General features: G+C 71.0%; 56 protein-coding genes, 1 pseudogene and 2 riboswitches (1 of these 59 cut by a window edge). Of the genes and pseudogenes, 21 read left to right on the top strand and 36 right to left on the bottom strand.

The genetic code is table 11. The annotated features are described in order from the left end of the window. The 4 genes and pseudogenes from BEK98_RS31805 to BEK98_RS31790 all read left to right on the top strand — a co-directional run. Nucleotides 1–666 carry the final stretch of a YhgE/Pip family protein gene (locus BEK98_RS31805; RefSeq protein WP_094220183.1) on the top strand. 1,419 nt of this gene lie to the left of the window's left edge, so the window shows 666 of its 2,085 coding nt (coding positions 1,420–2,085); its start codon lies off the left edge, out of view; it ends in the stop codon at nucleotides 664–666. Nucleotides 667–713: 47 nt separating this feature from the next. Then, entirely contained in the window at nucleotides 714–1,343 is a 630-nt protein-coding gene (locus tag BEK98_RS31800; RefSeq protein ID WP_066992729.1) for a TetR/AcrR family transcriptional regulator, read from the top strand. A gap of 463 nt (nucleotides 1,344–1,806) precedes the next feature. Beyond that, a pseudogene (locus BEK98_RS31795) lies at nucleotides 1,807–2,208 on the top strand (DUF4126 domain-containing protein); the annotation flags it as partial. Nucleotides 2,209–2,253: 45 nt separating this feature from the next. Next, entirely contained in the window at nucleotides 2,254–3,765 is a 1,512-nt protein-coding gene (locus tag BEK98_RS31790) for a phytoene desaturase family protein (protein ID WP_208643294.1), read from the top strand. Between the two features lie 13 nt (nucleotides 3,766–3,778). On the opposite strand, the gene BEK98_RS31785 is transcribed toward BEK98_RS31790, so the two are convergent. From BEK98_RS31785 to BEK98_RS31760, 6 genes are all read right to left on the bottom strand, one after another. Continuing rightward, a complete protein-coding gene (locus BEK98_RS31785; protein WP_094220181.1) occupies nucleotides 3,779–4,693 on the bottom strand; it encodes an SCO2102 family sporulation regulator in 915 nt (304 codons plus the stop codon). A gap of 56 nt (nucleotides 4,694–4,749) precedes the next feature. After that, entirely contained in the window at nucleotides 4,750–5,673 is a 924-nt protein-coding gene (metF, locus tag BEK98_RS31780) for a methylenetetrahydrofolate reductase [NAD(P)H] (RefSeq protein WP_094220180.1), read from the bottom strand. Nucleotides 5,674–5,804: 131 nt separating this feature from the next. Further along, entirely contained in the window at nucleotides 5,805–6,452 is a 648-nt protein-coding gene (gene thiE / locus BEK98_RS31775; protein ID WP_094220179.1) for a thiamine phosphate synthase, read from the bottom strand. Nucleotides 6,453–6,542: 90 nt separating this feature from the next. Further along, the gene (locus BEK98_RS31770) at nucleotides 6,543–6,908 is read right to left on the bottom strand and encodes an Rv2175c family DNA-binding protein (RefSeq protein WP_094220178.1); all 366 of its coding nucleotides are present in this window, start codon (nucleotides 6,906–6,908) and stop codon (nucleotides 6,543–6,545) included. Between the two features lie 65 nt (nucleotides 6,909–6,973). Next, nucleotides 6,974–8,206, bottom strand: a complete 1,233-nt coding sequence (locus BEK98_RS31765) for an NAD(P)/FAD-dependent oxidoreductase (RefSeq protein WP_094220177.1) — start codon at nucleotides 8,204–8,206, stop codon at nucleotides 6,974–6,976. A 32-nt stretch (nucleotides 8,207–8,238) separates the two neighbouring features. Continuing rightward, on the bottom strand, nucleotides 8,239–8,589 hold the full coding sequence (locus BEK98_RS31760; RefSeq protein WP_094220176.1) for an avidin-fold protein: 351 nt from the start codon (nucleotides 8,587–8,589) through the stop codon (nucleotides 8,239–8,241). Nucleotides 8,590–8,642: 53 nt separating this feature from the next. Beyond that, a riboswitch (TPP riboswitch) is annotated at nucleotides 8,643–8,754 on the top strand. On the opposite strand from BEK98_RS31760, the gene thiO reads away from it, so the two are divergent. The 6 genes from thiO to BEK98_RS31730 all read left to right on the top strand — a co-directional run bounded on the left by thiO (nucleotide 8,752) and on the right by BEK98_RS31730 (nucleotide 14,470). Beyond that, entirely contained in the window at nucleotides 8,752–9,912 is a 1,161-nt protein-coding gene (thiO, locus tag BEK98_RS31755; RefSeq protein ID WP_094220175.1) for a glycine oxidase ThiO, read from the top strand. It overlaps the preceding riboswitch by 3 nt. Continuing rightward, on the top strand, nucleotides 9,909–10,109 hold the full coding sequence (gene thiS, locus BEK98_RS31750; protein ID WP_094220174.1) for a sulfur carrier protein ThiS: 201 nt from the start codon (nucleotides 9,909–9,911) through the stop codon (nucleotides 10,107–10,109). The genes thiO and thiS overlap by 4 nt, the downstream gene beginning before the upstream one ends. Before the next feature lie 3 nt (nucleotides 10,110–10,112). Continuing rightward, the gene (locus tag BEK98_RS31745; RefSeq protein WP_094220173.1) at nucleotides 10,113–10,907 is read left to right on the top strand and encodes a thiazole synthase; all 795 of its coding nucleotides are present in this window, start codon (nucleotides 10,113–10,115) and stop codon (nucleotides 10,905–10,907) included. A 93-nt stretch (nucleotides 10,908–11,000) separates the two neighbouring features. After that, on the top strand, nucleotides 11,001–12,926 hold the full coding sequence (gene pknB, locus BEK98_RS31740) for a Stk1 family PASTA domain-containing Ser/Thr kinase (protein ID WP_167444301.1): 1,926 nt from the start codon (nucleotides 11,001–11,003) through the stop codon (nucleotides 12,924–12,926). A 56-nt stretch (nucleotides 12,927–12,982) separates the two neighbouring features. Further along, nucleotides 12,983–13,861 carry a deoxyribonuclease IV gene (locus BEK98_RS31735; protein WP_094220171.1) on the top strand — a complete coding sequence of 293 codons (879 nt, stop codon included), beginning with the start codon at nucleotides 12,983–12,985 and terminating at the stop codon, nucleotides 13,859–13,861. A gap of 75 nt (nucleotides 13,862–13,936) precedes the next feature. Then, nucleotides 13,937–14,470, top strand: a complete 534-nt coding sequence (locus BEK98_RS31730; RefSeq protein WP_094220305.1) for a DUF4396 domain-containing protein — start codon at nucleotides 13,937–13,939, stop codon at nucleotides 14,468–14,470. Nucleotides 14,471–14,488: 18 nt separating this feature from the next. On the opposite strand, the gene BEK98_RS31725 is transcribed toward BEK98_RS31730, so the two are convergent. Continuing rightward, nucleotides 14,489–15,121: a sulfite oxidase-like oxidoreductase gene (locus tag BEK98_RS31725; protein WP_094220170.1), complete on the bottom strand. Its 633-nt coding sequence runs from the start codon at nucleotides 15,119–15,121 to the stop codon at nucleotides 14,489–14,491. 175 nt (nucleotides 15,122–15,296) lie between these two features. On the opposite strand from BEK98_RS31725, the gene bfr reads away from it, so the two are divergent. Next, nucleotides 15,297–15,776, top strand: a complete 480-nt coding sequence (gene bfr, locus BEK98_RS31720) for a bacterioferritin (protein ID WP_094220169.1) — start codon at nucleotides 15,297–15,299, stop codon at nucleotides 15,774–15,776. A gap of 7 nt (nucleotides 15,777–15,783) precedes the next feature. Here bfr and BEK98_RS31715 read toward each other — a convergent pair whose 3' ends face one another. Together BEK98_RS31715 and BEK98_RS31710 are read right to left on the bottom strand one after the other, a co-directional pair. Next, the gene (locus BEK98_RS31715) at nucleotides 15,784–16,026 is read right to left on the bottom strand and encodes a (2Fe-2S)-binding protein (RefSeq protein ID WP_208643293.1); all 243 of its coding nucleotides are present in this window, start codon (nucleotides 16,024–16,026) and stop codon (nucleotides 15,784–15,786) included. 155 nt (nucleotides 16,027–16,181) lie between these two features. Continuing rightward, a complete protein-coding gene (locus BEK98_RS31710; RefSeq protein WP_094220167.1) occupies nucleotides 16,182–17,534 on the bottom strand; it encodes a class II 3-deoxy-7-phosphoheptulonate synthase in 1,353 nt (450 codons plus the stop codon). Between the two features lie 105 nt (nucleotides 17,535–17,639). Between BEK98_RS31710 and BEK98_RS51355 the strand changes: the two genes are divergently transcribed. After that, on the top strand, nucleotides 17,640–17,696 hold the full coding sequence (locus BEK98_RS51355) for a trp operon leader peptide (protein WP_189312748.1): 57 nt from the start codon (nucleotides 17,640–17,642) through the stop codon (nucleotides 17,694–17,696). An 89-nt stretch (nucleotides 17,697–17,785) separates the two neighbouring features. Beyond that, nucleotides 17,786–19,672 carry an anthranilate synthase family protein gene (locus BEK98_RS31700; RefSeq protein WP_094220165.1) on the top strand — a complete coding sequence of 629 codons (1,887 nt, stop codon included), beginning with the start codon at nucleotides 17,786–17,788 and terminating at the stop codon, nucleotides 19,670–19,672. Nucleotides 19,673–19,698: 26 nt separating this feature from the next. Here the strand turns inward: BEK98_RS31700 and BEK98_RS31695 are convergent, their stop codons facing one another. From BEK98_RS31695 to BEK98_RS31680, 4 genes are all read right to left on the bottom strand, one after another. Then, nucleotides 19,699–20,727 carry a 6-phosphofructokinase gene (locus tag BEK98_RS31695; RefSeq protein ID WP_094220164.1) on the bottom strand — a complete coding sequence of 343 codons (1,029 nt, stop codon included), beginning with the start codon at nucleotides 20,725–20,727 and terminating at the stop codon, nucleotides 19,699–19,701. A 123-nt stretch (nucleotides 20,728–20,850) separates the two neighbouring features. Beyond that, nucleotides 20,851–21,528 carry a response regulator gene (locus BEK98_RS31690; protein WP_094220163.1) on the bottom strand — a complete coding sequence of 226 codons (678 nt, stop codon included), beginning with the start codon at nucleotides 21,526–21,528 and terminating at the stop codon, nucleotides 20,851–20,853. Beyond that, the gene (gene macS / locus BEK98_RS31685; RefSeq protein ID WP_094220162.1) at nucleotides 21,525–22,751 is read right to left on the bottom strand and encodes a MacS family sensor histidine kinase; all 1,227 of its coding nucleotides are present in this window, start codon (nucleotides 22,749–22,751) and stop codon (nucleotides 21,525–21,527) included. Before macS ends, BEK98_RS31690 begins: the two co-directional genes overlap by 4 nt. Before the next feature lie 35 nt (nucleotides 22,752–22,786). Beyond that, the gene (locus tag BEK98_RS31680) at nucleotides 22,787–23,515 is read right to left on the bottom strand and encodes a lysophospholipid acyltransferase family protein (RefSeq protein ID WP_094220304.1); all 729 of its coding nucleotides are present in this window, start codon (nucleotides 23,513–23,515) and stop codon (nucleotides 22,787–22,789) included. A 150-nt stretch (nucleotides 23,516–23,665) separates the two neighbouring features. Here BEK98_RS31680 and BEK98_RS31675 point away from each other — a divergent pair, with 150 nt between their 5' ends. After that, a complete protein-coding gene (locus BEK98_RS31675; protein ID WP_094220161.1) occupies nucleotides 23,666–24,445 on the top strand; it encodes an alpha/beta hydrolase in 780 nt (259 codons plus the stop codon). Beyond that, a complete protein-coding gene (locus BEK98_RS31670) occupies nucleotides 24,438–24,992 on the top strand; it encodes a hypothetical protein (protein ID WP_094220160.1) in 555 nt (184 codons plus the stop codon). Before BEK98_RS31675 ends, BEK98_RS31670 begins: the two co-directional genes overlap by 8 nt. 24 nt (nucleotides 24,993–25,016) lie before the next feature. Here BEK98_RS31670 and BEK98_RS31665 read toward each other — a convergent pair whose 3' ends face one another. The 6 genes from BEK98_RS31665 to BEK98_RS31640 form a co-directional block, all read right to left on the bottom strand. Continuing rightward, nucleotides 25,017–25,772, bottom strand: coding sequence for an endonuclease/exonuclease/phosphatase family protein (locus tag BEK98_RS31665; protein ID WP_094220159.1), 756 nt, complete (start codon nucleotides 25,770–25,772; stop codon nucleotides 25,017–25,019). A gap of 60 nt (nucleotides 25,773–25,832) precedes the next feature. Next, nucleotides 25,833–26,786, bottom strand: a complete 954-nt coding sequence (locus BEK98_RS31660; RefSeq protein ID WP_094220158.1) for an ROK family glucokinase — start codon at nucleotides 26,784–26,786, stop codon at nucleotides 25,833–25,835. Between the two features lie 67 nt (nucleotides 26,787–26,853). Continuing rightward, a complete protein-coding gene (locus BEK98_RS31655; RefSeq protein ID WP_094220157.1) occupies nucleotides 26,854–27,345 on the bottom strand; it encodes a DUF5304 domain-containing protein in 492 nt (163 codons plus the stop codon). Nucleotides 27,346–27,402: 57 nt separating this feature from the next. Continuing rightward, on the bottom strand, nucleotides 27,403–28,575 hold the full coding sequence (locus tag BEK98_RS31650; protein ID WP_094220156.1) for an ArsA family ATPase: 1,173 nt from the start codon (nucleotides 28,573–28,575) through the stop codon (nucleotides 27,403–27,405). 74 nt (nucleotides 28,576–28,649) lie between these two features. Next, nucleotides 28,650–29,090 carry an SRPBCC family protein gene (locus BEK98_RS31645; RefSeq protein WP_094220155.1) on the bottom strand — a complete coding sequence of 147 codons (441 nt, stop codon included), beginning with the start codon at nucleotides 29,088–29,090 and terminating at the stop codon, nucleotides 28,650–28,652. A gap of 64 nt (nucleotides 29,091–29,154) precedes the next feature. Further along, the gene (locus tag BEK98_RS31640) at nucleotides 29,155–29,952 is read right to left on the bottom strand and encodes a metallophosphoesterase family protein (protein WP_094220154.1); all 798 of its coding nucleotides are present in this window, start codon (nucleotides 29,950–29,952) and stop codon (nucleotides 29,155–29,157) included. Between the two features lie 296 nt (nucleotides 29,953–30,248). On the opposite strand from BEK98_RS31640, the gene BEK98_RS31635 reads away from it, so the two are divergent. Next, entirely contained in the window at nucleotides 30,249–32,045 is a 1,797-nt protein-coding gene (locus BEK98_RS31635; protein WP_094220153.1) for an AMP-dependent synthetase/ligase, read from the top strand. 17 nt (nucleotides 32,046–32,062) lie between these two features. On the opposite strand, the gene BEK98_RS31630 is transcribed toward BEK98_RS31635, so the two are convergent. Next, the gene (locus BEK98_RS31630) at nucleotides 32,063–33,685 is read right to left on the bottom strand and encodes a GMC oxidoreductase (RefSeq protein WP_483027329.1); all 1,623 of its coding nucleotides are present in this window, start codon (nucleotides 33,683–33,685) and stop codon (nucleotides 32,063–32,065) included. Between the two features lie 79 nt (nucleotides 33,686–33,764). Then, complete coding sequence (locus tag BEK98_RS31625; protein ID WP_094220151.1) at nucleotides 33,765–34,907, bottom strand: glycosyltransferase family 4 protein; 1,143 nt, start codon at nucleotides 34,905–34,907, stop codon at nucleotides 33,765–33,767. Nucleotides 34,908–35,003: 96 nt separating this feature from the next. Between BEK98_RS31625 and BEK98_RS31620 the strand changes: the two genes are divergently transcribed. Then, nucleotides 35,004–36,221, top strand: coding sequence for a glycosyltransferase 87 family protein (locus tag BEK98_RS31620; RefSeq protein WP_425276635.1), 1,218 nt, complete (start codon nucleotides 35,004–35,006; stop codon nucleotides 36,219–36,221). Here the strand turns inward: BEK98_RS31620 and BEK98_RS31615 are convergent. After that, nucleotides 36,185–37,504, bottom strand: coding sequence for an MATE family efflux transporter (locus tag BEK98_RS31615; protein ID WP_094220149.1), 1,320 nt, complete (start codon nucleotides 37,502–37,504; stop codon nucleotides 36,185–36,187). The two genes, BEK98_RS31620 and BEK98_RS31615, sit on opposite strands and share 37 nt — an antisense overlap. A gap of 90 nt (nucleotides 37,505–37,594) precedes the next feature. Here BEK98_RS31615 and BEK98_RS31610 point away from each other — a divergent pair, with 90 nt between their 5' ends. Further along, entirely contained in the window at nucleotides 37,595–38,125 is a 531-nt protein-coding gene (locus BEK98_RS31610; protein ID WP_094220302.1) for a PadR family transcriptional regulator, read from the top strand. Here the strand turns inward: BEK98_RS31610 and BEK98_RS31605 are convergent. The 5 genes from BEK98_RS31605 to BEK98_RS31585 form a co-directional block, all read right to left on the bottom strand. Beyond that, nucleotides 38,113–39,306 carry a hypothetical protein gene (locus BEK98_RS31605; RefSeq protein WP_208643292.1) on the bottom strand — a complete coding sequence of 398 codons (1,194 nt, stop codon included), beginning with the start codon at nucleotides 39,304–39,306 and terminating at the stop codon, nucleotides 38,113–38,115. The genes BEK98_RS31610 and BEK98_RS31605 overlap by 13 nt on opposite strands. 29 nt (nucleotides 39,307–39,335) lie before the next feature. Continuing rightward, entirely contained in the window at nucleotides 39,336–40,358 is a 1,023-nt protein-coding gene (locus BEK98_RS31600) for a C40 family peptidase (protein WP_094220148.1), read from the bottom strand. Between the two features lie 237 nt (nucleotides 40,359–40,595). Further along, the gene (locus BEK98_RS31595; protein ID WP_094220147.1) at nucleotides 40,596–41,627 is read right to left on the bottom strand and encodes a C40 family peptidase; all 1,032 of its coding nucleotides are present in this window, start codon (nucleotides 41,625–41,627) and stop codon (nucleotides 40,596–40,598) included. Nucleotides 41,628–41,839: 212 nt separating this feature from the next. After that, on the bottom strand, nucleotides 41,840–43,183 hold the full coding sequence (locus BEK98_RS31590; RefSeq protein WP_094220146.1) for an NYN domain-containing protein: 1,344 nt from the start codon (nucleotides 43,181–43,183) through the stop codon (nucleotides 41,840–41,842). Between the two features lie 38 nt (nucleotides 43,184–43,221). After that, nucleotides 43,222–43,461 carry a hypothetical protein gene (locus tag BEK98_RS31585; protein ID WP_094220145.1) on the bottom strand — a complete coding sequence of 80 codons (240 nt, stop codon included), beginning with the start codon at nucleotides 43,459–43,461 and terminating at the stop codon, nucleotides 43,222–43,224. A 154-nt stretch (nucleotides 43,462–43,615) separates the two neighbouring features. Here BEK98_RS31585 and BEK98_RS31580 point away from each other — a divergent pair, with 154 nt between their 5' ends. Both BEK98_RS31580 and BEK98_RS31575 read left to right on the top strand, forming a co-directional pair. Continuing rightward, entirely contained in the window at nucleotides 43,616–44,359 is a 744-nt protein-coding gene (locus BEK98_RS31580) for a rhomboid family intramembrane serine protease (protein ID WP_094220144.1), read from the top strand. Continuing rightward, nucleotides 44,356–44,637 (top strand): Lrp/AsnC family transcriptional regulator, encoded by a 282-nt coding sequence (locus BEK98_RS31575; RefSeq protein WP_094220143.1) that lies wholly within the window; start codon nucleotides 44,356–44,358, stop codon nucleotides 44,635–44,637. Before BEK98_RS31580 ends, BEK98_RS31575 begins: the two co-directional genes overlap by 4 nt. Nucleotides 44,638–44,672: 35 nt before the next feature. Here BEK98_RS31575 and BEK98_RS31570 read toward each other — a convergent pair whose 3' ends face one another. From BEK98_RS31570 to ctaE, 6 genes are all read right to left on the bottom strand, one after another. Continuing rightward, the gene (locus BEK98_RS31570; RefSeq protein WP_094220142.1) at nucleotides 44,673–46,049 is read right to left on the bottom strand and encodes an aminotransferase class V-fold PLP-dependent enzyme; all 1,377 of its coding nucleotides are present in this window, start codon (nucleotides 46,047–46,049) and stop codon (nucleotides 44,673–44,675) included. A 164-nt stretch (nucleotides 46,050–46,213) separates the two neighbouring features. After that, nucleotides 46,214–46,330, bottom strand: a riboswitch (SAM riboswitch). 74 nt (nucleotides 46,331–46,404) lie between these two features. After that, nucleotides 46,405–47,469, bottom strand: coding sequence for an anthranilate phosphoribosyltransferase (trpD, locus tag BEK98_RS31565; RefSeq protein ID WP_094220141.1), 1,065 nt, complete (start codon nucleotides 47,467–47,469; stop codon nucleotides 46,405–46,407). A 120-nt stretch (nucleotides 47,470–47,589) separates the two neighbouring features. Beyond that, complete coding sequence (gene qcrB, locus BEK98_RS31560; protein WP_094220140.1) at nucleotides 47,590–49,221, bottom strand: cytochrome bc1 complex cytochrome b subunit; 1,632 nt, start codon at nucleotides 49,219–49,221, stop codon at nucleotides 47,590–47,592. After that, nucleotides 49,218–50,276 (bottom strand): cytochrome bc1 complex Rieske iron-sulfur subunit, encoded by a 1,059-nt coding sequence (qcrA, locus tag BEK98_RS31555; protein WP_094220139.1) that lies wholly within the window; start codon nucleotides 50,274–50,276, stop codon nucleotides 49,218–49,220. Before qcrA ends, qcrB begins: the two co-directional genes overlap by 4 nt. Continuing rightward, a complete protein-coding gene (qcrC, locus tag BEK98_RS31550; protein WP_094220138.1) occupies nucleotides 50,273–51,085 on the bottom strand; it encodes a cytochrome bc1 complex diheme cytochrome c subunit in 813 nt (270 codons plus the stop codon). Before qcrC ends, qcrA begins: the two co-directional genes overlap by 4 nt. Before the next feature lie 62 nt (nucleotides 51,086–51,147). Beyond that, nucleotides 51,148–51,768, bottom strand: coding sequence for an aa3-type cytochrome oxidase subunit III (gene ctaE / locus BEK98_RS31545; protein ID WP_094220137.1), 621 nt, complete (start codon nucleotides 51,766–51,768; stop codon nucleotides 51,148–51,150). Nucleotides 51,769–51,914: 146 nt separating this feature from the next. Here ctaE and BEK98_RS31540 point away from each other — a divergent pair, with 146 nt between their 5' ends. Then, nucleotides 51,915–52,316: a response regulator gene (locus tag BEK98_RS31540; protein WP_094220136.1), complete on the top strand. Its 402-nt coding sequence runs from the start codon at nucleotides 51,915–51,917 to the stop codon at nucleotides 52,314–52,316. Nucleotides 52,317–52,397: 81 nt separating this feature from the next. Here BEK98_RS31540 and BEK98_RS31535 read toward each other — a convergent pair whose 3' ends face one another. From BEK98_RS31535 to BEK98_RS31525, 3 genes are all read right to left on the bottom strand, one after another. Further along, nucleotides 52,398–53,660, bottom strand: a complete 1,263-nt coding sequence (locus BEK98_RS31535; protein ID WP_094220135.1) for a L,D-transpeptidase — start codon at nucleotides 53,658–53,660, stop codon at nucleotides 52,398–52,400. A 129-nt stretch (nucleotides 53,661–53,789) separates the two neighbouring features. Next, complete coding sequence (locus BEK98_RS31530) at nucleotides 53,790–54,188, bottom strand: cytochrome c oxidase subunit 4 (RefSeq protein ID WP_094220134.1); 399 nt, start codon at nucleotides 54,186–54,188, stop codon at nucleotides 53,790–53,792. Then, a partial coding sequence (locus BEK98_RS31525; protein ID WP_208643291.1) for a cytochrome c oxidase subunit I occupies nucleotides 54,185–55,258 on the bottom strand: 1,074 nt, incomplete at its 5' end. The genes BEK98_RS31530 and BEK98_RS31525, both read right to left, overlap by 4 nt.

The following is a 55,258-nucleotide window of genomic DNA, read 5'->3' as shown; positions in this document are numbered from 1 at the left end:
CGCACCGGCGTGATGGCCGACCCGGTCCAGCTCGCCACCCACGACCTGCACAAGGCGCCCAACTACGGCACCGGCTTCGCCCCCTACTTCATCCCGCTGTCCCTGTGGGTGGGCGCGATGGTGGCGTACATGCTGATCCCGCCGCTCAACCGGCGTGCCCTGGCGGCCGGTTCGCCGGCCTGGCGGATCGCGCTGGCCGGCTGGCTGCCGGTGGCCGCGGTGGGCGTGCTGCAGACGGTGGCCCTGATGTCCGTGCTGCACTGGGCGATCGGCCTGCAGATGGCGCGGGCGGCCGGAACGGTCGGCTTCCTGTTCCTGGTGGCGGCGTGCTTCGCCGCGATCGTGCAGTGGCTCAACGCCCGCTTCGGCGCGGCCGGCCGGATCCTCGTCCTGGCGCTGCTGATGCTCCAGCTGACCTCGGCGGGCGGCACCTACCCGGTGCAGACCAGCCCGGGCTTCTTCAACGCCCTCCACCCGTTCCTGCCGATGAGCTACATCGTGGAGGCCCTGCGCCGGCTGATCACGGGCGGCGGGCTCGGCCCGGTGTGGCAGGCGTGCGGGGTGCTGACCGCGTTCACCGCGGGTGCCCTGGCGCTGACGGCGCTCGCGGCCCGGCGCCGCCAGGTGTGGACGCTGGACCGGCTGCACCCGGAGCTGAGCCTGTGATCCCCAACGCGTCCCTGCACGCGCGCGTACCTGTGACAATCGGGGCCATGGAAAGCAGCAGCGCCACGTCAGGCGGCAGCACGCGCCGCGAGGCAACCCGGCAGAAGCTCTACGAGGCGGCCGTCACACTCATCGCCGAGCAGGGCTTTTCCGCCACCACGGTGGACGAGATCGCCGAGCGGGCCGGAGTCGCGAAGGGCACGGTCTACTACAACTTCGCGAGCAAGTCGGTCCTCTTCGAGGAGTTGCTGCGGCACGGCGTGGGCCTCCTCACCGCCTCCCTGCGGGAGGCGGCCGAGCGGACCGCGGCCGAGGGCGGCAGCAAGGTGGACGCGCTGGACGCGATGGTCCGCGCGGGCCTTGTCTTCATCGACCGCTACCCGGCCTTCACCCAGCTGTACGTGGCCGAGCTGTGGCGCACCAACCGTGCCTGGCAGTCCACGCTGATGGTGGTGCGGCAGGAGGCCGTCGCCGTCGTCGAGGGGGTGCTGCGCGAGGGTGTGGCGGCCGGTGAGTTCAGCGAGGAGATCGACGTCCAGCTGACGGCGGCCGCGCTGGTCGGCATGGTCCTGGTGGCCGCCCTCGACTGGAAGTCCTTCCAGCCGGAACGCTCCCTGGACGACGTCCATGCGGCCCTGTCCCGACTGCTCCAGGGGCGCGTGAGCGGGAAGGGCTGAACACACCGGAGCACGAGAAAGGCGCCGGTCCGCTTGCCGGACCGGCGCCTTCCCACTCCCCCGTACTTCCCGTACTCCCCCGTACGGTTTCCCCCGATGGTCCCCCGTGGTGGTCTGCCCCGGGTCCCCCGTGCCTCGCTTCCGCCGACGGATCGGCGGAAGGAGCGGCCAGGGCGCGGACGCCGTTCCGCCGCCCCGTGTCGGCGGTGCCGGTCCGCGCCCCCTTGCCGTGTCTCCACTCTCCCGTTCGCGCAGGCCGCGGCCCATCCGCGCGCGTACTCATCTCGGCGCCTAGGTACGGATACTCAGGCGTGTGTGCGCGGGCCCACGACGCCGGCCCGCCGTCTGGCTACGATCGCGTCCGTGTCCGTACTCCCTTTGGCCGGGGGTCTGGGGGTGTCCCCCAGAAGACACAGCACCAGCGGCTGGGCCAGCGGCATCAACGCCTACGCGGTGGTGCTGCTCCGTGCACACGGTCGTCCGGCCGCTCGCGGGCGCCTGGGTCGGGGCGCTGCTCGCCGGGCACAGCGGTTCGCTGTCGGACGTGGCGGCCGGGCTGGTCGGCGGTTCGACCGCGCTGGCCAGTCACACCGTGAAGGCCGGGACGCGGATGGCGGTCAACACCTCGCCGGAGCCGTTCAGCAACTTCGTGCTGAGCCTCGCCGAGGATCTCGGGGTGGCCGGCCTCGTCTCGTTCGCGATCTTCCATCCGGAGGCGGCGGCGATCATCGCGGCGGTGCTGCTCGTCTCCGGGCTCGTGGTGCTGGTGTTCCTGGTCTCGCGGATCCGGCGCTTCCTCAGGCGCCGGGCCCGGCGGCGGGAGGAGCGGCGGCCGGCCTCACGGGTGTCCGGGCCGCCCGGCTGACGCCCGCGGGCCGCGTTGTCAGTGGCGGTCGATAAAGTCGCAGGCATGGCACGGATTGCGGTGATCGGCGCCGGGATGGGCGCGATGGCGGCCGCTGCCCGGCTGGCCGTCGCGGGCCACCGGGTGGCGGTGTACGAGCGTACGGAGACGTACGGCGGTGCGGTGCGCCGCTTCGAGCGGGACGGGTTCGCCTTCGACACGGGCCCGGGGCTGCTGACGCTGCCGGCCGTGTACCGCGATCTGTTCGTCAAGACCGGCAAGCAGCCGCTGGAGGACGTCGTCGAGCTGGTCCAGGTCGACCCGGCCGCGCGGCACGTCTTCGCGGACGGCACGCGGGTGGCCCTGCCGAACGCCTCGCGCGCGGGTGTCGTCGCGGCCCTGGACGAGGCGCTGGGCGCGGGGGCCGGGCAGCGCTGGGGCGACTTCCTGGTGCGGGCCCGCGAGGCCTGGGACCGCACCCGCCGGCCGCTGCTGGAGGAGCCCCTGTGGCCCAACTGGCAGGTGCTGGCGGAGCGGGAGCCGTATCCGGCCGTCCCGCACAAGCGGCTGCTGCGCACACGCCGGGCGAGCACCCCGGCCGAGATCGGCGCCTGGGAGCTGCGCGACGAGCGCCTGGCGGCCCTCCTGCAGAGCCACGTGCTCGCGTACGGCCTCGATCCCCGGACCGCTCCGGCGAGCGCGGCCGTGCTGCCGTACATGGAGCACGCCTTCGGCACCTGGTATGTGCGCGGGGGCATCAGGGAGTTGGCGCGCGCGGTGTACGAGCGGTGCCTGCAGCGGAAGGTCGAGTTCTTCTTCGGCGCCGAGGTGATCGGGATCCTGGAGAAGGACGGCCGGGCCAAGGGGTTGGAGCTGGCGGACGGGACGGTGGCCGAGGCGGACCATGTCGTGGCGGACGTGGACACGGCGCGGCTGCGGGACCTGACGGAGCATCCGTTGGACGAGGACGGTGACGTGCGGGCCGACCCGATCTCGCCCCCGCCCGCCCGGTTCACCCTGCTGCTGGCGTTGCGTGGCGGGCGCGAGCCCGAAGCCGCCCACCGTACGGTCGTCCACGCACCGGACGCCGAGATCGAGCTGGACTTCCTGGCCTCTCCCGGCGGCGACCAGCCGGTGTGCCCCACGGTGACCGTGCTGCGCCCGGACGACCCCGCGCTCAGACCGGACGGCGCGCACGAGTCCGTGGTGGTGTCCGCCGTGGTGTCGTGCGAGGCCGCCTGGGAGGACGAGGGCACGGTCCGGCGCTACACGGACTTCCTGCTCGAAGCCGGCCGGCGCGCGGTGCCCGGGCTGCGGGAGCGCCTGCTGTGGCACGAGGTGCGCAGTCCCGTGCACACGGAGGAGGAGACGGGCGCCCGCTTCGGGGCCGTGCCCGCTCCCGCACTCGCCGCCGGCCGGGGCCGTTTCCTGCACCCGGCGAACACCACGCGCCTGCCCGGGCTGTACCGCGTGGGCGGCTGGTCACACCCCGGCGGCGGTCTCCCCCACGCCGGTATGTCGGGCGCGCTGGTGGCCGGGCTGATCGTGGAGGGGCCGGAGTTCCGCGGCTCCCAGTGAGCCGCGGCAGGCCTCAGAAACGGTACTGCTCGTCGTACCCCGTGCCCGGCTGCGGCTGCTGCCCGTTGCCCTGGTACGGGTACGGCTGCTCCTGCGGGAGTTCGCCGCCGTAGGTCTCGTCGTTGCGCTGCTGCGGGACCCAGACCCCGCCGGCCGGGGTCTGGCCGTAGCCGCCGGTGGCGTACGGGTCCTGGCCGTAGCCCTGCTGGCCGTACTGCTGCTGGTCGTAGCCGGTGCCGTAGGACTGGGTGCCGATGTACGGGTCGGAGTAGTTGGCGTAGCCCTGCTGCTGGGCGCCGGTGTCGTAGCCGTAGCTCTGCTGCTGGGCGTAGCCCGAGTAGTCGTAGGCGTAGTTCTGCTCGGCGGCCTGGGGCTGGGCGGCGCCCGCGTAGGCGGTGTCGCCGTAGACGCCGTAGGAGCCGGTGTCCTCGGGGAGGGGCTGGGGCTCGTAGACGGCGGTGGTCTCGGCGGCGGTGGGCTCGGCCGACCGGGCCGGGCTGAAGACGTCGTCGCGGTCGTAGTCGTCGTCGCCGTAGGCGAGCTGCTCACGGCCGTAGTCGGCGCCCCGGTCGTCGCCCTCGGCGGGCTCCAGGTCCGAGACCTCGAGGTTCGGGTCGTGGCGGTCCGCCCGGCCGCGGCGGCGCTTGCTGCCGCCGCCCTCGGCCTCGGCCTCGGGGCGCTTGACCGCCCAGCCGGCGGCGAAGCCGCGGCGGAAGGACAGCGTGACGTAGGTCTGGCCGAGCGCGAACGCGATGGCGCCCAGCCCGATCACGATGACGGACGGCATCAGCACGCCGACCACGACACCGAGGAAGCCGACGAAGGCGAGCAGCCGCCAGCGCAGCCGTGCCTTGTACTGCAGCAGCACCTCGCCGAGCAACCACAGTGCGACGATGCCGAACGCGATGTAGAGGACCGTCCAGCCCATGTACGCCCCTCTCCCAGTGACCGCTACGCAGTGTGTCGTATCGCGGTGCGGCCGGTCTAGGCCTGCGGGGGGTGGTGCAGGCCCAGGTTCTCGTAGATTTCCAGGGTCGCCGTCGAGTTGTTCAGGGTGATGAAGTGCAGTCCGGGCACTCCCTCGTCCAGCAGCCGTGCGCAGAACTCCGTGGCGAACTCGATGCCAATGGAGCGTACCGCCGCCGGATCGCCCTTCGCTGTGAGGATCCGCTCTTTCAGGGCGTCCGGGAAGTGCGCGTTGCTGAGCTTGGGCAGCCGCTCCAGCATCTTCACGCTGGTGACCGGCAGGATCTCGGGGATGACCGGGGTGTCGCAGCCGGCGGCCTCGACGCGGTCGCGCAGCCGCAGGTACGACTCCGGCTGGAAGAACATCTGCGTGATGGCGTAGTCGGCGCCCGCACGGCACTTGTCGACGAAGTGGGCGACATCGGTGTCCCACTCCGCGGACCGCGGGTGCATCTCCGGGAAGGCGGCGACGCCCACGCAGAAGTCGCCCGACTCCTTGATGAGCCGGACGAGCTCGGCCGCGTAGGTCAGGCCGCTCGGGTGCGCGACCCAGTCGCCCATCGGGTCGCCGGGCGGGTCGCCGCGCACGGCGAGCATGTTGCGGATGCCGGCGTCCGCGTACTGGCCGATGATGTTGCGCAGCTCGGCGATGGAGTGATCGACCGCGGTGAGGTGGGCGACCGGGGTGAGCGTCGTGTCCACGACGATCTGCTGGGTCTCCTTGACCGTGTTCACGCGCGTGGAACCGCCGGCGCCGTAGGTGACGGAGACGAAGTCGGGCGCGACGGCCTCGACCCTCCTGAGCGCGTTCCACAGGTTCCGCTCGCCCTGGGGGGTCTTCGGCGCGGAGAACTCGAACGAGTACGTCGTCTTGCCGGCGGCGAGCATGTCGCGCACGGTGCGTGCGCGATCAGTCCTGGTGGATGCGGTTCCGAGGGCCATACCGGCAGGTTAGCCAGGGGTGGGCGGTCCCCCAACCGGGCACTGGAAATTTGCCCGAATTGTCCGCTTCCTGTCCACCCCTTGGACAAAAACCTGGACAGACACCGGACAGAACCCGCTCTACGCCCGCCCTAGGCCTGCCGCAGCCGCTTCGCGAACTCCGCCGCGGCGGCTCCGGGGTCGTCGGCCTCGGTGATCGCGCGGACCACGACCACCCGGCGGGCACCCGCGTCCAGCACCTCGTCCAGGTTGCCGAGGTCGATGCCGCCGATCGCGAACCAGGGCCGGTTGGTGCCCAGGGCGGCGGTGTACCGGACCAGGTCGAGGCCCGGGGCGTGCCGGCCGGGCTTGGTGGGGGTGGGCCAGCAGGGGCCGGTGCAGAAGTAGTCCACGCCCTCCTGGACGGCGGCCGCCGCCGCCTCGGACTCGGCGTGCGTGGAGCGGCCGATCAGGACGTCGTCGCCGAGGATCGCGCGGGCCGCGCGGACCGGGAGGTCGCCCTGGCCGAGGTGGAGCACGTCGGCGGAGGCGGCGTGGGCGACGTCGGCCCGGTCGTTGACCGCCAGCAGCTTGCCGTGCCGGGCGCAGGCGTCGGCGAAGACCGCCAGGTGCTCCAGCTCCTCGGCGGCCTCCATGCCCTTGTCGCGCAGCTGCACGATGTCGACGCCGCCGGCCAGGACCGCGTCCAGGAACTCGGCGAGGTCGCCCTGCCGCCGGCGGGCGTCCGTGCAGAGGTAGAGGCGGGCGTCGGCGAACCTGCTGCGGGCGGTGTCGGACATGCGTGGGTCCCCCCGTTGTCGGTGTTCATGGGTGGGCGAGTGGGTGGCGTACGGGCCGGGGCCCGTACGCCACCCGTGGTGCGGGTCGGTTCAGACGGCGAGCGCCTGGGCGCGGCGCTTCACCTCCGTGCCGCGATTCTCGCTCAGGGCCTGCGCGGGGGTGCCGGGCAGGGTCGGGTCGGGGGTGAAGAGCCACTCGATCATCTCTTCGTCCGTGAAGCCGTCGTCCCTCAGGAGCGTCAGGGTCCCGGACAGGCCCTTGACAACCTTGTCCCCGTCGATGAAGGCGGCGGGGACGTGCAGCGCCCGGTTCTCACCTCGGCGTACGGCGATGAGCTGGCCCTCCTTGACCAGCTGCCGCACGCGCGTCACCTCTACGTCGAGCATCTCGGCGATGTCGGGGAGGGTGAGCCAGGCAGGGACGAGAGCATCGATCTTTGCGTCAATCTCGGTCACAGGACAAGCCTGCCATCCCCCACTGACAGTCGGAAGCCAGGCCGGTCCGGCCGGGGACGGCGTGCCTAGTCGGCGGTGCTGTCCTTGAGCGGCCGGGCCGGGTCCGTCAGGGCCTCGGGGTCCATGCGGCGGCCGGCCTCGATCAGCCGTCGGCCCTGGGCCAGATCGCGCGGCCTGCCCACGGCGAGCAGGGCCACCAGGCGGTCCTCGCGCAGCCAGCAGACGGTCCAGGCCGGGCTCGCCGGGTCGCCGCGCCACACCATCCGGTCGGCCGCGGGGTGGTGGCCGGCGTACTGGACGAAGCGGCCGAACTGCTCGGACCAGAAGTACGGGACCGGGTCGTAGGCCACGGGGATCTCGCCCAGGATGTTCGCGGCGACCGTGCGCGGGCCCTGCAGGGCGTTGTCCCAGTGGTGGACCAGCAGCCGGGCGCCGTACCGGGCCGAGGGGAAGGAGGCGCAGTCGCCGACCGCGTAGACGTCCGGGGCGGAGGTGCGCAGCCGGGCGTCGGCCACGACCTCGCCGTGCGTGCCCAGCTCGATGCCGGAGCCGGCCAGCCAGGCGGTGGCGGGGCGCGCGCCGATGCCGACGACGACGGCGTCCGCGGGCAGCCGCGTGCCGTCGGCGAGCACCACCGCGCCGGGCTCGACGCGCTCCACGCGCGCGTGCGTGCGCAGCTCGGCGCCGCTGTCGGCGTACCAGGCGGTCATCGGGGCGGCCACCTCGGGCGGGAGCGCGCCCGCCAGCGGCCGGTCGGCGGCCTCGACGACGGTCACCGCGCAGCCCGCCTCCCGGGCCGCCGTGGCGAACTCGGCGCCGATCCAGCCGGCACCGACGACCACGATGGCGTGCTGCCGGGCGAGCACCGGTCGCAGCCGTTCGGCGTCGTCCAGGGTGCGCAGCAGGTGCACGCCGGGCACGCCCTCGGTGCCCGGGAGCGTGATCGGTTCGGCGCCGGTGGCGAGGACCAGCACGTCGTACGGGACGGGCCCGGCCTCGGTGTCCAGTTCGTGGTCGCCCGGGCGCACGCCGAGCACCTCGCAGCCGAGGCGCAGGTCGACGCCGAGCGACTCGAAATCGATGTCGAAGGCGGAGCCCTCGGCCTTGCCGAGCAGCACGGCCTTGGACAGCGGTGGCCGGTCGTACGGCTGGTGGGGCTCGGCGCCGATCAGCGTGACGGTCCCCGTGAAGCCCTGTTCACGCAGGGCGACCGCGGTCTGCACTCCGGCCATGCCGGCGCCCGCGACGACCACGCGCCGCCCTTGTGACGTGCCCTGCTGCGGTGTCTGCTCGCTCACCCGATCACCATAGACAACTGACAATCCGTCAGTCAGCGGGCGTGCTCGGTGACCTGCTCCACAACGCTGGTCCCGGCGCCCGGCTGGGACTCCCACTCCCAGGTCTCCTCCAGCCGCACCCGCCCGTCCGGCAGCTCCACGACGGTCGAGACGCAGTGCCCCGAGGAGGTGGTCCCGTCCCGCTTGAGCTGCACGTACCGGAAGTCCAGCAGGTCCCCGGCCCGGGTGCCGACCAGATGGCCGCGTACGACGTCGCCGCCCGCGTACTCGGCCCAGATCTCGCCGTCCTGCTCGTGGTACGTGAACCGGGTGCGCGTACCCACCTGACCTGGGGCTTGGTCCGCCACCGGAGCGAGGACGAGTCCGTCGAGCGAGCGGGCCATGGATCGGGGCTCCCTTACGGGTGACGAGTGCCGCGGGCTAGGGTGGCCACCGTACAAGCACTCGCGGGAGCCCGGACGCACCGGGCTGAGAGGGAGGCTGGCGGCCTCCGACCGTACGAACCTGATCCGGGTCATGCCGGCGAAGGGAGGGGCTGGACGCCCATGTCGTCACGTACGTCCGACGTCCTCGTCATCGGGGGCGGGATCATCGGCCTGGTCACGGCCTGGCGGGCCGCGCAGCGCGGGCTCGCCACGGCCGTGGTGGACCCCGAGCCCGGCGGCGGGGCCGCGCGGGTCGCGGCGGGGATGCTGGCCGCGGTCACCGAACTGCACTACGGCGAGGAGACACTGCTCGCCCTGAACCTGGAGTCCGCCCGCCGCTACCCGGACTTCGCGGCCGAGCTGACCGAGCTGACCGGCCACGACCTCGGCTACCGCCGCTGCGGCACGCTCGCCGTCGCACTCGACGCCGACGACCGCGCCCACCTGCGCGAACTGCACGCGCTCCAACAGCGTTCGGGCCTGGAGTCGGAGTGGCTGTCCGGGCGGGAGTGCCGGCGTCTGGAGCCGATGCTCGCGCCCGGTGTGCGCGGCGGGCTGCGGGTCGACGGCGACCACCAGATCGACCCGAGGCGGCTGGCCTCGGCCCTGGTGGCCGCCTGCGAGCGGGCCGGGGTGGTGTTCCACCGGTCCTGGGCCGAGCGGCTCGACGTCGTCCGGGACCGGGCCGCCGGGGTCACCACGGCGGACGGCACGGCGCTGCGCGCGGAGCGGACCGTCCTCGCGGGCGGCAGCCTCAGCGGGCGCCTCACGGGCGTCCCGGAGGACGTACTGCCCCCCGTGCGGCCGGTGAAGGGCCAGGTGCTGCGGCTGACCGTGCCGCGCCGGTACGCGCCCTTCCTGAGCCGTACCGTGCGGGCGGTGGTGCGCGGCAGCCAGGTCTACCTGGTGCCCCGGGAGAACGGCGAGCTGGTCGTCGGCGCCACCAGTGAGGAGCTGGGCTGGGACACGACGGTCACGGCCGGGGGCGTGTACGAGCTGCTGCGCGACGCGCATGAGCTGGTGCCGGGGATCACCGAGCTGCCCCTCACCGAGACCCGGGCGGGACTGCGCCCCGGCTCCCCGGACAACGCGCCGCTGCTCGGCCCGTCCGGGCTCGACGGGCTGCTGCTGGCCACCGGGCACTACCGCAACGGAGTGCTGCTCACGCCGGTCACCGGGGACGTCATGGCGGAGCTGCTGGTCAGCGGTGAGCTGCCCGACGAGGCCCGCCCGTTCACGCCGAAGCGCTTCGGCGCCGTACTCATGGAGCAGCCCGCATGAACATCTCCGTCAACGGGGAGCGCCGCCAGGTCGCCCCGGGCACCGCGCTGGACGCCCTCGTGCAGACCCTGACCGTGGCGCCCTCCGGGGTGGCCGCCGCCCTCAACGAGACCGTCGTCCCGCGCGCGCAGTGGGCGACCACGGCCCTCGCCGAGGGTGACCGTGTCGAAGTCCTCACCGCCGTGCAAGGAGGCTGACCCATGGCCGACGATCCCTTCGTCCTCGGTGGTGTGCCCCTCGGCTCCCGGCTGATCATGGGTACGGGTGGCGCGCCGAGCCTGGAGGTGCTGGAGCGGGCGCTGGTCGCCTCCGGTACGGAGCTGACCACGGTGGCCATGCGGCGGGTCGATCCCGCGGTGCACGGCTCGGTGCTGTCGGTGCTGGAGAAGCTGGGCATCCGGGTGCTGCCGAACACGGCGGGCTGTTTCACCGCCGGAGAGGCCGTGCTGACCGCCCGGCTGGCCCGGGAGGCGCTGGGCACCGACTTGATCAAGCTGGAGGTCATCGCCGACGAGCGGACGCTGCTGCCGGACCCGGTGGAGCTGCTGGACGCGGCGGAGACGCTGGTCGACGACGGCTTCACGGTGCTGCCGTACACCAACGACGACCCCGTGCTCGCGCGGAAGCTGGAGGACGTGGGCTGTGCGGCGGTGATGCCGCTGGGCTCGCCGATCGGCTCCGGGCTCGGGATCCGCAACCCGCACAACTTCCAGCTGATCGTGGAGCACGCGCGCGTGCCGGTGATCCTGGACGCGGGGGCCGGCACGGCGTCGGACGTGGCCCTGGCGATGGAGCTGGGCTGCGCGGGCGTGATGCTCGCCTCGGCCGTCACGCGGGCCCAGGAGCCCGAGACGATGGCCGCCGCCATGAAGCACGCGGTGGAGGCGGGACGGCTGGCCCGGCTGGCCGGGCGGATCCCGCGCAGGCACTTCGCCGAGGCCTCCTCCCCGGCGGAGGGCCGCGCGCACCTGGATCCGGAACGCCCTGCCTTCTAGCGGCGTGCCACCAGGGTCACAGCTCTGCTGCAGTCCGTCCCCGGAACGGCCGAGCGGGCGGGACTGTCGGTCACCCCTCGTACACTCGCCTGCGTGGATACGACCCTTCAGGACCCCCTCGTCGGGCAGGTGCTCGACGGACGGTATCGCGTCGATGCGCGGATCGCGGTCGGTGGGATGGCCACGGTCTACCGGGCCCTGGACACCCGCCTCGACCGTGTGCTCGCGCTCAAGGTGATGCACCCGACCCTGGCGGCCGACGGGTCGTTCGTGGAGCGGTTCATCCGGGAGGCCAAGTCGGTCGCCCGGCTCGCCCACCCCAACGTGGTGCAGGTCTTCGACCAGGGGACCGACGGGTCGTACGTGTACCTGGCGATGGAGTACATCGCCGGGTGCACCCTGCGGGACGTGCTGCGCGAGCGGGGCGCGCTGCAGCCGCGGGCCGCGCTGGACATCCTGGAGCCGGTGCTGGCCGCGCTCGGCGCCGCCCACCGGGCCGGGTTCGTGCACCGGGACATGAAGCCCGAGAACGTGCTGATAGGGGACGACGGCCGGGTCAAGGTCGCCGACTTCGGGCTCGTACGGTCCGTGGACACCGTGACCAGCACGACGGGTGCCGTGCTCGGGACCGTGTCGTACCTCGCGCCCGAGCAGATAGAACAGGGCACCGCCGACCCCCGGGTCGACGTGTACGCGTGCGGTGTCGTCCTCTACGAGATGCTGACCGGCGGCAAGCCGCACTCCGGGGACTCCCCCGCGCAGGTCCTTTACAAGCACATCCACGAGGACGTGCCCCCGCCCTCGGCGCTGGTGCCGGGGCTGCCGTACGAGGTGGACGAGCTGGTCGCCTCCGCCACCGCGCGCACCCCGGACATCCGGCCGCAGGACGCGGCGGCGCTGCTCGGCCAGGTGCTGCGGGCGCGGGCCGGTCTCAGCGCCGAGCAGCTGGACGCGCTGCCGCCGCAGGCGCTGTCCGCGGATCACGAGCACCGCGACATCTCCGCGGACCGTACGAGCGTGATCCCGCGCTCGCTGACCGTGCCCCGGCCGCTGCCCGTCAACGACGACGAGGACCCCGCCGCGGGCGTCCAGCACACCAGTCGGCTGCAGGCACCGCCCGTGCCGCCCCGTCGGTCGAGGCGCCTGGTGCTGACGGTCGTCGCCGCCGTGCTGGTCGTGTTCGGCGTGGGCGCCGGGGTCTGGTACATCAACTCCGGCCAGTTCACGAAGGTCCCGCCGCTGCTGTCGAAGACGGAGGCGCAGGCGAGGGAGCGGCTCGAGACGGCCGGGCTCGGCGTCGGGCAGGTCAAGCGGGCCTACGACGACACCGTCAAGCGCGGCACGGTCATCAGCACCGACCCGGCGCCCGGCGCCCGCATCCGGGACAACGACTCGGTGACGCTGACCATCTCGCTCGGCCCGGAGACGGTGAACGTGCCGGATCTGGAGGGACAGCCGCTCGCCAAGGCGCAGGCCCGGCTGAAGGCGGACGGTCTCGAGCCGGGCATGGTCACCCGGGAGTTCAGCGACGACGTCACCCTGGGGTCCGTGATCGCCACGACACCGCAGGCGGGCACCAAGCGGCATGCCGGTTCGGCGATCGCGCTGACCGTCAGCAAGGGCAGCCGGATCGACGTACCGGACGTCACCGACAAGGACCTGGACGTGGCCCGCCAGGAACTGACGGACGCCGGGCTGAAGGTGAAGATCGCCGCCGCGCAGATCAACTCCGAGTACGACAAGGGCAAGGTCGCCGCGCAGAGCCCGGGTGACGGCAGCCAGGCCGCCGAGGGCGACACGGTGACGCTGACGCTGTCCAAGGGCCCGGAGATGATCGAGGTCCCGGACGTGGTGGGCTCCAGCGTGGACGACGCGACGAAGCGACTGGAGGCCTACGGCTTCCAGGTGGACAAGGACCGCGGGCTGCTCGGGCTGTTCGGCGACACCGTGACGAAGCAGTCGGTGGAGGGCGGCAAGAAGGCGCCCAAGGGGTCGACGATCACGATCACCATCCGGTGACGGGGGTCACCGGGGACCGTGGTCCGGGGGCCGGACGGGCATGACACCCTGAACGGGTGAGTCCTGATCAGCCCTCCCTCCCCCGCAACCCCGTGGGCGGCCACGTCCCCGTGGCCGGCGGCCTGCACTCCGTGGGTCTGTCGTACGCGCATGACCTCAAGGCGGAGACCGTGCAGGTCTTCGTCGCCAACCCGCGCGGGTGGGCCACACCGGCCGGGAACCCCCGGCAGGACGAGGCGTTCCGCGCGGCCTGCGCCGAGAAGTCGATCCCGGCGTATGTGCACGCCCCCTACCTGATCAACTTCGGCTCGCACACCGAGGCGACCGTCGAGAAGTCGGTGGAGTCGCTCAGGCACTCGCTGCGGCGCGGGCGGGAGATCGGTGCGCTCGGCGTCGTCGTGCACACCGGCAGCGCGACCGGCGGGCGGGAGCGGGCCGTGGCACTGCGGCAGGTGCGCGAGCACCTGCTGCCGCTGCTGGACGAGCTGACCCACGACGACGATCCCTACCTCCTGCTGGAGTCGACCGCCGGGCAGGGCGCCTCGCTGTGCTCGCGCACCTGGGACTTCGGGCCGTACTTCGAGGCGCTGGACGCCCATCCGAAGCTGGGCGTGTGCCTGGACACCTGCCACATCTTCGCCGCCGGGCACGACCTGACCGGGCCGAACGGCATGCACCAGACCCTGGACCTGCTGGTGGACACCGTCGGCGAGGGGCGGCTGAAGCTGATCCACGCCAACGACTCCAAGGACGTGGTCGGCGCGCACAAGGACCGCCACGAGAACATCGGCTCCGGCCACATCGGCGAGGACCCGTTCCGGGCGCTGATGACCCACCCGGCGACCGAGGGCGTACCGCTGATCATCGAGACGCCCGGCGGCAAGGAAGGACACGCGGCGGACGTGGAGCGGCTGAAGAAACTGCGCGACGGATAACCCCTTGGGGAATACCCCTGGGGGGTATACGGTTCCTGCTGGGCGCAGGAACCGTTACCTGACATGGGGGTCGTCATGCAGCACGAGGCACACGCAGCGCACCACGAGCACGAAGCACACGCGCACCACGAGCACCCCGAGCACGGGACACACGCGCACCATCACGCACCCGCCGCCACCTGGTCCGTGGCCGCCCGGGCCACCCTGCACTGCCTCACCGGCTGCGCCATCGGCGAGGTGCTGGGCATGGTCTTCGGGACGGCGTTCGGGTGGGGCAACCTGCCGACCATGCTGCTGGCGATCGTGCTGGCCTTCTTCTTCGGCTACTCGCTCACCCTGCGCGGCGTCCTGCGCGCCGGCGTCGACTTCCGTACGGCCCTGCGGGTGGCGCTGGCCGCGGACACCCTGTCCATCGTGGTGATGGAGCTGATCGACAACGGGGTGATCCTGGTCTGGCCGTCCGCGATGGACGCCACGCTGAGCGACGCGCTGTTCTGGATCTCGCTGGCGATCTCGCTCGTGATCGCCTTCGTGGTGACCACGCCGGTCAACAAGTGGACGATCGGCCGCGGCAAGGGCCACGCGGTGGTGCACCAGTACCACCACTGACCGGCACGCCGGGAGAGGTCAGAGCTCGGGGCCGTCCCCGGGCTCTTCCTGGTAGGAGTAGCGCTGTTCCTTCCAGGGGTCGCCGATGTTGTGGTAGCCGCGCTCCTCCCAGAAGCCGCGGCGGTCGGCGGTCATGTACTCCACGCCCCGCACCCACTTGGGGCCCTTCCAGGCGTACAGATGGGGGACGATCAGGCGGACCGGGAAGCCGTGCTCGGCGGTGAGGAGTTCGCCGTCCTTGTGGGTGGCGAAGATCGTGCGGTCGGAGGCGAAGTCCGACAGGCGCAGGTTCGAGCTGAATCCGTACTCCGCCCAGACCATCACATGGGTGACGTCCGGCGCCGGCGGGGCGAGGTCCAGGATCGCGCGGGCCGGGACACCGCCCCACTCCGCGCCGACCATGCTGAACTTCGTCACACAGTGCAGATCGGCGACCACGCTGGTGTACGGCAGGGCCGTGAACTCCTCGTGGTTCCAGGTGCGCTTGTCGCCGTCGGCGGTGGACCCGAAGACCCGGAACTCCCAGCGCTCGGGCCGGAACTTCGGCACGGGACCGTAGTGCGTGACCGGCCAGCCACGCTGGAGTCGCTGCCCCGGCGGAAGCTCGGACCCTGCCGTTGCTCCAGATTCGCGCTCCACCGGATGACCCATGTCTCCATCCTGACAGACCTCGGGCAGTGCCCTTGACCACCCATGAGCAAATCGGACAACTGCTATTAACTCAGCGCGTACCTACTAAGTACGCACTTACTGGACGATCTTCACTCACGGTGCAATCATGCGGCCGCACACCTCACCCGTCCCCCGTGTGGAAGGAGCCGCTGCGATGCAGGGCGACCCCGAGGTCATCGAGTTCCTCAACGAGCAGCTCACCGGCGAGCTGACCGCGATCAACCAGTACTTCCTGCACGCGAAGATGCAGGAGAACTTCGGCTGGACGAAGCTCGCCAAGTACACGCGGCACGAGTCGTTCGACGAGATGAAGCACGCCGAGGTGCTGACCGACCGGATCCTGTTCCTGGAGGGGCTGCCCAACTACCAGCGGCTGTTCCATGTGCGGGTGGGGCAGACCGTCAAGGAGATGTTGGAGGCCGACCGGCAGATCGAGGTGGAGGCGATCGACCGGCTCAAGCGGGGCATCAAGGTGATGCGCGAGAAGGGCGACATCACGTCCGCGAACATCTTCGAGGACATCCTCGCCGACGAGGAGCACCACATCGACTACCTCGACACCCAGCTGGAGCTGGTGGAGAAGCTCGGCGAGGCGCTGTACATCGCCCAGGTGATCGAGCAGCCGGAGAGCTAGCCGAGAGCTAGGCCGCCTCGTCCAGGCCCACGGGGCCGGACAGCTCCGCCAGCATCGGCTTGCCCTGGTCGGCCAGCTCACGGCGCGGGCAGGCGCCACGGCCGAGGATCGCCTGGATGCGCCGTACGCACGAGCCGCAGTCCGTGCCCGCCTTGCAGGCGGAGGCTATCTGCCGGGGGGTGCAGGCGCCGCCCTCCGCGTGCTGCTTGACCTGGGCCTCGGTGATGCCGAAGCAGCTGCAGACGTACACGCGGATTCACCTCCCGACGGGATTGATAGGTAGTGCCGTCCCGCTTGATCGGTGAGGCTTACCTAACCTTACCCGCCCTGCCGAACCCGCAAAAGTGCCGAGGGGCGCGGATCGGGTGTGATCCGCGCCCCAACGCAGCTACCGGTCTTTCGCGATCACTGGTCCCGGTACATCTCGGCGACCAGGAACGCCAGGTCCAGGGACTGGCTGCGGTTCAGGCGGGGGTCGCAGGCCGTCTCGTAGCGCTGGTGGAGGTCGTCGACGAAGATCTCGTCGCCGCCGCCCACGCACTCGGTGACGTCGTCGCCGGTCAGCTCGACGTGGATGCCGCCCGGGTGGGTGCCGAGGGCCTTGTGGACCTCGAAGAAGCCCTTGACCTCGTCGAGCACGTCGTCGAAGCGCCGGGTCTTGTGCCCGGAGGCCGCCTCGAAGGTGTTGCCGTGCATCGGGTCGGTCACCCAGGCCACGGTCGCGCCCGAGGCGGTGACCTTCTCGACCAGCTCGGGCAGCTTGTCGCGGACCTTGTCGGCGCCCATGCGGACGATGAAGGTCAGCCGGCCCGGCTCCCGGTCGGGGTCGAGGCGCTCGATGTACTGCAGCGCCTCCTCGGCCGTGGTGGTAGGGCCGAGCTTGATGCCGATCGGGTTGCGGATCTTCGAGGCGAACTCGATGTGCGCGTGGTCCAGCTGCCGGGTGCGCTCACCGATCCACACCATGTGCGCGGAGACGTCGTACAGCCGGCCGGTGCGCGAGTCCACGCGGGTCAGCGCCGACTCGTAGTCCAGCAGCAGCGCCTCGTGCGAGGAGTAGAACTCGACCGTCTTGAACTCCTCCGGGTCCGTGCCGCAGGCCCGCATGAAGTTCAGCGCGTTGTCGATCTCACGCGCCAGCTGCTCGTAGCGCTGGCCGGACGGGGACGACTTCACGAAGTCCTGGTTCCAGGCGTGCACCTGGCGCAGGTCGGCGTAGCCGCCGGTGGTGAAGGCGCGCACCAGGTTCAGCGTCGAGGCGGACGCGTTGTACATCCGCTTCAGGCGCTCGGGGTCCGGGACGCGGGCAGCCTCGTTGAAGTCGAAGCCGTTGACCGAGTCACCGCGGTACGTCGGCAGGGTCACGCCGTCGCGGGTCTCGGTGCCCTTGGAGCGCGGCTTGGAGTACTGGCCGGCGATGCGGCCGACCTTCACCACGGGCACCGAGGCCGCGTAGGTCAGGACGGCGCCCATCTGGAGCAGCGTCTTGAGCTTGTTGCGGATGTGATCGGCGGACACCGCGTCGAAGGCCTCGGCGCAGTCGCCGCCCTGGAGAAGGAACGCCTCTCCCTTGGCGACGGCCGCCATCCGGGCGCGCAGCTGGTCGCACTCGCCCGCGAAGACGAGCGGCGGATACGACTCGAGGTCCGCGATCACTGCGCGCAGAGCCTCGGGGTCGGGGTACTCGGGCTGCTGCGCCGCGGGCAGGTTTCGCCAGGTGTTGCCAGCGCTCGGGCTGGTCTTAGCGTTCACGGTCACCTCGTAAACATTACGGGGTCGTGTCGCCATATTTTCCTCCGGCTCGACTGGTGAGACGGAGTGACTGCCACATGGACGGCACGGCCGTGCGGTAGGGTTCCTCGCATGTTCGCGCTTTCGAACCAGAACTGGTGGTGGACCGCTCATCCGGCGGCCCACTGACTGCGCGTACGCAAGACTTCGCGAAGGCCGCCCGAGGGGCGGCCTTCGGTGTTTCCGGGGTCGTTCCTCTCCATCGAGGAGGATCACCCATGGATCTCCAGAACCTCTTGCACGACCCCCGTCCCTTCGCCCTGCTCCGCCGTCGCACCCCGGGTCGCGACGAGCACACGGTGGAGGTGCTGATCGGCCCCGTCTCCTCCCGTGACCGCCTCGCCGACCTGCCCGACGAGGGGCTCGCGCTGGTGCCGTTCCGGCAGATCCGCGAGCGCGGCTTCGACGTCCGCGACGACGGCACGCCACTGCTGGTGCTGACGCCCGAGGAGTCGTACGAGATCCCGCTCGCCGACGCCCTCCGGTCGCTGCCGGGCCACGAGGTGCGGGTCGAGGGCGGGGGCTTCGACGTCGGCGACGAGGCGTACGGCGAGATCGTCGGGCGCGTGCTGCGCGAGGAGATCGGCCGGGGCGAGGGCGCGAACTTCGTGATCCGGCGGACGTACGAGGGTGAGATCCCGGGGTTCGGGCGGGCCGACGCGCTGGCGCTGTTCCGGCGGCTGCTGGAGGGCGAGCGGGGCGCTTACTGGACGTTCGTCGTGCACACCGGGGAACGCACGCTGGTAGGTGCCAGTCCCGAGGTGCATGTGCGGATGTCGGGCGGGACCGTCGTCATGAACCCGATCAGCGGGACGTACCGCTATCCGGCCGACGGGCCGACGCCGGAACATCTGCTGGACTTCCTCGCCGACGGCAAGGAGATCGAGGAGCTGTCCATGGTCGTCGACGAGGAACTGAAGATGATGTGCACCGTCGGCGACATGGGCGGGGTGGTCGTCGGCCCGCGTCTGAAGGAGATGGCGCACCTCGCGCACACCGAGTACGAGCTGCGCGGCAAGTCCTCCTTGGACGCACGGGAGGTCCTGAAGGAGACCATGTTCGCGGCGACGGTCACCGGGTCGCCGGTGCAGAACGCGTGCCGGGTGATCGAGCGCCACGAGGTCGGGGGACGGGGTTACTACGCAGGCGCGCTGGCGCTGCTCGGCCGGTACGCGGGTGGCGGGCGGGAAGGATCCGTGGGCGCCCAGACGCTGGACTCCCCCATCCTGATCCGCACCGCCGACATCGATGCGGACGGCCGGCTGCGCGTCCCGGTCGGCGCGACGCTGGTGCGCGGCTCGGACCCGGCGGGCGAGGTGGCGGAGACGCACGCGAAGGCGGCGGGCGTGCTGGCGGCCCTGGGGGTACGACCGTCCCGGCCGCGCGCGGAGCGGGAGCGGGCCCGACTGGCCGACGACCCCCGGGTGCGGGCCGCGCTGGACGGGCGCCGCTCCTCGCTGGCGCCGTTCTGGCTGCGGATGCAGGAGCGGTCGACGGACCTGGAAGGGCACGCCCTGGTGGTCGACGGTGAGGACACCTTCACGGCGATGCTCGCGCATGTGCTGCGGTCGAGCGGGCTGGACGTCACCGTCCGGCGGTTCGACGAGCCCGGGCTGCGGGAGGCCGTGCTCGCGCACGAGGGGCCGGTCGTCCTCGGTCCCGGCCCGGGTGACCCCGGCGACCTGGACGATCCCAAGATGCGCGTCCTGCGTGCCCTGACCGCCGAGGTGATCCGGGAGCACCGGCACGGTGTCCTCGGGGTCTGCCTCGGGCACGAGCTGATCGCGGCGGAGCTGGGCCTGGAGATCGTACGGAAGGAAGTGCCGTACCAGGGTGCGCAGACGGAGATCGACCTGTTCGGGCGGAGCGAGACCGTCGGCTTCTACAACAGCTTCGTGGCGCGCTGCGACGACGAGGCGGCGCGCGAACTGGCCGCGCACGGGGTCGAGGTGAGCCGGGCCGCGAACGGCGAGGTGCACGCGCTCCGGGGCCCCGGGTTCGGCGGGGTGCAGTTCCACCCGGAGTCGGTGCTGACGCTGGACGGGGCGGCGATCGTGCGGGAGCTGGTTGCCCAGCTGCGCCGCACGACCGTGCAGCCGTCGTAGCCGTCGTAACCGTCCAGGGGCTGCCGTCAGCCGAAGAACACCCCGACCTCCTCGTACAGCTTCGGGTCCACCGTCTTCAGCTTGGCGGTGGCCTCGGCGATCGGGACGCGGACGATGTCGGTGCCGCGCAGGGCGACCATCTTGCCGAAGTCGCCCTCGCGGACGCAGTCGATGGCGTGCAGGCCGAAGCGGGTGGCGAGCCAGCGGTCGAAGGCGCTCGGGGTGCCGCCGCGCTGGATGTGCCCGAGGACCGTGGTGCGGGCCTCCTTGCCGGTGCGCTTCTCGATCTCCTTGGCCAGCCACTCGCCGACGCCGGAGAGGCGCACGTGCCCGAAGGAGTCCAGCGACTCGTCCTTGAGGACCATCTCGCCGTCCTTCGGCATGGCGCCCTCGGCGACGACGACGATCGGGGCGTACGAGGCCTTGAAGCGGGAGGTGATCCAGGCGCACACCTGGTCGAGGTCGAAGCGCTGTTCCGGGATGAGGATGACGTTGGCGCCGCCGGCCAGGCCGGAGTGGAGGGCGATCCAGCCGGCGTGGCGGCCCATCACCTCGCAGACGAGGACCCGCATATGGGACTCGGCGGTGGTGTGCAGGCGGTCGATGGCCTCGGTGGCGATGCCGACCGCGGTGTCGAAACCGAAGGTGTAGTCGGTGGCGGACAGGTCGTTGTCGATGGTCTTGGGCACGCCGACGACGGGGACGCCGTACTCGTCGGTGAGGCGCGCGGCCACACCGAGCGTGTCCTCGCCGCCGATCGCGATGAGGGCCCCGACCTCCAGCTTGGCCAGGTTCTCCTTGATACGGCGGATGCCGTTCTCCTGCTTGAGGGGGTTGGTGCGCGAGGAGCCGAGAATGGTGCCGCCGCGGGGCAGGATGCCGCGCACCGCGGGGATGTCGAGGCGGACGGTGTCGCCTTCGAGGGGTCCGCGCCAGCCGTCCCGGAAGCCGACGAAGTCGTATCCGTACTCCTGTACGCCCTTGCGGACGATGCCCCGGATGACGGCGTTGAGCCCGGGGCAGTCGCCGCCTCCGGTCAGTACTCCGACCCGCATGGAAATGTCCCTTCGCCGCAGTTGCCTGACGCTCAGTCACGGTAAGGGTGATTCGCGTCACACAGGGAGAGGCGGGAAGGGTGATTCCGGTGAATTGTCAGGAGGCTGCTTGACCAGGCGGTTTCACTCGTCGTCGAGCCCGCGCTCTATGGCGTACCGCACCAACTCCACCCTGTTGTGCAGCTGGAGCTTGCCGAGGGTGTTCTGGACGTGGTTCTGGACCGTGCGGTGGGAGATGACGAGGCGTTCGGCGATCTGCTTGTAGCTCAGGCCCTTGGCGACCAGCCGCAGCACCTCCGTCTCCCGCTCGGTCAGCCGGGGCGCCCCGGGCTCGTCGGCGTCGGGGGCCGGCGCGGGCTCGGAGGCGAGGCGCCGGTACTCGCCGAGGACCAGTCCGGCGAGGCCCGGTGTGAACACCGGGTCGCCGACGGCGGTACGGCGCACCGCGTCCAGGAGTTCCTCGGTGGAGGCCGACTTGAGCAGGTAGCCGGTCGCGCCGGACTTCACGGCCTCCAGCACGTCGGCGTGCTCACCGCTCGCGGACAGGACGAGGACGCGCAGGGCGGGGTTGTGGCCGACGAGTTCCTTGCACACCTGGACGCCGGGCTTGGCGGGCAGGTTGAGGTCCAGCACGAGGACGTCGGGGGCGGCGGCCTTGGCGCGGCGGACCGCCTGCTCGCCGTCGCCGGCGGTGGCGACCACCTCGAAGCCGGACTCGCTCAGGTCCCGGGCCACCGCGTCGCGCCACATGGGGTGGTCGTCGACCACCATGACCTTGATCGCGTCCTGCCGCTCGCTCATCGCTTCCCCGCCTTGTGCCGTGAGACCTTCGGTACCTTCAGTTCGACCTCCGTGCCCTGCCCGGGGACGGAGAGCAGCTCGGCGCTGCCGCCGAGGTCGCGCAGCCGGCCCCGGATCGACTGGGCCACGCCCAGCCGGCCCTCGCTCTCGGCCTGGGCGAGCCGGCCCTCGGGGATGCCGGGGCCGTCGTCCCGTACGGTGACGACGATCTCGTCGGGCTCGTCCTCGACCAGGATCCAGGCCCGGGCGTCCGCACCGGCGTGCCGGCGCACATTGTCCAGGGCGGCCCCGACCGCCGAGGCCAGCTCATGCGCCGCCGCCCGCGGCAACGGCACCGGGGCACCGGGCTCGGCGAGGCTGACCCGGGCGCCGGCGTAGGGGGCGAGCAGGGTGCGCAGGTCGACGGGGCCGTCTTCGTACCATTCGTCGTCCGGTACCTCGACCGCGCGGACGACGGCTCCGGCGGCCGCGTCCTCCGACACCCGGGAGACCGGCAGCAGCCCGCCGGAGACCAGCGTGCGCAGCGCCACCTCCTGCTCCCCCGCGAGGCGCCCCAGTTCGGCCGCCTCGCCGCCGATGACCGCGCCGCGCCGCTGCACCATCGCCAGCACCTGGAGCACGCTGTCGTGGATGTCCCGGGCGAGGCGCTCCCGCTCCCGGGTCGCGGCCTCGATCTCCAGGGCGCGGGCGAGGGTGCGCTCGGAGGCGCGGGCGACCTCCACGACGTAGCCGATGGCGATGGAGGCGACCCAGACCAGGATCACGTTGTGCACGGTGTCCCGGGCCGGGGTGCCGCGCTCGACCAGGTTGACGACGGCGACGGCCGTGGAGGCCACGGCGGCCCAGCGCCAGCCGCCCTTGATGGCGAAGGCCAGCACCGAGCCGGCGGTCCATATCGACGGCAGCGTCGGGCCGCCGCCCGCGATCCGCTCGTGGCTGTCGGCGAGCGGGGTGAGCATGATGCCGGTGAGGGCGATGGTCAGGTCGGCGGCCAGGAAGCGCTTGGTGCAGCTCGCCGCGTTGGCCACCTTGGGCAGGGTGGCCAGGGTCCAGCCGACCAGGACCGCGTAGTAGGCGACGGCGACCCAGGGGCGTACGAAATGGTCGTACGCCGTGGCGCAGAGGCCGATGGCGTACAGCATCGTCAGCAGGCGGTAGCCGGCGAGCGCACGCCACAGCGGCAGCTCGACCGACATCCGCATGACCCGCTCGCGCTTCGGCATGCCCCCCCCGATCCCCCGGCTTCCCCCAGTCTCCCCTAGACCTGCTTCTTCTCCGCCTTCTCCGCGTCCTTGGCCGCCTTCGCCGCGTCCGCGATCTGCCGCTTGGCGGCGGTCGCGTACATGTCGACGTACTCCTGGCCGGAGAGCTTCATGATCTCGTACATGACCTCGTCGGTCACCGCGCGCAGGACGAAGCGGTCGTGCTCCATGCCCTGGTAGCGGCTGAAGTCCAGCGGCTTGCCGATGCGGATGCCCGGACGCATCAGCTTCGGCATCACCTTGCCGGGCGGCTGGATCTTCTCGGTGTCGATCATCGCGACGGGGATGACCGGCGCGCCGGTGGCGAGCGCCACGCGCGCGAGGCCGCCGGGCTTGCCCCGGTACAGCCGACCGTCGGGCGAACGGGTGCCCTCCGGGTAGATGCCGAACAGCTCGCCGCGCTCCAGCACCTCTATGCCGCTCTTGATCGCGGCCTCGCCGGCACCGCGCGCCCCGGAGCGGTCCACCGGGAGCTGTCCGACCCCCTTGAAGAAGGCCGCCGTCAGACGGCCCTTCACGCCCGGGGTGGTGAAGTACTCGGCCTTCGCGATGAAGGTGACCTTGCGGTCGAGGATCGCGGGCAGGAAGAACGAGTCCGAGAAGGACAGGTGATTGCTCGCCAGAATCGCGGCACCTTCGTCCGGAATGTTCTCCAGACCCTCCACCCAGGGCCTGAAGGCGACCTTCAGCGGTCCTCCGATGGCGACCTTCATAGTGCCGTACAACACCCGCGTGCCTCCTGTTTCCGTCGATGAGACCTTATCCCGGAGTGCCGACAATGGGCCCGACGACCCTGGTCGGTGTCAGTGCGGTCGCGTACGGTGAAGCACATCCGCCAGTTCTTCACGCCTCTCTCAGGAACAGGAGCCCGAAAGGTGCCGGTTCTCCCCGGAGCCGAGCCGTACCGCCACGAGGGCGGGGAGGTGGGTGTTCTCCTCTGCCACGGCTTCACCGGCTCGCCCCAGTCGCTGCGCCCCTGGGCGGAGCACCACGCGGCGCACGGCCTGACCGTGTCGCTGCCGTTGCTGCCCGGGCACGGCACCCGTTGGGAGGACATGCAGGTCACGGGCTGGCAGGACTGGTACGCGGAGGTGGACCGCGAGCTGGGGCTGCTCTCCGAGCGCTGCTCCCGGGTGTTCGTCGCGGGCCTGTCGATGGGCGGGGCGCTGGCGCTGCGGCTGGCGGCCAAGGAGGGCGAGCGGGTGCAGGGCGTCGTCCTCGTCAACCCGGCGAACCGGGTGCACGGCCTGTCGGCGTACGCCCTTCCGGTGGCCCGGCACCTGGTGCGGACGACGAAGGGCATCGCCAGCGACATCGCCAAGGGCGGCGCGGCACTGCTGGGTTACGACAGGGTGCCGCTGCACCCGGCGCACTCCCTGCGGGTGTTCCTGCGCCGGCTGGACGGCGAGCTGCCCCAGGTGACCCAGCCTTTGCTGCTGCTGCGCAGCGCCCAGGACCATGTGGTCCCGGCGGCCGACTCGGCCCGGGTGCTGAGCCGGGTGTCCTCCCTGGACGTAACGGAGGTCGTGCTGGAACAGAGTTACCACGTGGCGACGTTGGACCACGATGCGGACCGGATCTTCGAGGAGAGCCTCGCCTTCATCGGCCGGCTCGCACCCAGTGTCGGCAAGGAAGGGACGGCCGCAGTTGGCTGAGCACGACTCCGACCGCGAGGACCGCGAGCCGGAAGAGAAGGGCGTGCCCTTCGACGAGGAGGCCGCCTGGCGGGCGATCGTCGCAGGGTACGGCGAGGAACCGAAGGACCCGCCGGGCAGCAGGCCGTTCAAGCCGGTCGAGGATCTCGCGCTGCCCGAAATGCCCCCCGAGGGCGACGGTCCCGAGGAGCCGCGGCCCGCCAAGCCGCTGGGCAGCTCGATCTCGTTCGCGCCCGGCGTGGGCCCACGTGACTACACCGCGCCGGAGCCGTCCGAGGACGACTTCGACGAGGACGACGAGGGCCACTTCGTACCGCCCGAGCCGCCGCCGCTGCCGACCGCCGACACCACCGCGAAGTTCGCCTGGCTCGGGGTGGTCGGCGGGCCGATCCTGCTCCTGGTGGCCGTGCTGCTCGGCTGGGAGATGACCTGGTGGCTGACGACCGCCGGCGTCGGCGGGTTCCTGGGCGGCTTCGCAACCCTGGTGGTGCGGATGCGGACGGACGACGACGAGGACGACGGCCCGGGGCGCGGAGCCGTGGTCTGACCCGCGCCGCACCGCCGACGCGCGCTACGACGCAGGGATCTTGAGGGCGGCCAGGACCGGAAGGTGGTCCGTGGCCGCCCTCAGGTCTGCCTCGGTGATCCCCGGCTGGTTCAAGGGCACCCCGCAGCCGAGCACCTCGATGCCCTTGGTGGCGAAGACGGCGTCGATGCGCTGGTGGGGGTTTGCGGGGGTCGAGGTGAACTCGCCGCCCCAGGGGGCGGTGGTCCGGCAGTCCTGGAGGGCGGCGGCGAGGTGGCGGAAGGAGGGGCCGTCGGGGCGCTCGTTGAGGTCGCCGCCCGCGACGGCGTGCTCCACGCCCAGGTGGGCGAGCCGGTCGAGGAGCATGCCTGCCTGCTCGTAGCGCTCGTCCTTCTGCAGGCTCAGGTGACAGCTGATGACGCCGAGGCGGGCCCGGCCGAACCGCACGACGGCGGTGGCGAGGCCGCGCCGGTGGAGGCCGGGGGTGAGCGGGAGGAGCACGTCTTCCGTCCGCTCGACGGTGGCGCGCAGGTTGCACAGAATCGCCGGTCCCGCCGCCGTCGCTCCGCCGGTGAGGATGACCTGTCCGGAGGCCGCCGCGAGGCGGGCCAGCTTCTTGTGCCAGCGGAAGAAGCGGGGGGCTTCCTGGACGAGGACCAGGTCGGGGGCGCAGGCGGTGATCACCCGGGCGAGGGCGTCGGTGTCGTCGCGCAGGGAGCGGACGTTGTAGCCGAGGACCCGGATGACGGCGGAACCGTCAGGTTCCGTACGGGAGTTGGGAAGCAGCATGACGATCAACATACGACGATGCCCGCCGTCCCGGGACCGGACGCGGCGGGCACTGTCGTAGGTGGGGGCTCACTACATGATCGGGTCGGGCTCCCGGGCCAGGTCGGCCGCGCCCACCAGGCCGGCCTTGTTGCCCAGCTGGGCGGCGATCACGTCGGCGACCGGGCGCCAGTTGCCGCCGACCAGCCAGCGCTTGTAGGACTTGCGGATCGGGTCGAGGACCAGCTCGCCCTCGTCGGAGAGGCCGCCGCCGACGATGAAGGCGGAGGGGTCGAAGAGGGAGGCGAGGTCGGCGAGGCCGGCGCCGGCCCAGCGGGCCAGCTCGCGGTAGGAGTCGACGGCGACCGGGTCGCCCTGACGGGCGGCCATGGAGATGTGCTTGCCCTCGATGCCCTCGGGGGTGCCGTCGCCGAGGCCGAGCAGGATCTCGGCGTTCTCGGGGGTGGCGTTGGCGCGCTGCTTGGCGTAGCGGACCAGGGCGCGGCCGGAGGCGTACTGCTCCCAGCAGCCCTGCGAGCCACAGCCGCACAGCAGGCCGTCCGGGACCATCCGGATGTGGCCGAACTCGGCGGCCACGCCGAAGTGGCCGCGGCGCAGCTTGTTGCCGATGATGATGCCGCCGCCGAGGCCGGTGCCGAGCGTGATGCAGATGACGTTGCGGTGGCCCTTGCCGGCGCCGAACTTGTACTCGCCCCAGGCGGCGGCGTTGGCGTCGTTCTCGACCACGACCGGGAGGCCGGTGCGGGCCTCGACCTCCTGCTTCAGCGGCTCGTTGCGCCAGTCGATGTTGGGCGCGAAGTACACCGTGGAGCGCTGCCGGTTGACGTAACCGGCCGCACCGATACCCACGCCGACGATCTCGTGCCCGGCGCGCGCGCCCTCGACGGCGGAGGCGATGGCGTCCACGATCGCCTCGGGCGTGCCCGGGGTCGGCACCTTGTAGGTCGAGAGGATGTTGCCTTCCTCATCGACCACGCCGGCCGCGATCTTCGTGCCGCCGATGTCGACGCCGATGGTGAGTCCCATGAATCCCTCAGTTTCGGTCGAGCCCCGCTACGGCCAACCGTACCCGAGGCCCTGCCGTGGGAGGGCTTCAGTCCAGGTCGATGCGCTCCCCCGGGCCGGTGCCCTCGCCCCGGTCGCGGCGGTCGGTCCAGTCGTCCTTGAGGTCGTCCGCGCCGGTGGTCCAGCGGTGCTCCTGGGCCTGGACCGCGGAGCGGTAGGCGGCCAGCAGTTCGTTGCCGGCCGCGGCGAGGTGGTCGAAGACATCCGGGTTGCGCTCGATGACGGGCTCGACGGCGGCCTTCGCCTGCTGGACGACCTGGCGCACCACCTGCTGGGCCGCTGGTCCGGCGACGGCTCCGAGGAGCGGGGACTGGAGGCCGGACAGCTTGTCGGCCACCGTGTCCACGAGCCTGCGCAGTTCCTCGGCGGCGGAGCCCGGTGGCGGGCCCTGCTCGGCGCGGCGGCGGGCCTTCTCGGCAGCGAGGTCCTCGGCGCAGGCCGTGGCCCAGGCGTCGGCGTCGGTCACCCGCTCCTCCTTGACCTCCTCGGCGGGGTCGGGTGCGGGGCGCTCATCGCTCATGGCGGACTCCTGACTACGGTTCGCCCCTACGACGTTACCCGAATGGGCGTGCGGCGTTCAGCGTCCGACGGCGGGCCACAGGTCGGGATCGGGGGTGAAGCGGATGCGCAGCTCACCCTCGCGCAGGGCGGCTCCGGCAACGGTGCAGCGGCGCAGGGCGGAGGGAAGCGGAACGATGCGCCGGAAGGGGCCCGCGGTGATCACGAGTTCGTCGCCGCGCCGGATCAGGTCCAGCTCGTCCCGTATCGCGCCGGGCAGCGGGATGTGCCAGACGAGGACGCCGTCGTCGGCGAGGCAGTCGGCGACGGGCCACTCGGCCGGGGCGGACCCGGGGTTGACGCCGGGGACGGCGAGGGCGTGCAGGTCGTCGGTGCCGTGGGGGTCGCGGCCTAGGTGGGGGACGGTGTGGAGGTCGTACGGCTCGGCCCACTCGGCCAGGGCCTTGCGCTGCTGGGCGAGGAGGCCGGCGAGCCAGGTGTCGGGGGCGGTCTCGGGCAGGACGCGGTTGGCGATCAGGGCCTCGGTGCGCAGGCCGCGCAGGGCGAGGCCGAGGGTCGCCGTGTGTACGGCGTCGGCGCCGGCGGGGCCGGGTTCGGCGACCAGGCGTACGGCGGTGTGCCGGTCGGTGAGGACCGCCTCGACGGCCGCCAGCTCGACGTCCCAGCGGGCCGCCGTCTCGTACAGCCACTCGGCGGGCATGGGGACGCCGGCCAGCCGGCCGAGGACCGGGCGCAGGGCGCGGGCCGCCTGCCGCTCGGGCGGGAGCAGGCGGCGCAGGTAGCGGCGCAGCTCCTCCGGGAGGGCGAGCAGGGGGAGGGCCTGCGGGAGGGCCGGCAGGTCGACGACGAGGAGGTCGTAGCGCTCGGAGAGGGCGGCGTCCCTGAGGGCGCGCAGGAAGGACAGCTCCTCGGCGCCGGGCAGCGGGGTGACCTCCTCACCGTCCAGCCGGGCTGCGCCAAGGAGGTCCAGGACGTTGGCGGCGCGGGTCTGGAAGGCGGTGAGGTCCTGCCGGAAGCGGTCGACCGCGTCGGGCCTCCACACGGTGAGGAACGGGGCGACTTCGGTCGGGGTCGGTCCTGTTCCGGTGCCCAGCGCCACGCCCGGGGTGTCCGTGCGGTCGGCGCTCAGGAGGAGGGTGCGGGTGCCCTCGCGGGCGGCGTCGACCGCAGTGGCGGCGGCCACGGTCGTACGACCGCTGCCGCCCGGGCCCGTGATCAGGATGGTGCGCATGAGGGTGAACGGTAACGGTTGGCAGGGGGCGCGCGGTGTTCGGGCGGCGCCCTGCCCACGGCAGTCGGGAAACCTCAGCTTCCCGACTCGACCCGCTTCTTCAGGCCCGCCAGGGCTCGGTCGATGATGACCTTCTCCGCCTTGCGCTTGATCATGCCGAGCATGGGGATCTTGACGTCCACCGTGAGCTGGTAGGTGACCTCGGTGGCGCCCGTGCCGGCCGGCTTGAGGAGGTAGGAGCCGTCCAGCGAGCGCAGCATCTGGGACTTGACCAGCGTCCAGGAGACCTCGTTCGCCCCGGTCCAGGTGTAGCCCAGGGTCTGGTCGTCCTTGATGGCCCCGGCGTCCATGACGAGGCGGACCTGCTCGGCGCGGCCCTGGTCGTCGGTCTTGAGGACCTCCGCCTCCTTGACCTCGCCGGTCCAGTCCGGGTAGCGCGCGAAGTCGGCGATGACCGCCATGACGTCGGCCGGAGCCGCCTCGATCGTGATGCTCGAACTGGTGTGTTCCGCCATCGCCGTGGCTCCTCCAGATACGGACCTAAGAGTGTGCAGCGTGAAGGCTACCGCGCCGCCGACCTCACCATTCCAGCGCCCATGGCCTGCCCGTCCCGGCGAAGTGCCCCACGTTCACGCACTCGGTCGCCCCGATCCGCATCCGGCGCGTCAGTGGCTGGTGGACGTGGCCGAAGAGGGAGTAGCGGGGGCGGGTGCGGCGGATCGCGTCCAGGAGGGCCCGGCTGCCCCGCTCGAAGCGGCGCGCGACGGTGTCGTAGACCAGTTCGGGCACCTCCGGCGGTATGTGGGTGCACAGCACGTCCACCTCGCCGACCGCCTCGATCTTCGCCGCGTACTCCTCGTCGTCGATCTCGTACGGCGTCCGCATCGGGGTGCGCAGGCCGCCGCCCACGAAGCCGAAGGTCCGGCCGCCGATCTCCACCCGCTCGCCGTCCAGCACCGTGGTGCCGGGCCCCGCGTACTCGCTCCACAGGGGCGGCATGTCGACATTGCCGTAGGTGGCGTACGTCGGTGTCGGGAACGCCGCGAACAGCTCGGCGTACTGCTTGCGCACCGCCTTCTCGATGGCGGTGGCCCGGTCGGAGCCGATCCCGGCCCACAGCCGGGCACCGAAGACACGCGCCTCCTCGAAGCGGCGCGCGGTGCGCAGTTCGACGATGCGGTCGGCGTTCTCCGTGCCGAACAGGTCGGGGAAGATCCCGCGCGAGTGGTCGGCGTAGTCGAGGAAGAGGACGAGGTCGCCGAGGCAGATCAGGGCGTCCGCACCTTCGCCGGCCCGGGCCAGGTCACGGGCGTTGCCGTGCACGTCACTGACCACATGGACGCGTGTCCTTCGGTTACCGGAGCGTGTGGGTGCCATGGCGATCAAGCGTAGGCGTGTGGGGTGTGCGTGAACAGTGGCGACCCGGCTTGTGGTTACTCGCCGGTCGCTTAGGCCGTGGACTACTGTGCGCGAAGGAACGCCATCCTGTGTGACGCAGCGAACATCTCGCCGGGACCCCCTGTCGTAGAAGCCATACCGGCGGGTAACGTCCGGGCAGTCCAGTCGTGCTCTGGATTTCAACAAGTGAATTCCAGAGCACCTGCCCGAGCCTTGGACCGCACCGTCGCATCACACAGTGTCGTGGCGCCGGCGCCCTATGAGGAGCAGCAGTCTTGCGCGAGTTCAGCCTTCCGGCTTTGTACGAGGTCCCTGCGGACGGCAACCTGACCGACATCGTCCGCAGAAACGCCGCGCAGCATCCCGACGTCGCCGTCATCGCCCGCAAGGTGGGCGGCGCCTGGCAGGACGTGATGGCCACGGAGTTCCTGGCCGAGGTGCACGCCGCCGCCAAGGGTCTCATCGCCTCCGGTGTCCAGCCGGGCGACCGGGTCGGCCTGATGTCCCGCACGCGGTACGAGTGGACGCTCCTCGACTTCGCGATCTGGAGCGCGGGCGCGGTCACCGTGCCGGTGTACGAGACCAGCTCGCCGGAGCAGGTGCAGTGGATCCTGTCCGACTCGGGCGCGACCGCCTGCATCGTGGAGCTGGACAACCACGCCGCCGCCGTGGACTCGGTGCGCGACTCGCTGCCCGCCCTGAAGCACATCTGGCAGATCGAGGCCGGGGGCCTGGAGGAGCTGGGCCGGCTCGGGCAGGACGTCTCGGACGCGACCGTGGAGGAGCGCAGCTCGCTCGCCAAGGCCGACGACCCGGCGACCATCGTCTACACGAGCGGTACGACCGGGCGCCCCAAGGGCTGCGTGCTCACCCACCGCAGCTTCTTCGCCGAGTGCGGCAACATCGTGGAGCGGCTGCGCCCGCTGTTCCGCACCGGTGAGTGCTCGGTCCTGCTCTTCCTGCCGCTCGCGCACGTCTTCGGGCGGCTGGTGCAGATCGCGCCGATGATGGCGCCGATCAAGCTGGGCTGCGTCCCGGACATCAAGCACCTCACGGACGAGCTGGCCGCCTTCCGGCCGACGCTGATCCTCGGTGTCCCGCGCGTCTTCGAGAAGGTGTACAACTCCGCGCGCGCCAAGGCGCAGGCGGACGGCAAGGGCGCGATCTTCGACAAGGCCGCGGACACCGCGATCGCCTACAGCAAGGCGCTGGACACCCCGTCGGGCCCGCCCCTCGGCCTGAAGATCAAGCACAAGGTCTTCGACAAGCTGGTCTACAGCAAGCTGCGCGCGGTCCTCGGCGGCCGGGGCGAGTACGCGATCTCCGGCGGTGCCCCGCTGGGCGAGCGGCTCGGTCACTTCTTCCGCGGCATCGGCTTCACGGTGCTGGAGGGCTACGGCCTGACCGAGTCCTGCGCGGCGACCGCGTTCAACCCCTGGGACCGGCAGAAGATCGGCACGGTCGGCCAGCCGCTGCCCGGCTCGGTGATCCGCATAGCGGACGACGGCGAGGTGCTGCTGCACGGCGAGCACCTGTTCAAGGAGTACTGGAACAACCCGGGCGCGACCGCGGAGGCGCTCGCCGACGGCTGGTTCCACACCGGTGACATCGGCACCCTCGACGAGGACGGCTACCTCAGGATCACCGGCCGCAAGAAGGAGATCATCGTCACCGCGGGCGGCAAGAACGTGGCCCCGGCCGTGATCGAGGACCGTATCCGCGCCCACGCGCTGGTCGCGGAGTGCATGGTGGTGGGCGACGGGCGGCCGTTCGTGGGCGCGCTGGTCACCATCGACGACGAGTTCCTGGGCCGTTGGGCGGCCGAGCACGGCAAGCCGGCGGGCTCCACCGCGGCGTCGCTGCGCGAGGACCCGGATCTGCAGGCGGCGATCCAGGCGGCGGTCGACGACGGCAACGCCGCGGTGTCGAAGGCGGAATCGGTGCGGAAGTTCCGCATTCTGTCCTCCCAGTTCACGGAGGAGTCGGGCCACCTCACCCCGTCGCTGAAGCTCAAGCGGAACGTGGTGGCGAAGGACTACGCGGACGAGATCGAGGCGATCTACGCGAAGTAGTCACCCCTGGAGCAGGCTCATGGCGCGGTGTCCTCGGCGAGGACCCGCGCCATCGTGCGTTCGGCGAGCGCGGTGATGGTGACGAAGGGGTTCACCCCGATCGAGCCGGGCACGAGCGAGCCGTCGGTGATGTAGAGCCTGGAGTACCCCTTGACCCGGCCGTAGTCGTCGGTCGCCTTCCCGAGGACGCAGCCGCCCAGCGGGTGGTAGGTGAAGTCGTCCGCGAAGACCTTGCTGGTCGAGCCGAAGAGGTCGTACCGGTAGATGGTCGCGTTGGCCGCGTTGAGGCGGTCGAACAGCTTCTTGGCCATGCCGACGGAGACGGCGCTCTGGGCGGCGGTCCAGCCGAGCTTCACCGCGCCCGACGAGGAGTCGTACGAGAACGACGCCCGCTCGGGGTTCTTGGTGATCGCCAGGTACAGGCTGATCCAGTGCTCGAACCCCATGGGCAGCGGGGCGATCTCGGCGAAGACCGGGTTGGCGGTGTTGGCCCAGTCGTCGATGCCCATGACGGGCATGGTCGCCTGGTTGGCGCCGACGGTGTCCCAGATGTGGTTGGCGCGGCCGAGCATGGTGTTGCCGTTGGTGCCCCAGCCGGCGCCGACTCCGGCGTTCAGCGCGGGCAGGGTGCCCGTCTCCCGTGCCCGGACGAGGAGTTCGGTCGTACCGAGGCTGCCGCCGCCGAGGAAGAGGTACGTGCAGCTGTACTGCTTGGTCTCCACGACCTTGCCGGTGGTGTCGATGCGGTCGGCGGTCAGGACGTACGACCCGTCGCTCGCCCTGGTGACCGACCTGACCTTCTCCAGGGTGTGGATCGTGACGTTGCCGGTGCCGAGGGCGGCGGCCAGGTAGGTCTTGTCGAGGCTGCGTTTGCCGTAGTTGTTGCCGTAGATGACCTCGCCGGCGAGCGCGGACTTCGTGGCCGTGCCGGCGGCCTCGCGCTGCATGTAGCCGAAGTCGTAGACGTTCGGCACGAAGGTGGTCTTCAGGCCGGCGTTGGCAGCGGCCTTCCGGGAGGTGCGGGTGAACTGGTACCACTCCGTGGACTCGAACCAGGCCGGGTCGACGGTGTTGACGCCGAGCATGGAGCGGGCGCGCGGGAAGTAGGTGCCGTACATCTCGTCGGCGTCCACGGTCGGGAACTGCTCGGCGAAGTAGGACTTCAGCGGGGTGACCGCCATGCCGCCGTTGACCAGGGAGCCGCCGCCGACGCCCCGGCCGACGTACACGGACATGTTGTCGTAGTGCACGCGGTCGAGGACTCCGGGGTAGGCGCCGATGTCCTTGTTGACGAGGTCCAGCCAGAGGAAGGTGGCCAGCGGGGCCTCGGTGCGGGTGCGGAACCACATGGAGCGCTGGTCGGGTGCGCTGGTGGAGCAGAACACCTTGCCGTCACTGCCGGTGGTGTTCCAGAGGCGGCCCATCTCCAGGACGAGGGTGCGGATGCCGGCCTGGCCGAGGCGGAGGGCGGCTACGGCGCCGCCGTAGCCGGAACCGACCACGATCGCGGGGGAGTTGTCGACCGCGGCCGGTTCGGCGGCGTGCGCGGACTGGAGACCGATGCGGGTGAGACCGGACGCGGCGGCTGTCTGGAGAGCCACCATGCCGAGGATTTGACGTCTCGTCAGCTGATGCTGCATCAGTTTTGCTGTCATGTGCGCAGCATGTGCGGATTTCCCCGTTCCGCCTAGAGCGGGGACGAGTTTTTGAGGACCTCTTTCAGAGCAGTTCTCTGAGCTTGTCCGCCAGCAGGTCCCAGCGCCACTTCTCCTCGACCCACTGGCGGCCCCGCTTGCCCATCCGGTCGCGCAGCTCGGCGTCGCCCAGCAGAGCCACGATCCGCTCGGCCGCCTCCGCAGGTTCGCCGCCGCGGACGACCCAGCCGGTCTCCCCGTTGAGCACCGCGTCCGGCGCGCCGCCCGAGTCGCCCGCGACGACCGGCAGGCCGGTGGCCGAGGCCTCCAGGTAGACGATGCCCAGGCCCTCGACGTCCAGGCCGCCGCGGCGGGTGCGGCACGGCATGGCGAAGACGTCGCCGGCGCCGTAGTGCGCGGGCAGCTCGGACCAGGGCACGGAGCCGGTGAAGCGGACCGAGGCCTCGACGCCGGTCTCGCGGGCCAGGCGGCGCAGGTCCTGCTCGTAGGGGCCGCCGCCGACGATCAGCAGCACGGTGTCCGGCTCGGCGGCGAGGATCCGGGGCATGGCCTGGATGAGCGTGTCCTGCCCCTTCCGCCGCACCAGCCGGGACACGCACACGACCACCGGCCGGTCGGTGAGCCCGAGCCGTGCCCGGACCTCGTCGCCGCCCGAGCCGGGGTGGAAGGTCTTCTCGTCGACCCCGGGCGGCAGCTGCACCATCCGCTCGGCCGCGTCCGGGGTGAGCGCGGTCGCTATCCGGGAGCGGGTGTACTCGCCCAGGTACGTGATCGTGTCGGTGGAGTCGCCGATCCGGCGCAGCAGCTGCCGGGCGGCGGGCAGCTGGGCCCAGCCGGCCTCGTGCCCGTGGGTGGTGGCCACCAGCCGCTCGGCGCCCGCCCTGCGTAGCGCGGGAGCCATCAGACCGAGCGGCGCGGCCGCCCCGAACCAGACCGAGGTGCAGCCGTGCTCGCGCAGCAGCGAGACGGCCCGCCGGGTCGCGCCGGGCGTGGGCAGCAGCATGGTCGTACGGTCGCGGACGACGGTGAAGGGCTGCTCGGCGTCGAAGGCGGCCGTCGCCGCGACGCCCTCGCGACCGCGCTTCCAGGTGGAGGCGTAGACGACCAGCCGCCCGGGCTCCAGGCGGAGGGCCATGTTGTGCAGGAAGGCCTGGATGCCGCCCGGCCGGGGCGGAAAGTCGTTGGTCACGATCAGCGTCTTGTGCATCGCCGCCGACCCTACCGGGCGCGCTTCGTGGCACTCGCACAGGTCGGCAGGGAATCATGGGTCCGGACCGGGGTCGGGATACGAACAGGGGTGCGGGTGAGCGGGAAGATAGCGGGACTGTCGGCGACTTGGTGCGCCACCCGGCTGGCGCTACTGCTCTTCGTCTTCGGGGTGTACGTCTTCCCGGGCCCCGACGTGACCACCGACGTGTCGGTGATCTACCAGGGCTGGTACGAGGTGCTGCGCCAAGGAACGTTTCCGCTGGCCGATGTGACCTGGCAGTACCCGCCGGCAGCGGCGCTCGCGATCCTCTGCCCCGCCGCCCTGCCGTTCCTGAGCTACCCGCACGCCTTCTTCGTGCTGGTGTGCCTGGCCGATCTGGCCGTGCTGGCCCTGCTGGGGTACGCGGGCCTACGGCCCGGCCGGTCGCTGCGCGGGGCCTGGACCTGGGTGGCGGGCGTACCGCTGCTCGGCCCCACGGTGTACGCCCGTTACGACCTGATGGTGACCGCGGTGGCCGTGGCTGCCCTGCTCGCGGGGACCCGGCATCCCCGGGTGATGGGCGCGCTGGTGGGTTTCGGGGCGCTGCTGAAGGTGTGGCCGGCGCTGCTGCTGGTGGGCGCCACCCGGCTGCGGGCGTGGGTGTCGGCCGCGGTGGCCGCGGGCGGCGTCGCGGCCCTGTTCGCGGTGTCCATGCCGGGCGCCTTCGCCTTTCTCACCTTCCAGCGGGACCGGGGCACCGAGGTGGAGTCGCTGGGCAGCCTGGTCTTCCATGTGGCCCGGCACCACGGCTGGCAGGGCCAGGTGCTGCTGAACTACGGGTCGATCGAGTTCGTCGGCCCGTACGTGGGACTGGTCAGCACTGTCGCGATGGCGCTGAGCGGGGCCGCGCTCGGCTGGCTGGTGCTGTGGCGGCGGCGGGCGGCCCGGTTCGCCCCGCACACACTCGCGGACGCCGCCCTCACGGCGGTCCTCCTGTTCACGGTCACCAGCCGGGTGATCAGCCCGCAGTACCTGGTGTGGCTGATCGGGCTGGCCGCCGTGTGCCTGTGCTTCCGGGCCAGCCGTATGGGCGCCCCCGCCCTGATGGTCCTCGCCGCGGCCTTCGTGACGGTCCTCGAGTTCCCGATCGGCTTCATCCACGTGGTCGTGAGCGACACGTACGGCGTCACCCTGCTCGTCCTGCGCAACGGCCTGCTCGTCGCCGCCGCGCTCACGGCGGCCCGCGCACTGTGGCGCTCCACGGTCCCCGCGGCCGCCGCGACCCCGCTGCCCCCTCAGCCGACCCTCGCCAAGGAGACCTCGGCCACCTGACGCCGGCCCCGCCGCAGCAGCACCGCCACGGCCCCGCACTGCACGGCCATCGCGAGTGCCAGGGCCAGACAGACGCCGGGCAGGCCGAGGCCGGAGAGGGCGTACGCCAGGGGCAGCTGGACGGCGGTGCCGAGCACGGTGGCCCGGAGCAGCGCCGGGGCTCCCCCGCTGCCCTCGAAGACCCCGCCGAGCGCGATGCAGCAGGCCATCAGCAGCAGGTAGGGGCCGATGCAGCGCAGGAACAGCACGCCCTGGTGGGCGACCTCGGGTCCGGCGCCGAAGGCGGCCGTGATCCAGGGGGCGGTGGCGGCGAACAGGACGGCCGCGGTCAGGCCCAGCGCTCCGGAGAGGAGCATCGCCTGCCTCCCGATGGCCCCGCGCGCGTCCTGTCCCGCGCCCCGGGTGTGCGCGGTGTGGATGGCGGCGGCCTGCCGTACCGCGTAGAAGGCCATGGTGGCGACGTACAGGACCTTGTACGCGATCGAGTAGGCGGCCACCGCCGTCACCCCGAGCCGCGCCACGATCGCCACCAGCACCAGGGCCCCGCCCTGCCGCACGGTGAAGTCGGCGGACATGGGCAGGCCGGTGGTGAGGGTGCGGCGCAGGGCGGCGCGGACCGGTTCGGCGGGCGGGGTCTCGGCCGCCGTGCGCAGCAGCGCGTCGCGGCCGAGCGCGCGCAGGCCCACCGCCAGGGCCGCGCCACGGCACAGGACGGTCGACAGGGCGGCGCCCCGGACGCCGTAGAGGTGGATGAGGACCGGGTCGCAGAGCAGGATCAGCCCGTTGGCCAGCAGGGCGAGCCGCATCGGGGTGCGGGTGTCGCCGGCGCCCTTGAGGAGGCCGTCGACGAGCTGCTGGGCGAAGAAGACGGCCATGCCCGGCAGGGAGATCGCGAAGTAGGCGGCCGCGAGGCCGAGGGCCGCCGAGTCGCCGGCGCCCAGGACCAGGCGGGCCAGCGGCTCGCGCAGGAGGAACCCGCCCACCACGACCACCGGTGTGACCAGCGCGCACAGCGCCCGGCCGCCGCGCACCGCGGCCCGCAGGGCGGCGGGATCACGGGCTCCCCGGGCGTGTGCGACCAGCACGGTCGTGCCGGAGGCGAAGACCAGGGCGATGCCGAGCAGCACGTTCTCGGTGTTGGTCGCGACGGCGACGGCGGCCACGGCGGCACCGCCGAGCCGGGAGACCCAGACGGTGTTGATGATCCCGGAGGCGACCGAGGCGAGAAGCGAGAGGTAGACGGGGTGGGCGAGCGAGACGAGTTGCCTGCGGTGCGCGTTCACAAAGAGCCCCCTCTTATCGATGTACCTCTAAACGAGGTACATCGATAAGAGCTAGCATGGACCCGACGTCCGCTGCAAGGAGGAATGCGCGTGCTGGAGCTGTCGATCCTGGGCTTCCTCGCCGAGGAACCCCTGCACGGCTACGAGCTGAAGGAGCGCATCAAGGCGCTGAGCGGCCATGTCCGCCCGGTCAGCGACGGCGCCCTCTACCCGGCCATCAACCGGCTGGTCGCCGCGGGCAAGCTCGACCAGCACACCGAGGAGGGCGCGAGCGCCGCCCCGCGCCGGGTGCTGTCGCTGACCGCGAAGGGCCGCGCGGACCTGATGGAGCGGCTGCGCACTCCCCAGCAGGCCGAGATCACCGACCACGTCCGCTTCAACACCGTCCTCGCCTTCCTGCGGCACCTGGCCGACCCGGCGGAACAGGCCGCGGTACTGCGCCGCCGCCTGGACTTCCTGGAGACCCCGGCGAGCTTCTTCTACCGGGACGGTGAGCCGGTGCGCGCGGAGGAGGCCGACGACCTGTTCCGGCAGGGCATGCTGCGGGTCGCCCGGGCCACCGGCACGGCCGAGCGGGCATGGCTGCGCGAGGCGATCGAGGTGCTCGGTCAGCGCAGCTGAGCGCGCACGTACCGCCGCCACTCGGCGGTGAACGCCTCGGGCTTGGTCTTGAGCACCTTCCTCAGCGCCTCCTCGACCGCGCCGGGTCGCTTCTGGTGGTCGCCGACGGCCCGGTAGAAGGCGCCCAGCCGGGCCCTGCCCCAGTGGTCGGCGATCATCCGGCAGGCGAGCCAGCCGCCCTCGTAGGCCTGGGCGAGGCGGGCGGGGTCGCGGCTGAAGCCGAAGTCCTTGTCGGCGGGGAGGCTCGTGGGCACCTGGCTGTCCTTGACCGCGCGGGCCAGTTCCGGTGCGGCCTCGGCGGGCGTGCGGCCGGTGCCGAGGTAGCCGATCCAGTCGGCGTAGCCCTCGGAGAGCCACAGCGGGGTGGCGGCGTTGGTGTGCGCGCGGGTGGCCACATGGGTGGTCTCGTGGGTGAGCACGACCTGCTTGCCGACGCCGCCCAGCATGGCGTACGCATCCGGGTTGACGACCACCCGGTCCGCGGGCGCCCGTCCCGCGCCGCCCACCTCGCCGGTGGTGACGGCGGCGATGCCCCGGTAGTTGGACGCGGGCGAGCCCAGCAGCCCCGCCATGCCCTCCAGCGTGCGCGGGACGAGGACGACGACCCGGCCGGCCCAGTCCGTGCCCCACGCCCGGGAGACGGCCGGGACCGCGTGGTCGGCGAGCCGGGCGTAGGCGCGCAGGTCGCCGGCGCTCTGACCGGCCCCGAGGACCAGGCTGTGCGCGCCCTTCGCCGCGGTCACCGTGCCCTGGTCCCACAACTGCTCCCCCGCCTTGTGCGCGGGCTTGTCGGCGGTGACGTACCACTTGCCGTCGGCGGTGCGGCCGAGGGTGAGGGTGCGGCGGACGCTGACCGGGGCCCGGTCGTAGCCGGCGATCCGGTAGCGCAGTTCGGCGTCGGCGGTGGCGCCCTTGCCGCCGTGGTGCACGGCGGTCACCCGGTAGGTCCAGGAGGCCAGCGGGAGCGCCCGCAGGCGGGCGTACGCGGTCCGGCTGCCCGTCGCGCCGTACGCCGTCTCGTCGTGCCGGAGCAGGGCCGCGGAGCGCCGGTCGAGCACCTGCTGCACCCCGGCCCTGGCCGGGTCGACCGCGGTCCGGTCGCCGCATCCGGCGAGGGGCGCCGCGAGCAGCAGACAGAGCCCCACCACCGTGGAGCGCCATGCCCGCCTGTGACCAGCCATTCGCCGATCGTACGGGGTGGAGAGGGCGGTCAGGGCCGGGTGACCGAGGAGACGGGCATCATGCCGACCGGGTCGTAGCGCACCGGCGCGCCCGGATAGGGGGCGTGGATGACCTGGCCGTTGCCCACGTACATCGCCACATGGCTGGCGTCGGAGCGGTAGACGACCAGGTCGCCGGGGCGCGCCTGAGAGAGCGGGATCTGCCGGCCGGCGTACCGCTGCTCCTGCGAGGTGCGCGGCAGATGGACGCCGGCGTGCCCGTACGACCACTGCATCAGGCCCGAGCAGTCGAAGCCGGAGGGGCCGGTCGCGCCCCACACATAGGGCCGGCCGAGGGCGGAGCGGGCGGCGGCGACGGCGGCCGCGGCGCGGGCGTCGGGGGCGACGGCGCCGGACAGGTCGGGCAGGTCGACGCGGTCGGTGCCGTCGGAGCGGGAGGCCCGGTCGTAGGCGGCGCGTTCGGCGGCGGGCAGGGCGTTGAGCAGTTGCCGGGCCCTGGCGAGCTTCTTCTCCACGGTCCGCTTGTGCGTGGCGACCGCCTTGCGGCTCTGCTCCAGCGCGGCGAGCTTCCCGGCGGCCTCGGCACGCTCCTGGGCCAGCTCGCGCATCGCCGTGCTCAACTCCCGCAGCCGGCCGGCCTGCTGGGCGCCGATGCGGTCGAGGGTGGCCGCCTTGTCGAGGTAGTCGTCGGGGTCGTCGGAGAAGAGCAGGGCGACGGCCGGGTCGAGGCCTCCGGCGCGGTACTGGGCGCCGGCCAGCGAACCGAGCGCCTCGCGCATGGTGTTGATGCGCTGCTGCTGCCGGGCGATGTGGTCCTGGGCGTCCCGGATCTCCCGGCGCAGCACGTCGGCCCGCTCGTCGGCCTTGTCGTAGGCCTGGGTCGCGCTCTCGGCCTCCTCGTAGAGGCGGTCCACCTCGGCACGGGTGTCGCCGTGCGGCGCTGCTTGGGCGGGTACGGCGCCGAGCGCGGCGGCCGCGGCCGACAACACACACAGGGCGACGCCGGCCCCTCGATTGAACCCGGACAGTGCAAGGCGGCGATGGGACCCCACGGCAGTCCTTCTGCTGGCGGACAGAGACGGCCTCCCCGGCGCCGGGGACGGGGAGGCCCCTGCGCCGGGGAAACGCGGCAGACAGTAGCCGTGCGGAAGGACCGCGCCGAACGACATCGAGGGGCGCACAAACCTGACGCCCCGCCCCTGACGCAGGTCATGGGCGGGGCGTGGAGTCAGTTTCGGTGCACGGGAATTCGCCCGTTCGGGCGCCCCCGAGTCAGCGTCGCGGTGTTGTCAGACCCGGACGCCGAACTGGAACGGCATGTTGCTGATCGACTCGTAGCGGACCACGGCGCCGGTGTGCGGGGCGTGCAGCACCTGGCCGTTGCCGGCGTAGAGGCCGACGTGGTGCAGGTCGCCGTAGAAGAAGACCAGATCGCCGACCTGGAGCTGGCTCTCCGAGAGGTGGGCGCCGATGTTCGCCTGCGCCTCGGAGGTGCGCGGTATGGAGACGCCGGCCTGGGCGTAGGCCCAGGAGGTCAGGCCCGAGCAGTCGAAGGAGGAGGGACCGGAGGCGCCGTAGACGTAGGGCGAGCCGATCTTGCTCTGCGCGGCGGAGAAGGCGGCGGCGGCCCGGCCGGAAGCGGAGGAGTCGTCGCCGAGGTCCACGCGCTCGGTGGAGGAGCGGTTGGCACGCGCCTGCTCGGCGGCGAGCGCGGCCTTCTCCTTGGCGGTCAGGGTGTTGAGCAGCTTCTGCGCCTCGGCGAGCTTGCCCTGGACTTCCTTCTTCTTGTTGCCCAGCTCGGTGCGGGTGGCGGCGAGGTCCTTGAGCTTGTCGGTGGCCTCTGCCCGCTCCTGGGCGAGTTCGCGCTGTTTGTCCTGAATCTTCTGCAGGGCCTCGACCTGCTGGCTGCTCAACTGGTCGAGCGTGGAGGCCTTGTCGAGGAAGTCGTCCGGGTTGGAGGACAGGAAGAGCTGGACCGAGGAGTCGATACCGCCGGAGCGGTACTGGGCGGTGGCCAGCGAACCCAGGCCGTCGCGCAGCTTGTTCAGCTCCTGCTGACCGCGGGCGACGTTGTCCTGGATCGTGGATATTTCCTTCTGCAGCTTCTGCTGCTTCTCCTTGGCCCCGTTGTACTTCTCGGTGGCCTGCTCCGCCTGCTCGTAGAGGTTGTCGACCTTCGCCTTGACCTCGTCCTTGCTGAGCTTCTCGCTCGGCGCGGCATTGGCGGCGTTCGCGCTGAGCGCGACGGCAGCGGCGGCTGCGGTGGTCAGCACGGTGACACGCGTGCGGCTCGGCTGCTTGGGTCGACGGTGGGACGCCACGGAGGAGGAACTCCTTCTTGTGAGTGATCACCCGCTCGGAGGTTCGAGCCCAGACCCTAGTGACCCACTTGTGATCAGTTCAAATCCTCGCGGCAAAAAACCCTGTGACGCAATGCATTCTTTGCACATAACTCACGTGCAGTGAGACGCGATTGACCCTACGTGGCGTGAGAGTCAGGTCAATTCGGGCATTGCGTATGTGCGTTGGACCTTCAGGACAGTCGCTTCAGAAGTACCGCAGAGGCGACGGGACGGGCACCGGCCTTCGCGACCCCGTCGGCCACCTCCCGGTCGGTCGAGGCGACGATGACCGGACGGCCCGGGGGCTCCGCGCGCACCAGCTGACGGATCAGCTCGTCGGCCGTGATCCCCGGCTTGGAGAACAGCACCCGCACCCCGCGCGGCGGCGCGAGCAGCACCGGCGCGGCCAGTTCGGCGCCGTCGAAGACGCACGTCACCTCGGCGCCGGTCTGCGCGGCGAGCGCCGACAGCTGGCCCAGGAGCCGCAGCCGCTGCTTCTCCAGCGGCATCTGCGGATAGCCGGTCTTGGTGACGTTGTAGCCGTCGACCACCAGATGCACCTGCGGCAGCGCGAGCAACTGGTCGAGGATCGCCGGGTCGTTCTCGGACAGGGCCCGGGCCGCGATGTCCTTCGGGGTCATGCGTCCCGGTTCGACCGCGTCCACGGTCTCGGCCGGGCGCACGGAGACCGGGGGCAGGGCGAGTTCGCGCCGCAGCCCCTGAGTGGCGTCCAGCAGGGTGTCGAGCAGCAGCCGTACCCGCATGTCCTCGACGCTGCGCCCCTCGCGGGCCGCCCGGCGGGTGGCCTCCAGCCCGGCCTCGGCCTCGCCCAGCCGGGCCTTGAGCCGGCGGGACTCGCTCTCGGCGGCCGACAGCTGCGCCTGCCCCTCGGCACGCACGGTCTCGATCTCGCCCTGCACCTTGCGCAGCGCGGCCTCCCCGCGCTTGACGTCGCTGAGCGCGGCCCGGAGCTTACGGTGAAGCGATTCCGCTTCCTTCTTCGCCGACTCCAGCTCGGTGCGCAGCCGTTCGGTCTCGGTCCGGGTCTGCGTCCGGGCCTGGGCCAGCTCCTCGCGCAGCCGCTCCAGCTCGGCCCGGCTCTCCTCGTCGGCCCGCTCGGCGTCCGCGCGCTGGGCCTCCTCGCCGGCCGCGGTGACCAGCTTCACCCAGCCCGCCGGGCGCAGCACATAGGCCGCGGCCGCCACATCGAGCGGGTCCGCGGCCGGGGGCGGCGAGCCGGAGTCCAGGGCGCCGGACAGCTCCGGCTGCGCCTCTCTGAACTTCTCCCCGATCCGCTGCCGGAAGAGCGGGTCGGTCTCCAGCGCGGCCGCCATCGCGTTCCCGGCGAACTTGGCCCGCCGGTTCGGGGCGAACCGGGCGTACTGCCTCAACTGGGCGGGCAGTTCCGCGACGGTCAGGCCGCCGAACCCGTCGGAGACGATCTGCACGACCCGCCGGCGCACGCCGTCGGGCAGCGGACGGTCAAGCACCTCAGCGGTGCCGTCGCCCGGCCCCCCGCCTGCGGTCTCCACCATCCGTCACACCCCAATACCCTGTACGGGGCCCGCTCCGCTCAGGAGCCGGCGCCCGGCCTGTCCACGAGTTCCACCTGGTCCACCGCGTTGCACCAGCGGCAGCGGACCGACTCGATGGTCTCACTGACCACCTCGCGCTCCTCGACCGTCGGCTCACCGGCCAGGTCGAGGTGGATGTACTCGACGACCTTCGACGAGCGGGTCACGTCGAAACGGGTGAGGTTGCCGCAGAGGGTGCAGCGCCATCGCGTCGTGGCGGTCGGCAGGGGAACCGTCATCGTGGCTGTTCGCTTCCTTACTCGGGTCGGTCCGCGCCGCTCCTCGACGCGTGTGGCTCGTAACCCTACGGCCTGGCGGGTACTCACCGCCCGTCCGTCCACGGCGGCGAGGCGGTCTGTCAGGTTGCGTCCCCTTACGTCATGCTCTGTAGTCATGATCAACGCCTGGAGCACGACGGCCGGCCGCACACTCAGGGCGCTCCGGGACACCTCCGCGCCGATGACGTACATCCTCATCGCCCTGTGCTCACTGATCTTCGTGCTGGGCCCGGCCTCCGGGCTCACTCCGGCGTACGGCTCCGCGGACGCGCTGCCGGCCGCGCAGCGCGCGTACTTCCGGCGCTGGGGGGTGGTCCCGGCGGAGCTGTTCCACGAGCCCGTCCGGGAGGCCCTGACCCCGGTCACCGCGCTGTTCGTGCACGGCAGCTGGGTGCATCTGCTCGGCAACATGCTCTTCCTCTTCGTCTTCGGGGTGATGACCGAGGAACGGATGGGCCGGGTGGAGTTCACCCTGTTCTACGTCGGCTGCGGCTATCTGGCCCTGCTGGGCTACGCAGCCGCCAACGCCACCTCCGAGCAGTCGCTGGTGGGCGCGTCCGGGGCGATCTCGGCGGTGCTCGGGGCATTCCTCTACCTGTTTCCCCGCGCCCGTGTGACCAGTCTCCTCCCCTTCCTGTTCTTCCTGCCGATGCGCTTCCCGGCCTGGGTCGTGCTGCCCTTCTGGGCCGCCCTGCAGTGGCTCGCGGCGGGCCGCTCCGGCGAGGGGCCCGGGGTCGCCTACCTGGCACACCTGGTCGGCTTCGGGGTGGGGTTCGGCTACGCGTGGGTGCGCTACGGACGCACGACTAGAGTGAACCCTGCACCGGCTCCGGCACCCGAGGGAGAGAACCCGTCGTGATCACCGCGATCGTCCTGATCAAGACCAGCGTGGACCGGATCCCCGAGATCGCCGAGCAGATCGCCTCGCTGGATACCGTCAGCGAAGTCTTCTCCGTCACCGGTACGTATGACCTGATCGCCATGGTGCGGGTACGCCAGCACGAGGACCTGGCCGACGTGATTCCGGGGCGGATCAGCAAGATCCCCGGGGTCGAGGCCACGGACACGCACGTCGCCTTCCGTACGTACTCGCAGCACGACCTCGAGGCGGCCTTCTCGATCGGGTTGGACAACTGATCGACTGAAGACCGCCTCACCGGGCGTTCAGAGACTCACACCGCCGGGACGCAGCGGCCGTCCTCCGTGCGGTACTGCCACTGCGCGCCGTCCGTGACCAGTTCCCGTACCGCGTTCACGAAGCGCTCCACGTGCTCGTCCGGCGTGCCCGCGCCGAAGCTCACCCGGATCGCGTTCAGGGACTTCTCGCCGGGGGCGGCCTCGGGGGCGCCGCACTCGCCCTGGATCTGGGGGTCGGAGCCGAGGAGGGTGCGGACCAGCGGGTGGGCGCAGAAGAGGCCGTCGCGGACGCCGATGCCGTACTCGGCGGAGAGGGCGGCGGCGAAGTGGGAGCTGTTCCAGCCGTCCACCACGAAGCTGATCACGCCGACGCGAGGGGCGTCGTCGCCGAAGAGGGAGAGGATCCTGACCTCGGGGACCTCGGCGAGGCCCTCGCGGACCTGGGTGATCAGGTGCTGCTCGCGGGCCACGAGGGTGTCGAAGCCGGCCTCCGTCAGCGCCTTGCAGGCGGAGGCGATGGAGTAGGCGCCGATGACGTTCGGGGAGCCGGCCTCGTGGCGGGCGGCGGTCTCGTGCCACTGCACGGCCACTCCCCCGTCCTCGCGCCGCGTGACCTTGCGGCTCGCGCCGCCGCCCGCGAGGTACGGCTCGGCCGCGACCAGCCAGTCGGCGCGGCCGGCCAGGACGCCGGAGCCGAAGGGGGCGTACAGCTTGTGGCCGGAGAAGGCGACCCAGTCGACGTCGAGGTCCTGGATCGACACCGGGTGGTGGGGGGCCAGCTGGGCCGCGTCCAGGACGATCCGGGCGCCGTGGGCGTGGGCCGCGGCGGCCAGCTCGCGGACCGGCCACAGCTCGCCGGTGACGTTGGAGGCGCCGGTGACGCAGACCAGGGCCGGGCCGTAGCCCCCTTCAATGGACACAGTGCGGTCGGCGAGGGCCCGCTCCAGGGTCTCGACGGCCTGCTGCGGGGTGCGCGGGGCGTTGAGGTAGGTGACCCGGGCGTCCTGCCAGGGCAGCAGGGAGGCGTGGTGCTCGGTCTCGAAGACGAAGACCTGGCAGTCGGCCGGGATCGCCCGGGCCAGCAGGTTCAGCGAGTCCGTGGTCGAGCGGGTGAAGATCACCTGGTCGTCCGCGCGGCAGTCGAGGAACTCGGCGACCGTCCGGCGGGCGTTCTCGAACAGGTCGGTGGAGAGCTGGGAGAGGTAGCCCGCGCCGCGGTGGACGCTGCCGTAGTACGGCGCGTAGGCCGCCACGTCGTCCCAGACGCGCTGCAGGGCGGGGGCGCTGGCCGCGTAGTCGAGCGCCGCGTAGGTGACCTCGCCGCCGGTCACGAGCGGGACGGTGACATCCCGGCCCAGAACGGGCAGCGGGGCACAAACGGACTGGGCGGAGGCAGCGGTGGAGACAGACATGGCGAACTCCTGTGAGGGGTAAGCGAAATCGCCGTACCGGACGGTGCGTCGACGGCACGGGAGAAGGTGAAAGGGGTGTGCGGAGGCGGGGCTCGGCGCCCTATCGCATTCGCTTGCTCACAGAAGGCTCCCTCGATGACCAGGACCCCTGGTGTCTTTCGAGGGGCCCGCGCTTGCCGTAGACCTCGCTGCCTACGACCTGGTCTTCACCCGGGGCACCCCGCCACGGACGGAGGGTTGCCGGACAGTCGGCCGGGGCCTCATGACTGTCACTCATGACCTGGACAGGAACGTACGTGAAGTGATCGCGGTCCCGCAACTCCTGTCCGGATCGCGGGACCGCACCTCGGATCCGTCAGCTGTTGCTGGCCGCCACCCACCGCTCCAGCGTCCGCTTCGCCGCACCCGAGTCGATCGACTCGGCCGCCTTGGCCATGCCCGCCCGGAGCTGCTCGGCCAGGGGGGCCTCGGTCGGGTCGAGGGCCACCAGGGCCGCCGCCGAGTTCAGCAGGACCGCGTCCCGGACGGGGCCCTGCTCGCCGTCCAGCAGGCGGCGGGCGACCTCCGCGTTGTACGACGCGTCGGCGCCGCGCAGGGCCTCCACGGGGACGAGGTCGATGCCGACGTCCCGCGGGTCGAAGCTCTCCTCCGTGACCTTGCCGTCCCGGACCACCCACACCCGGGAGGTGGAGGTGGTCGTCAGCTCGTCCAGGCCGTCGTCGCCCCGGAAGACCAGGGAGGAGTTGCCGCGCTCGGCGAGGACCCCGGCCACGATCGGTGCCATCCGCGGGTCGGCGACACCGACCGCCTGGGCCCGCACCTTGGCCGGGTTGGTGAGGGGACCGAGCACGTTGAAGGTCGTACGGATCCCCAACTGGCCGCGTGCCGCGGCGACATGGCGCAGCGACGGATGGAACTTCACCGCGAAGCAGAAGGTGATACCGGCCTCCTCGGCGACCTCGGCGACCCGCTGCGGGGTCAGGTTGAGGTTGACGCCGAGCTTCTCCAGGACGTCCGACGCGCCGGACGCCGATGACGCGGCCCGGTTGCCGTGCTTGATCACCTTCGCGCCCGTACCGGCGACGACGATCGACGACATCGTGGAGATGTTCACCGTCTTCGCGCCGTCACCGCCGGTGCCGACGATGTCGACGGTCCGGCCGGGCACCTCGATCACGTTCGCGTGCTCGTACATCGCCCGGACCAGCCCGGTGATCTCGTCCACCGTCTCGCCCTTGGCCCGCAGTGCCACCACGAACCCGGCGATCTGCGCGTCGGTCGCCTCGCCGCGCATGATCAGGTCCATCGCCCAGGCCGTGTCGTCGGCGGACAGGTCCCGGCCGTCCAGCAGCCCGTTCAGCAGGGCGGGCCAGGAACGGCCCGCCGCGGTGTCGCCTCCAGCGGGGGTCACAGCGCTCATAGCCGCTCCTGGGTGTCGTAGAAGAACAATGTGGTCCCACCCTATCCAGCCCGGGACAGGGCGAAGGGCCCCGTCCGTAACCCGGACGGGGCCCTTCAGCGTGGCGTGGCGACGCGGGGATCAGTGGTGGCCGTGGCCGCTCGTGATCTCCTTGTACTCGTCGACAGTGGGCTTCGGGATCTGGTTGTCCTCGCCGTAGTAGGCGTTGCTGAGCTTGACGCGCAGCTTCTCGGACCCCTTCACCTTGCGCTCGACACCGTTCTCGTCGACCGTCGGGCCGATCTCGGCCGGCTCGTACTGGTGGTGAGCCGTGAGGGTGTGCAGCTGCTCCTGGCTGAGCGGCTCGTGCACCTCGATGAACTCACCGTGCGGCAGGCGCTTGATGATGCCGGTCTCGCGACCGTGCAGCACCTTGTCGCGGTCGCGGCGCTGCAGGCCGAGGCAGATCCGCTTGGTGACGAGGAACGCGATGACCGGTCCGGCGAAGAAGAAGATCCGGACGAACCAGGTCACGTCGTTGATCGACAGGTTGAAGTGGGTGGCGATGAGGTCGTTGCCACCACCGACCAGGCCGACCATGTACACGGTCACCCAGGCGACACCGAACGCGGTACGCGTCGGGGCGTTGCGCGGCCGGTCCAGGATGTGGTGCTCGCTCTTGTCGCCGGTGACCCAGGACTCGATGAACGGGTAGAGCGCGATCGCCGCCAGGACGAGGCCGAAGAGCATCAGCGGGATGAACACGCCCAGGACGAGCGTGTGACCCCAGAAGTTGATCTCCCAGCCCGGCATGTAGCGGACCAGACCCTCGGCGAAGCCCATGTACCAGTCGGGCTGGGCGCCGGTGGACACCTGGTCGGGCCGGTAGGGGCCCATGGCCCAGATCGGGTTGATCTGGGTCACCGCGGCGATGGCCGCGATCACACCGAAGACCAGGAAGAAGAAGCCTCCGGCCTTGGCCATGTACACCGGCAGCAGCGGCATGCCGACGACGTTCTTCTCGCTCTTTCCGGGACCCGCGAACTGCGTGTGCTTGTGGTAGAAGACCAGGATCAGGTGGCCCACCATCAGGCCGAGCATGATGCCCGGCAGCAGCAGGATGTGGATCGAGTAGAACCGCGCCACGAAGTCGTGGCCTGGGAACTCGCCGCCGAAGAGGAAGAACGAGATGTACGTGCCGACGATCGGCATCGACAGGATCGCGCCCTCGGTGAAGCGGACACCGGTGCCGGAGAGCAGGTCGTCCGGGAGCGAGTAACCGGTGAAGCCGGTGAACATGCCGAGGACGAACAGCAGGAAGCCGAACAGCCAGTTGATCTCACGCGGCTTGCGGAACGCGCCGGTGAAGAACACGCGCATCATGTGCACGAACATGCCGGCGAGGAAGATCAGCGCGGACCAGTGGTGGATCTGCCGGATGAGCAGACCACCGCGCACGTCGAAGGAGATGTGCAGGGTCGAGCTGAACGCCTCGGACATCAGCTGTCCCTGGAGCGGGACGTAGCTGCCGTGGTACTCCACCTCGTTCATCGACGGGTGGAAGAACAGCGTCAGATAGACACCGGTCAGGATGATGATGAGGAAGCTGTACAAGCAGACTTCGCCCAACATGAACGACCAGTGGTCGGGGAAGATCTTGCGCATGTTGGACTTGGCCAGGGAGTAGATCCCCAGCCGTCCGTCGGCCCAGTCGGCGACCCGCTCGCCTGCCGGGGCCTTGCCGCGTCGCTCGTTGTTCTCGTTGGTGCTCATCCGCGCTCCCAGAATGCAGGACCGACGGGCTCCTCGAAGTCGCCGAGCGCCTGGAGGTAACCCTCGTCGTTCACGCCGATGCGGAGCTGCGGCAGGGCGTGACCGGCGGGGCCGAAGATCACTCGGGCACCGTCGGAGAGGTCGAAGGTGGACTGGTGGCACGGGCACAGCACGTGGTGCGTCTGCTGCTCGTACAGGGAGATCGGGCAGCCGACGTGGGTGCAGATCTTCGAGAACGCGACGATGCCCTGGTGCGACCATTCGAGCTCGCGCTTGTCCTTGATGTTGTCCGGCTGGAGCCGGATGATCATCAGGGCCGCCTTGGCGATCTCGTTCTGGAAGTCCTCCTGTGCCTCCTCCAGGCCCTCGGGCTTGGCGAAGGTCAGCGAACCGACGGCGACGTCCTCGGGACGCAGCGGCTGGTTCGTGTTCATGTTGACGAGCAGCTTGCCCTTGGCCCACAGCGTGTGACGCAGCGAGGTGCCGGGCAGCGGACCGAGGTCACGCAGCAGCATGACGCCGGAGAGCGGCACCAGGGCCAGCGCGCCGAACATCGTGGTGCGGATCAGGCCGCGGCGGCCGATCGCCGACTCCTTGGCGCCCTGCTTGAAGTCCGCGTGGACCTGCGCACGGACCTCGGGAGAGGCCGCGATCGCGTGACGCTCGTCGGCGACCTCGACGTCGGACATCAGGGTGCGGGCCCAGTGGACCGCGCCCGCGCCGATGCAGAACAGCGCCGTGCCGAGGGTCAGGCCGAGCGCGAAGTTCAGCGCGCTGACGTGCCCGATCGGGAAGACGAAGATCGACTTGTCGTGCGGGATCGCCACGTAGGAGACGATGAAGCCGACGGTGGCCAGCATCGACACCGTGAACAGCAGGGCGACGACGCGTTCGGACCGCTTGGCGGCCCGCTCGTCGATGTCCTGGATCCGGTGCTCGTGAGGCGGCAGCCCCGGGTCCGCGAACGGGTTCTTCTCGTCCGCGACGGTCACGGCCGCGTGCGCGTGGTCCTGCTCAGCGGGCAGGTTCTCTTCTGGAATGTCTTGGCTACTCATGACTTCTTGGCCTTTGCGGTCCGAGCGGCGACCCAGACGGCTACCGCGATCAGCGCACCGAGGCCGAAGACCCACGCGAACAGGCCCTCGGTGACCGGGCCGAGACCGCCCAGCTCCATGCCGCCCGGCTGCTCCGTCTCGCTGCTGTTGATCGCGTTCAGGTACGCGATGACGTCCTTCTTGTTCTTCTCCGACAGCGTGGTGTCAGGGAAGGAGGGCATGTTCTGCGGGCCCGTCTGCATGGCCTCGTAGATGTGCTTCGGGTCGACGCCCGTCAGGTCCGGCGCGAACTTGCCCTTGGTGAGGGCACCACCCTTGCCGGTGAAGTTGTGGCACTGCGCGCAGTTGGTGCGGAACAGCTCGCCACCCTTGGCGATGTCCGCGCCCTCCGGGCCGTACTGGTCCTTCGTCGGCACCTCGGGACCGGCGCCCAGCGAGGCGACGTACGCCGCGAGCTGGTCGATCTGGGCCTGGGTGTAGATGTTCTTCTTCTTAACGACCTGCGGGCCCTGCGAGGTGGCGGCCGGCATACGGCCGGTCGCGACCTGGAAGTCGACCGCCGCGGCGCCCACGCCGACCAGGCTCGGGCCGTCGGAGGAGCCCTGGCCACCGGTGCCGTGGCAGCTGGCGCAGCCGACCTGGTAGAGCTTCTTGCCCTCCTTGATGGTCAGGGACTGGGAGGTTTCATCGGCCTGCGCCTTGCTCGCGGGCGCGAACGCGGCGTACAGCCCCCCAGTGGCCGCCAGCGCGAGGAGTAGGACGACGACCGCCGCCAGCGGATGGCGTCGTCGTGCGGAGAGCTTTTTCACGGATTACCCCGGTGTCAGGATCTTCTGCGTCGATGCTTCTGGATGTGCGGGAGCGGTCCCGGCTACTTGATCAGGTAGATCGTGGCGAAAAGGCCGATCCAGACCACATCGACGAAGTGCCAGTAGTAGGACACGACAATGGCGGCGGTCGCCTGCTCGTGGGTGAACCTCTTCGCCATGTAGGTGCGGCCGAGGACGAACAGGAAGGCGATGAGGCCGCCCGTCACGTGCATGCCGTGGAAGCCGGTGGTCAGGTAGAACACCGAGCCGTACGGGTCGGAGGACAGGGAGATCCCGTCCTTCTTCACCAGCTCCGTGTACTCGTAGATCTGACCGCCGATGAAGATCGCACCCATGATGAAGGTGAGGATGAACCAGCCACGGAGCTTCTTCACGTCCCCGCGCTCGGCGGCGAACACGCCGAGCTGGCAGGTGAGCGAGGAGAGCACCAGGATCGTGGTGTTCGTCGCGGAGAACGGCACATTGAGCGCCTCCGCCTGCTCCTTCCAGTGCGCCGGACCGGTCACCGATCGGAGGGTGAAGTACATCGCGAAGAGGGCCGCGAAGAACATCAGCTCGGAACTCAGCCAGATGATGGTTCCGACGCTGGTGAGGTTCGGTCGATTGACCGACGGGTGCGCGTGCCCGGTTTCTACTGTCGTTGCTGTCGCCACGACCGACATTATGTCGGTCGCTTATCCCGCCCTCACTCCGGGGGGTGCCGTTCGGAGTGTTGCTGCCCGCCGAACCGGTGTTGACGTGGTGTTCATGGGAGTAACATCCGCCCCGAACGGCCCTGTCCGTAGGACGCTGACGTCTCGGAGGAAGCATGCAGCCGACCGCTACCGTGCTGGTGTACAGCGACGACTCCAACACGCGGGAACAGGTGCGGCTGGCCTCCGGCCGCAGGCCGGCTCCCGATGTGCCCCTGGTCGAGTTCGTGGAGTGTGCGACTCCTGAGGCGGTGCTGCGGGAGCTGGGCAAGGGCGGCATCGATGTGTGCGTGCTCGACGGTGAGGCCGTGCCGATGGGGGGCATGGGGGTGTGCCGGCAGATCAAGGACGAGGTGTTCAACTGCCCGCCTGTGCTGCTGTTGATGGGGCGGCCTCAGGATGCGTGGCTGGCCACGTGGAGTCGGGCCGACGCCGCTGTGACGCTGCCGGTGGATCCTGTGGAGTTTGCCTCGGCCCTGGCTTCTCTGCTCCGTCAGAAGAGGTTGCTGAGCGCCTAGCAGCTCGGGGCGCGAGGGTATGTGCGCTAGTGCCGGTCGTGTGTGGCTGGTCGCGCAGTTCCCCGCGCCCCTTCAGGGCGCTCACACGGCCGTTGGCTGCAAGCGCAGGGCGTCCTGGGGTGCTGGGCCGTCCGGGGTGCCGTTGATGAGGGCGCTGCCTGTGCGCCACTTGTTCCAGTCGACGTTCCAGTCGCCGAAGCCGTTGCCGAACGGTTCCATCGGGTTGCCGTTGGAGTTGACGACCTTGACGATGTCGCCCTCGTGGATGTGGTCGAAGAACCACTCGGCGTTGGATGTGCTCATGCCGGTGCAGCCGTGGCTGACGTTCTCGTAGCCCTGGGAGCCCACTGACCAGGGCGCGGCGTGGACGTACTCGCCCGACCAGGTGACCCGGGTGGCGTAGTAGACCGGCAGGTCGTACGAGTCGGAGCTGCCCTCGGCGATGCCGACGGTGGTGCCGCGCATGCGTACGAAGTACTGCTTGGCCAGTACGACCTTGACCCCGTTGCGGGTCTCGAAACCGGGCTTGCCGGTGGTGACCGGGATCGACTGGATCGCCTGGCCGTTCTGGTAGTACGTCAGCTGGTGCGCCGAGGCGTCCGTGACGGCCTCGATCCGGTCACCGGTGGTGATCTTCAGTGCCTTGGACTTGCCGCCCCAGAGTCGGTCGCTGATCCGTACGCCGTCCAGGTTGCTGTGCACCTGGATGGTGGCGTGCGCGGGCCAGTAATCCTTGGGGCGGTAGTGGAGTTCCTTGTCGCTCACCCAGTACCAGGAGCCCTGGACGGCCGGCGTGGCGTCCACCCTGAGGGCGCGTTCCACGAGGGCCCGCTGCGCCTTGTCCTTGACCGCCTGGTCGAGCTGGGCGGTGATGGGCTGTCCGACGCCGTACTGGCCCGACTCGGGCCCGAACGTGACGTTCAGGCGCTTGGTGGTGGTGGGCTTGCTGGTGTCGAAGGTGAGGATCTTGCGGCCGGGCGCGCCGTCCTCGTCCTCCGTGCTCACCTCGACCGTGTAGTGGGCGTTGGCGGCCAGCGGGGAGGTGCTGTGCCAGCGGCTGCCGTCGGCGGCGAGTTCGCCCGCCACGAAGCGTCCTGTGGAGTCCTGGGCGGTGACGTCGGTGATCCGGCCGTCGTCGTCGCTGGTGGTGATCTCCAGGGGCTTGTCCGGGTCGGCCTGCTTTCCTGCGCCGGTGGGGCCGTTGAAGGAGATCATGTCCGCTGCGTCGTACGGCTTGGCCGACAGGGGGTTGCCGTCCGAACCGCAGCCGGTGACGCCCGCGCCGAGGGCGGCAACCAGCAGGGTGCAGCTGACGACGGTGCGGGTCCGCGGAGTGTGGTTCATATGATCACGCTATGAGATACAAGCCCCATTTGCGCGCTACGTAACTCATACGGGGGACGGCGCTGCGCAAAAGCAGGAGCCCGGACCCTCCTGACGGAGTGTCCGGGCTCCCGGTGTGCTCACTGCGTGCTACTGGGTGCGGTTCTCACCGTGGTAGTACTCGAACACCCAGCCGAACAGGCCGACCAGGATGAACGGTGCACCGAAGTACAGCAGCCACCAGCCGACCGCGACACCGAGGAAGGCCAGCGCGCCGCCGAAGCCCAGGGCGAGCGGCTGCCAGCTGTGCGGGCTGAAGAAGCCCAGCTCGCCCGCGTCGTCCGCGACGTCGGCCTCCTTGTCGTCCTGCGCACCCGCGTCGACCCGCCGGGCGGTGAAGCCCAGGTAGAAGCCGATCATGATGCTCAGGCCGAAGGCCAGGAAGAGCGCAGTGGTACCGGCCGGCTCCTTCGACCACACGCCATACACGATGGCCATGATCAGGATGAAGACGCTCAACCAGATGAACATCCGACCCTGGATCTTCACTTGCCGGCCTCCTTGCTGCCCGCGATGGCACCGTGACCGGAGTACTCAAGCTGCTCGAGGGCGGCGATCTCGGGGTGGTGCAGGTCGAACGCCGGGGATTCACTGCGGATCCGCGGCAGGGTGAGGAAGTTGTGCCGCGGCGGCGGGCAGGACGTCGCCCATTCGAGCGAACGGCCGTAGCCCCACGGGTCGTCCACGCCGACCGGCTTGCCGTACTTGGCCGTCTTCCACACGTTGTAGAGGAACGGCAGGATCGACAGACCGAGCAGGAACGAGCTGATGGTCGAGATCGTGTTCAGGGCGGTGAAGCCGTCGGCCGCCAGGTAGTCGGCGTAACGACGCGGCATACCCTCGGCGCCCAGCCAGTGCTGGACCAGGAAGGTGCCGTGGAAGCCGATGAACAGCGTCCAGAAGGTGATCTTGCCGAGGCGCTCGTCCAGCATCTTGCCGGTCATCTTCGGCCACCAGAAGTGGAAGCCGGAGAACATGGCGAACACGACCGTACCGAAGACCACGTAGTGGAAGTGGGCCACCACGAAGTACGAGTCGGAGACGTGGAAGTCCATCGGGGGCGAGGCCAGGATGACACCGGTCAGACCACCGAACGTGAAGGTGATCAGGAAGCCGGTGGCCCAGAGCATCGGCGTCTCGAAGGACAACGAGCCCTTCCACATCGTGCCGATCCAGTTGAAGAACTTCACACCGGTCGGGACGGCGATCAGGAACGTCATGAAGGAGAAGAACGGCAGCAGTACACCGCCGGTGACGTACATGTGGTGGGCCCACACGGTCACGGACAGACCGGCGATCGCGATGGTCGCCGCGATCAGACCCATGTAGCCGAACATCGGCTTGCGGGAGAAGACCGGGATGACCTCGGAGATGATGCCGAAGAACGGCAGCGCGATGATGTACACCTCTGGATGGCCGAAGAACCAGAAGAGGTGTTGCCACAGTAGTGCGCCGCCATTTGCCGCGTCGAACACATGCGCACCGAACTTGCGGTCCGCCTCCAGGGCGAACAGCGCGGCCGCGAGGACCGGGAAGGCCAGCAGCACCAGAACGGCGGT

Source organism: Streptomyces diastatochromogenes, assembly GCF_002242805.1.
GTDB classification, from domain to species: domain Bacteria; phylum Actinomycetota; class Actinomycetes; order Streptomycetales; family Streptomycetaceae; genus Streptomyces; species Streptomyces diastatochromogenes.
Note: the sequence above shows the minus strand (reverse complement) of the source record. Positions and strands in the feature narration are given on the sequence as shown.

Bases quoted from the DNA above. Each gene is read 5' to 3' on its own strand.
- BEK98_RS31785 (WP_094220181.1), bottom strand. From the start codon at position 4,693: ATGGGCTGGACGGTCCTCTACATCGCGTTCGGCATCGTCGCACTGTGG.
- BEK98_RS31725 (WP_094220170.1), bottom strand. From the start codon at position 15,121: ATGGGTCATCCGGTGGAGCGCGAATCTGGAGCAACGGCAGGGTCCGAG.
- BEK98_RS31535 (WP_094220135.1), bottom strand. From the start codon at position 53,660: ATGAACCACACTCCGCGGACCCGCACCGTCGTCAGCTGCACCCTGCTG.
- BEK98_RS31590 (WP_094220146.1), bottom strand. From the start codon at position 43,183: ATGGTGGAGACCGCAGGCGGGGGGCCGGGCGACGGCACCGCTGAGGTG.
- qcrB (WP_094220140.1), bottom strand. From the start codon at position 49,221: ATGAGCACCAACGAGAACAACGAGCGACGCGGCAAGGCCCCGGCAGGC.
- metF (WP_094220180.1), bottom strand. From the start codon at position 5,673: ATGGCCCTCGGAACCGCATCCACCAGGACTGATCGCGCACGCACCGTG.
- BEK98_RS31605 (WP_208643292.1), bottom strand. From the start codon at position 39,306: ATGGCTGGTCACAGGCGGGCATGGCGCTCCACGGTGGTGGGGCTCTGT.
- BEK98_RS31580 (WP_094220144.1), top strand. From the start codon at position 43,616: ATGATCAACGCCTGGAGCACGACGGCCGGCCGCACACTCAGGGCGCTC.
- BEK98_RS31760 (WP_094220176.1), bottom strand. From the start codon at position 8,589: ATGGCCCGCTCGCTCGACGGACTCGTCCTCGCTCCGGTGGCGGACCAA.
- BEK98_RS31585 (WP_094220145.1), bottom strand. From the start codon at position 43,461: ATGACGGTTCCCCTGCCGACCGCCACGACGCGATGGCGCTGCACCCTC.
- BEK98_RS31640 (WP_094220154.1), bottom strand. From the start codon at position 29,952: ATGGCACCCACACGCTCCGGTAACCGAAGGACACGCGTCCATGTGGTC.
- BEK98_RS31790 (WP_208643294.1), top strand. From the start codon at position 2,254: ATGGCACGGATTGCGGTGATCGGCGCCGGGATGGGCGCGATGGCGGCC.
- BEK98_RS31730 (WP_094220305.1), top strand. From the start codon at position 13,937: ATGCAGCACGAGGCACACGCAGCGCACCACGAGCACGAAGCACACGCG.
- BEK98_RS31655 (WP_094220157.1), bottom strand. From the start codon at position 27,345: ATGAGCGATGAGCGCCCCGCACCCGACCCCGCCGAGGAGGTCAAGGAG.
- BEK98_RS31800 (WP_066992729.1), top strand. From the start codon at position 714: ATGGAAAGCAGCAGCGCCACGTCAGGCGGCAGCACGCGCCGCGAGGCA.
- BEK98_RS31660 (WP_094220158.1), bottom strand. From the start codon at position 26,786: ATGGGACTCACCATCGGCGTCGACATCGGCGGCACGAAGATCGCGGCC.
- BEK98_RS31570 (WP_094220142.1), bottom strand. From the start codon at position 46,049: ATGTCTGTCTCCACCGCTGCCTCCGCCCAGTCCGTTTGTGCCCCGCTG.
- BEK98_RS31645 (WP_094220155.1), bottom strand. From the start codon at position 29,090: ATGGCGGAACACACCAGTTCGAGCATCACGATCGAGGCGGCTCCGGCC.
- BEK98_RS31700 (WP_094220165.1), top strand. From the start codon at position 17,786: ATGGATCTCCAGAACCTCTTGCACGACCCCCGTCCCTTCGCCCTGCTC.
- ctaE (WP_094220137.1), bottom strand. From the start codon at position 51,768: ATGTCGGTCGTGGCGACAGCAACGACAGTAGAAACCGGGCACGCGCAC.
- thiO (WP_094220175.1), top strand. From the start codon at position 8,752: ATGTCGTCACGTACGTCCGACGTCCTCGTCATCGGGGGCGGGATCATC.
- BEK98_RS31690 (WP_094220163.1), bottom strand. From the start codon at position 21,528: ATGAGCGAGCGGCAGGACGCGATCAAGGTCATGGTGGTCGACGACCAC.
- BEK98_RS31665 (WP_094220159.1), bottom strand. From the start codon at position 25,772: ATGTTGATCGTCATGCTGCTTCCCAACTCCCGTACGGAACCTGACGGT.
- thiE (WP_094220179.1), bottom strand. From the start codon at position 6,452: ATGTCCGACACCGCCCGCAGCAGGTTCGCCGACGCCCGCCTCTACCTC.
- BEK98_RS31540 (WP_094220136.1), top strand. From the start codon at position 51,915: ATGCAGCCGACCGCTACCGTGCTGGTGTACAGCGACGACTCCAACACG.
- macS (WP_094220162.1), bottom strand. From the start codon at position 22,751: ATGCCGAAGCGCGAGCGGGTCATGCGGATGTCGGTCGAGCTGCCGCTG.
- BEK98_RS31650 (WP_094220156.1), bottom strand. From the start codon at position 28,575: ATGCGCACCATCCTGATCACGGGCCCGGGCGGCAGCGGTCGTACGACC.
- trpD (WP_094220141.1), bottom strand. From the start codon at position 47,469: ATGAGCGCTGTGACCCCCGCTGGAGGCGACACCGCGGCGGGCCGTTCC.
- BEK98_RS31745 (WP_094220173.1), top strand. From the start codon at position 10,113: ATGGCCGACGATCCCTTCGTCCTCGGTGGTGTGCCCCTCGGCTCCCGG.
- BEK98_RS31625 (WP_094220151.1), bottom strand. From the start codon at position 34,907: ATGCACAAGACGCTGATCGTGACCAACGACTTTCCGCCCCGGCCGGGC.
- qcrA (WP_094220139.1), bottom strand. From the start codon at position 50,276: ATGAGTAGCCAAGACATTCCAGAAGAGAACCTGCCCGCTGAGCAGGAC.
- thiS (WP_094220174.1), top strand. From the start codon at position 9,909: ATGAACATCTCCGTCAACGGGGAGCGCCGCCAGGTCGCCCCGGGCACC.
- bfr (WP_094220169.1), top strand. From the start codon at position 15,297: ATGCAGGGCGACCCCGAGGTCATCGAGTTCCTCAACGAGCAGCTCACC.
- BEK98_RS31695 (WP_094220164.1), bottom strand. From the start codon at position 20,727: ATGCGGGTCGGAGTACTGACCGGAGGCGGCGACTGCCCCGGGCTCAAC.
- BEK98_RS31630 (WP_483027329.1), bottom strand. From the start codon at position 33,685: ATGCAGCATCAGCTGACGAGACGTCAAATCCTCGGCATGGTGGCTCTC.